Origin of the sequence: Mycobacteroides franklinii (assembly GCF_002013895.1) — a bacterium.
In the GTDB taxonomy this organism is placed as follows: domain Bacteria; phylum Actinomycetota; class Actinomycetes; order Mycobacteriales; family Mycobacteriaceae; genus Mycobacterium; species Mycobacterium franklinii.
Genome location: NZ_MAFQ01000009.1, coordinates 229,196 through 286,540 on the forward strand (window position 1 = coordinate 229,196; position 57,345 = coordinate 286,540).

55 protein-coding genes, 2 tRNA genes and 2 pseudogenes (2 of these 59 only partly in view) are annotated in these 57,345 nt (G+C 64.1%); 29 read left to right on the forward strand and 30 right to left on the reverse strand.

The features are described 5' to 3' along the window. Nucleotides 1-166, forward strand: partial view of a ParB N-terminal domain-containing protein gene (locus tag B4393_RS17075; protein WP_236743181.1) — the end only. Its footprint begins 611 nt before the window's first position; the window shows 166 of its 777 coding nt (coding positions 612-777); its start codon lies beyond the left edge, outside the window; its stop codon occupies nt 164-166. Here the strand turns inward: B4393_RS17075 and B4393_RS27525 are convergent. From B4393_RS27525 to B4393_RS17110, 7 genes are all read right to left on the reverse strand, one after another. Beyond that, nucleotides 163-324, reverse strand: coding sequence for a hypothetical protein (locus tag B4393_RS27525; RefSeq protein ID WP_157901284.1), 162 nt, complete (start codon nt 322-324; stop codon nt 163-165). The genes B4393_RS17075 and B4393_RS27525 overlap by 4 nt on opposite strands. Nucleotides 325-340: 16 nt before the next feature. Further along, nucleotides 341-1,075 carry a hypothetical protein gene (locus B4393_RS17085; RefSeq protein ID WP_191988862.1) on the reverse strand — a complete coding sequence of 245 codons (735 nt, stop codon included), beginning with the start codon at nt 1,073-1,075 and terminating at the stop codon, nt 341-343. A gap of 259 nt (nt 1,076-1,334) precedes the next feature. Next, the gene (locus B4393_RS17090) at nt 1,335-2,438 is read right to left on the reverse strand and encodes a tyrosine-type recombinase/integrase (RefSeq protein WP_078335073.1); all 1,104 of its coding nucleotides are present in this window, start codon (nt 2,436-2,438) and stop codon (nt 1,335-1,337) included. 80 nt (nt 2,439-2,518) lie between these two features. Further along, nucleotides 2,519-2,590: transfer RNA gene (locus B4393_RS17095), tRNA-Val, on the reverse strand. Between the two features lie 31 nt (nt 2,591-2,621). Beyond that, entirely contained in the window at nt 2,622-3,083 is a 462-nt protein-coding gene (locus B4393_RS17100) for a peroxiredoxin (RefSeq protein ID WP_078335074.1), read from the reverse strand. Beyond that, nucleotides 3,083-3,508, reverse strand: coding sequence for a DUF3052 domain-containing protein (locus tag B4393_RS17105; protein WP_070935232.1), 426 nt, complete (start codon nt 3,506-3,508; stop codon nt 3,083-3,085). Before B4393_RS17105 ends, B4393_RS17100 begins: the two co-directional genes overlap by 1 nt. Nucleotides 3,509-3,599: 91 nt before the next feature. After that, the gene (locus B4393_RS17110) at nt 3,600-4,157 is read right to left on the reverse strand and encodes a hypothetical protein (protein WP_078335075.1); all 558 of its coding nucleotides are present in this window, start codon (nt 4,155-4,157) and stop codon (nt 3,600-3,602) included. A gap of 151 nt (nt 4,158-4,308) precedes the next feature. On the opposite strand from B4393_RS17110, the gene aceE reads away from it, so the two are divergent. From aceE to B4393_RS17160, 10 genes are all read left to right on the forward strand, one after another. After that, nucleotides 4,309-7,107, forward strand: coding sequence for a pyruvate dehydrogenase (acetyl-transferring), homodimeric type (gene aceE, locus B4393_RS17115; RefSeq protein WP_078335076.1), 2,799 nt, complete (start codon nt 4,309-4,311; stop codon nt 7,105-7,107). 145 nt (nt 7,108-7,252) lie between these two features. After that, on the forward strand, nt 7,253-7,696 hold the full coding sequence (locus B4393_RS17120) for a DM13 domain-containing protein (protein WP_078335077.1): 444 nt from the start codon (nt 7,253-7,255) through the stop codon (nt 7,694-7,696). Then, a complete protein-coding gene (locus tag B4393_RS17125) occupies nt 7,693-8,175 on the forward strand; it encodes a DoxX family membrane protein (RefSeq protein WP_078335078.1) in 483 nt (160 codons plus the stop codon). Before B4393_RS17120 ends, B4393_RS17125 begins: the two co-directional genes overlap by 4 nt. Further along, a complete protein-coding gene (locus B4393_RS17130; RefSeq protein WP_078335079.1) occupies nt 8,165-8,815 on the forward strand; it encodes a TetR/AcrR family transcriptional regulator in 651 nt (216 codons plus the stop codon). The genes B4393_RS17125 and B4393_RS17130 overlap by 11 nt, the downstream gene beginning before the upstream one ends. Nucleotides 8,816-8,851: 36 nt before the next feature. Further along, complete coding sequence (locus B4393_RS17135; RefSeq protein WP_070935246.1) at nt 8,852-10,132, forward strand: PucR family transcriptional regulator; 1,281 nt, start codon at nt 8,852-8,854, stop codon at nt 10,130-10,132. A gap of 159 nt (nt 10,133-10,291) precedes the next feature. Then, nucleotides 10,292-11,224 (forward strand): ACP S-malonyltransferase, encoded by a 933-nt coding sequence (locus B4393_RS17140; protein ID WP_078281613.1) that lies wholly within the window; start codon nt 10,292-10,294, stop codon nt 11,222-11,224. Between the two features lie 126 nt (nt 11,225-11,350). After that, nucleotides 11,351-11,650 carry a meromycolate extension acyl carrier protein AcpM gene (acpM, locus tag B4393_RS17145; protein ID WP_030095371.1) on the forward strand — a complete coding sequence of 100 codons (300 nt, stop codon included), beginning with the start codon at nt 11,351-11,353 and terminating at the stop codon, nt 11,648-11,650. Nucleotides 11,651-11,655: 5 nt separating this feature from the next. After that, a complete protein-coding gene (gene kasA / locus B4393_RS17150) occupies nt 11,656-12,909 on the forward strand; it encodes a 3-oxoacyl-ACP synthase KasA (protein ID WP_070935248.1) in 1,254 nt (417 codons plus the stop codon). A 30-nt stretch (nt 12,910-12,939) separates the two neighbouring features. Further along, nucleotides 12,940-14,361 carry an acyl-CoA carboxylase subunit beta gene (locus B4393_RS17155; RefSeq protein ID WP_070935252.1) on the forward strand — a complete coding sequence of 474 codons (1,422 nt, stop codon included), beginning with the start codon at nt 12,940-12,942 and terminating at the stop codon, nt 14,359-14,361. Nucleotides 14,362-14,368: 7 nt separating this feature from the next. Then, nucleotides 14,369-15,208: an alpha/beta fold hydrolase gene (locus B4393_RS17160; protein ID WP_078335080.1), complete on the forward strand. Its 840-nt coding sequence runs from the start codon at nt 14,369-14,371 to the stop codon at nt 15,206-15,208. Here B4393_RS17160 and B4393_RS17165 read toward each other — a convergent pair. After that, a pseudogene (locus B4393_RS17165) lies at nt 15,205-15,636 on the reverse strand (zinc-binding dehydrogenase); the annotation flags it as partial. The gene B4393_RS17160 and the pseudogene B4393_RS17165 sit on opposite strands and share 4 nt — an antisense overlap. Here B4393_RS17165 and B4393_RS17170 point away from each other — a divergent pair. Together B4393_RS17170 and B4393_RS17175 are read left to right on the forward strand one after the other, a co-directional pair. Beyond that, a pseudogene (locus B4393_RS17170) lies at nt 15,632-15,889 on the forward strand (SbtR family transcriptional regulator); the annotation flags it as partial. The pseudogenes B4393_RS17165 and B4393_RS17170 sit on opposite strands and share 5 nt — an antisense overlap. A 36-nt stretch (nt 15,890-15,925) precedes the next feature. Continuing rightward, nucleotides 15,926-16,312, forward strand: a complete 387-nt coding sequence (locus B4393_RS17175) for a DoxX family protein (RefSeq protein WP_078281616.1) — start codon at nt 15,926-15,928, stop codon at nt 16,310-16,312. A 5-nt stretch (nt 16,313-16,317) separates the two neighbouring features. Here B4393_RS17175 and B4393_RS17180 read toward each other — a convergent pair whose 3' ends face one another. Next, nucleotides 16,318-16,851 carry a DUF3145 domain-containing protein gene (locus tag B4393_RS17180; protein WP_070935259.1) on the reverse strand — a complete coding sequence of 178 codons (534 nt, stop codon included), beginning with the start codon at nt 16,849-16,851 and terminating at the stop codon, nt 16,318-16,320. 181 nt (nt 16,852-17,032) lie between these two features. Beyond that, a complete protein-coding gene (locus tag B4393_RS17185; protein ID WP_078335081.1) occupies nt 17,033-17,851 on the reverse strand; it encodes a serine hydrolase domain-containing protein in 819 nt (272 codons plus the stop codon). Nucleotides 17,852-17,875: 24 nt separating this feature from the next. Between B4393_RS17185 and B4393_RS17190 the strand changes: the two genes are divergently transcribed. Both B4393_RS17190 and B4393_RS17195 read left to right on the forward strand, forming a co-directional pair. Next, nucleotides 17,876-18,964, forward strand: coding sequence for an S-(hydroxymethyl)mycothiol dehydrogenase (locus tag B4393_RS17190; protein ID WP_070936775.1), 1,089 nt, complete (start codon nt 17,876-17,878; stop codon nt 18,962-18,964). A gap of 35 nt (nt 18,965-18,999) precedes the next feature. After that, a complete protein-coding gene (locus B4393_RS17195) occupies nt 19,000-20,724 on the forward strand; it encodes an amidohydrolase (protein WP_078335143.1) in 1,725 nt (574 codons plus the stop codon). 13 nt (nt 20,725-20,737) lie between these two features. On the opposite strand, the gene B4393_RS17200 is transcribed toward B4393_RS17195, so the two are convergent. Then, a complete protein-coding gene (locus B4393_RS17200; RefSeq protein ID WP_078335082.1) occupies nt 20,738-21,802 on the reverse strand; it encodes a GGDEF domain-containing protein in 1,065 nt (354 codons plus the stop codon). Between the two features lie 76 nt (nt 21,803-21,878). Here B4393_RS17200 and B4393_RS17205 point away from each other — a divergent pair, with 76 nt between their 5' ends. Beyond that, complete coding sequence (locus B4393_RS17205; protein ID WP_078335083.1) at nt 21,879-23,252, forward strand: styrene monooxygenase/indole monooxygenase family protein; 1,374 nt, start codon at nt 21,879-21,881, stop codon at nt 23,250-23,252. On the opposite strand, the gene B4393_RS17210 is transcribed toward B4393_RS17205, so the two are convergent. Beyond that, nucleotides 23,249-24,418, reverse strand: a complete 1,170-nt coding sequence (locus B4393_RS17210; protein WP_109558495.1) for a lipid-transfer protein — start codon at nt 24,416-24,418, stop codon at nt 23,249-23,251. The genes B4393_RS17205 and B4393_RS17210 overlap by 4 nt on opposite strands. Nucleotides 24,419-24,479: 61 nt before the next feature. After that, a complete protein-coding gene (locus tag B4393_RS17215; RefSeq protein ID WP_078335144.1) occupies nt 24,480-25,640 on the reverse strand; it encodes an acyl-CoA dehydrogenase family protein in 1,161 nt (386 codons plus the stop codon). An 80-nt stretch (nt 25,641-25,720) separates the two neighbouring features. Between B4393_RS17215 and B4393_RS17220 the strand changes: the two genes are divergently transcribed. From B4393_RS17220 to B4393_RS17230, 3 genes are all read left to right on the forward strand, one after another. Further along, nucleotides 25,721-26,305 carry a TetR/AcrR family transcriptional regulator gene (locus B4393_RS17220; protein ID WP_078335084.1) on the forward strand — a complete coding sequence of 195 codons (585 nt, stop codon included), beginning with the start codon at nt 25,721-25,723 and terminating at the stop codon, nt 26,303-26,305. Nucleotides 26,306-26,334: 29 nt separating this feature from the next. Beyond that, nucleotides 26,335-26,943 carry a TetR/AcrR family transcriptional regulator gene (locus B4393_RS17225; protein WP_078335085.1) on the forward strand — a complete coding sequence of 203 codons (609 nt, stop codon included), beginning with the start codon at nt 26,335-26,337 and terminating at the stop codon, nt 26,941-26,943. A gap of 118 nt (nt 26,944-27,061) precedes the next feature. Continuing rightward, the gene (locus tag B4393_RS17230) at nt 27,062-28,552 is read left to right on the forward strand and encodes a carotenoid oxygenase family protein (protein WP_078335145.1); all 1,491 of its coding nucleotides are present in this window, start codon (nt 27,062-27,064) and stop codon (nt 28,550-28,552) included. On the opposite strand, the gene B4393_RS17235 is transcribed toward B4393_RS17230, so the two are convergent. Then, nucleotides 28,549-29,061 carry a MarR family winged helix-turn-helix transcriptional regulator gene (locus B4393_RS17235; protein WP_078335146.1) on the reverse strand — a complete coding sequence of 171 codons (513 nt, stop codon included), beginning with the start codon at nt 29,059-29,061 and terminating at the stop codon, nt 28,549-28,551. The two genes, B4393_RS17230 and B4393_RS17235, sit on opposite strands and share 4 nt — an antisense overlap. Nucleotides 29,062-29,153: 92 nt before the next feature. Here B4393_RS17235 and B4393_RS17240 point away from each other — a divergent pair, with 92 nt between their 5' ends. Genes B4393_RS17240 through B4393_RS17255 form a run of 4 tightly spaced genes read left to right on the forward strand, consistent with a single transcriptional unit; the run spans nt 29,154 to nt 33,987 of the window. Continuing rightward, entirely contained in the window at nt 29,154-30,131 is a 978-nt protein-coding gene (locus tag B4393_RS17240; RefSeq protein ID WP_078335086.1) for a quinone oxidoreductase family protein, read from the forward strand. A gap of 58 nt (nt 30,132-30,189) precedes the next feature. Further along, on the forward strand, nt 30,190-32,661 hold the full coding sequence (locus B4393_RS17245) for a glycogen/starch/alpha-glucan phosphorylase (protein ID WP_078335087.1): 2,472 nt from the start codon (nt 30,190-30,192) through the stop codon (nt 32,659-32,661). A 46-nt stretch (nt 32,662-32,707) separates the two neighbouring features. Next, nucleotides 32,708-33,334, forward strand: coding sequence for a TIGR03086 family metal-binding protein (locus B4393_RS17250; RefSeq protein ID WP_078335088.1), 627 nt, complete (start codon nt 32,708-32,710; stop codon nt 33,332-33,334). Beyond that, on the forward strand, nt 33,331-33,987 hold the full coding sequence (locus B4393_RS17255) for a cysteine hydrolase family protein (protein ID WP_078335089.1): 657 nt from the start codon (nt 33,331-33,333) through the stop codon (nt 33,985-33,987). Before B4393_RS17250 ends, B4393_RS17255 begins: the two co-directional genes overlap by 4 nt. Here B4393_RS17255 and B4393_RS17260 read toward each other — a convergent pair. Further along, on the reverse strand, nt 33,961-35,100 hold the full coding sequence (locus B4393_RS17260) for an acyl-CoA dehydrogenase family protein (RefSeq protein ID WP_070935289.1): 1,140 nt from the start codon (nt 35,098-35,100) through the stop codon (nt 33,961-33,963). The two genes, B4393_RS17255 and B4393_RS17260, sit on opposite strands and share 27 nt — an antisense overlap. Nucleotides 35,101-35,199: 99 nt before the next feature. Between B4393_RS17260 and B4393_RS17265 the strand changes: the two genes are divergently transcribed. Then, complete coding sequence (locus B4393_RS17265; protein WP_078335090.1) at nt 35,200-35,517, forward strand: hypothetical protein; 318 nt, start codon at nt 35,200-35,202, stop codon at nt 35,515-35,517. Here the strand turns inward: B4393_RS17265 and B4393_RS17270 are convergent. Together B4393_RS17270 and B4393_RS17275 are read right to left on the reverse strand one after the other, a co-directional pair. Continuing rightward, on the reverse strand, nt 35,514-37,100 hold the full coding sequence (locus B4393_RS17270; RefSeq protein ID WP_078335147.1) for an ABC-F family ATP-binding cassette domain-containing protein: 1,587 nt from the start codon (nt 37,098-37,100) through the stop codon (nt 35,514-35,516). The genes B4393_RS17265 and B4393_RS17270 overlap by 4 nt on opposite strands. Nucleotides 37,101-37,255: 155 nt before the next feature. Next, nucleotides 37,256-37,912, reverse strand: coding sequence for a M15 family metallopeptidase (locus tag B4393_RS17275; RefSeq protein WP_078335148.1), 657 nt, complete (start codon nt 37,910-37,912; stop codon nt 37,256-37,258). Between the two features lie 50 nt (nt 37,913-37,962). On the opposite strand from B4393_RS17275, the gene B4393_RS17280 reads away from it, so the two are divergent. The 3 genes from B4393_RS17280 to B4393_RS17290 all read left to right on the forward strand — a co-directional run bounded on the left by B4393_RS17280 (nt 37,963) and on the right by B4393_RS17290 (nt 40,424). Further along, complete coding sequence (locus tag B4393_RS17280; protein ID WP_078335091.1) at nt 37,963-38,994, forward strand: catalase family peroxidase; 1,032 nt, start codon at nt 37,963-37,965, stop codon at nt 38,992-38,994. Further along, on the forward strand, nt 38,994-39,533 hold the full coding sequence (locus B4393_RS17285) for a cytochrome b (RefSeq protein ID WP_070935295.1): 540 nt from the start codon (nt 38,994-38,996) through the stop codon (nt 39,531-39,533). The genes B4393_RS17280 and B4393_RS17285 overlap by 1 nt, the downstream gene beginning before the upstream one ends. A gap of 66 nt (nt 39,534-39,599) precedes the next feature. After that, a complete protein-coding gene (locus B4393_RS17290) occupies nt 39,600-40,424 on the forward strand; it encodes a glycoside hydrolase family 16 protein (RefSeq protein WP_078335092.1) in 825 nt (274 codons plus the stop codon). A gap of 21 nt (nt 40,425-40,445) precedes the next feature. Here the strand turns inward: B4393_RS17290 and B4393_RS17295 are convergent, their stop codons facing one another. From B4393_RS17295 to B4393_RS17305, 4 genes are all read right to left on the reverse strand, one after another. Then, nucleotides 40,446-40,919 carry a hypothetical protein gene (locus B4393_RS17295; protein WP_078335093.1) on the reverse strand — a complete coding sequence of 158 codons (474 nt, stop codon included), beginning with the start codon at nt 40,917-40,919 and terminating at the stop codon, nt 40,446-40,448. 49 nt (nt 40,920-40,968) lie between these two features. After that, a complete protein-coding gene (locus B4393_RS27530) occupies nt 40,969-41,124 on the reverse strand; it encodes a hypothetical protein (protein ID WP_157901285.1) in 156 nt (51 codons plus the stop codon). Nucleotides 41,125-41,226: 102 nt separating this feature from the next. Beyond that, a complete protein-coding gene (locus tag B4393_RS17300) occupies nt 41,227-42,333 on the reverse strand; it encodes a GGDEF domain-containing protein (RefSeq protein ID WP_078335094.1) in 1,107 nt (368 codons plus the stop codon). Between the two features lie 203 nt (nt 42,334-42,536). Then, nucleotides 42,537-44,897, reverse strand: coding sequence for an arylsulfatase (locus B4393_RS17305; protein WP_078335095.1), 2,361 nt, complete (start codon nt 44,895-44,897; stop codon nt 42,537-42,539). Nucleotides 44,898-45,025: 128 nt separating this feature from the next. On the opposite strand from B4393_RS17305, the gene B4393_RS17310 reads away from it, so the two are divergent. Then, on the forward strand, nt 45,026-45,856 hold the full coding sequence (locus B4393_RS17310; RefSeq protein ID WP_109558496.1) for an RsiV family protein: 831 nt from the start codon (nt 45,026-45,028) through the stop codon (nt 45,854-45,856). A gap of 187 nt (nt 45,857-46,043) precedes the next feature. On the opposite strand, the gene B4393_RS27535 is transcribed toward B4393_RS17310, so the two are convergent. From B4393_RS27535 to B4393_RS17355, 8 genes are all read right to left on the reverse strand, one after another. Next, nucleotides 46,044-48,482, reverse strand: a complete 2,439-nt coding sequence (locus B4393_RS27535) for a hypothetical protein (protein ID WP_133052586.1) — start codon at nt 48,480-48,482, stop codon at nt 46,044-46,046. Between the two features lie 228 nt (nt 48,483-48,710). Then, nucleotides 48,711-49,904 (reverse strand): IS481 family transposase, encoded by a 1,194-nt coding sequence (locus B4393_RS17325; RefSeq protein ID WP_078335098.1) that lies wholly within the window; start codon nt 49,902-49,904, stop codon nt 48,711-48,713. A gap of 113 nt (nt 49,905-50,017) precedes the next feature. After that, nucleotides 50,018-50,091 (reverse strand) — tRNA-Ile (locus B4393_RS17330). Nucleotides 50,092-50,141: 50 nt separating this feature from the next. After that, entirely contained in the window at nt 50,142-51,701 is a 1,560-nt protein-coding gene (locus tag B4393_RS17335; RefSeq protein WP_078335099.1) for a DUF4153 domain-containing protein, read from the reverse strand. Further along, nucleotides 51,698-52,714, reverse strand: a complete 1,017-nt coding sequence (locus B4393_RS17340; RefSeq protein WP_078335100.1) for a sensor histidine kinase — start codon at nt 52,712-52,714, stop codon at nt 51,698-51,700. Before B4393_RS17340 ends, B4393_RS17335 begins: the two co-directional genes overlap by 4 nt. After that, nucleotides 52,711-53,373, reverse strand: coding sequence for a response regulator transcription factor (locus B4393_RS17345; RefSeq protein WP_078335150.1), 663 nt, complete (start codon nt 53,371-53,373; stop codon nt 52,711-52,713). The genes B4393_RS17340 and B4393_RS17345 overlap by 4 nt, the downstream gene beginning before the upstream one ends. 98 nt (nt 53,374-53,471) lie before the next feature. After that, entirely contained in the window at nt 53,472-54,848 is a 1,377-nt protein-coding gene (locus tag B4393_RS17350; RefSeq protein ID WP_078335101.1) for a metallopeptidase TldD-related protein, read from the reverse strand. A gap of 28 nt (nt 54,849-54,876) precedes the next feature. Beyond that, complete coding sequence (locus B4393_RS17355; protein WP_078335151.1) at nt 54,877-56,394, reverse strand: TldD/PmbA family protein; 1,518 nt, start codon at nt 56,392-56,394, stop codon at nt 54,877-54,879. 41 nt (nt 56,395-56,435) lie between these two features. On the opposite strand from B4393_RS17355, the gene B4393_RS17360 reads away from it, so the two are divergent. Continuing rightward, on the forward strand, nt 56,436-57,302 hold the full coding sequence (locus B4393_RS17360; RefSeq protein WP_078335102.1) for a carbohydrate ABC transporter permease: 867 nt from the start codon (nt 56,436-56,438) through the stop codon (nt 57,300-57,302). Nucleotides 57,303-57,311: 9 nt separating this feature from the next. Here the strand turns inward: B4393_RS17360 and B4393_RS17365 are convergent, their stop codons facing one another. Beyond that, a protein-coding gene (locus tag B4393_RS17365) for a hypothetical protein (protein ID WP_078281641.1) crosses the window boundary here: on the reverse strand, nt 57,312-57,345 show its final stretch. The gene runs 272 nt beyond the window's last position; only the last 34 of its 306 coding nucleotides appear in the window; its start codon lies beyond the right edge, outside the window; its stop codon occupies nt 57,312-57,314.

A 57,345-nucleotide genomic window follows, 5' to 3' on the forward strand; every position in this document is an offset into this window, starting at 1 on the left:
GGCGGCGCTTCGGATCCAGAACGACGTGACCGGTGGGTTTTTCGAACTACTCAAGGCGGCGTTCGATGTGGTCGCCGCGGCGACAACCGCACCCCCGGCCGGAAGAACAGCGACGACTTCCCCAACGCCGAAGAACTCAGGCTCATCGCCACCCACTACCAACTAAGCGACGAGGGCTACTTCAATCTGCTCGTCGAGTTCGGCATCACCGAGCCGCAACCAGGCTTCCCCGGATTCACCGGGGGCTTCGTCAGCCCAAAAGCCCAGGGCCGCACGAAAACCAAGGCGCGGCCCGCCAAGACGACCAAGCGCGCGCCCATCCACCCCGACACGTTCAGTCCTAATACACCCGCCCCGTAAGCCGGTTCTTCTCCATCCACGAATGGGCCGAGATCGCAGCGAAACCCAATCCGCACGAGCACGCGAAGAACCACACCGGCAGCGAAGCTGCTGCAGAGTCCTGCATTTCGGGCGGAAGCAACGTCGTCGCAATACGAACCACACACGCGACCAAACCGAAACCGGCGGCCAGCATGTACGAGCTGCACAACCCACGGATGGATGGGCGGTCCCGCCACATCGGTATCAGCGAGTAGATGCTGTAGCCGAGTAGGTACATGAGCGTTCCGCAGAGAACGATCCAGTATGCGGTCAGTGAGATGTCTGCGACGACCCGGAAGAAGTCATCGTGGTAGACGTTGGCGCTGTTTCCGATGATGAACAGCACCAACATGATTGGCAGGCAAAGAGTCGCGGGTAGTTCTACGTGCAGCTTGAACCGGCGGATCAGTCGGTCCTCATCCAATCGGATAATCATGTGATAGCAAAACGCCGATGCAGCAACAACATAGCAATCGTGGCCGATCAGATCCTCAAGATTCCAGCACCCGGTCGGCGCGTGCAACCAGACCCCGAGCGTCTGAGACGCCAACGGGGACATAAGAAAAATCGCCACGCCCTGCAACGCAATGTTGAGGGTCGCAGCGACTTCCATGCGACGGGTCCACGTCACGCGCCTGATCCATAGAGACCAACAGACGGTGATGAGGGTAAACGTGATTAGAGCAGCAGGCATCAGCGAAAACCTTTGCGAAATAAAGGAATTGAAAGTCAGAACCACCCCGGAGTGAACGAAACGTTACACCCTGTCACCCGACCGGAATCTCGAAACGAAGGTAACGATCCGGTCTCAGCGGAGAGTCTTGGTCATGAAATCGGCAACGGCCCTGTTACTGGCCCGATCGACGTCTCCGTATGTGTCAACAGTGATTTGGATGTTCGAGTGCCCCACATTCGACAGCGAGGACCGTCGCCTACGCCCGTTGAGCAAGTGACTAACCCGCCCGCTTAAGCGCCTTTCCGATCGCCTTTGCTGCCGCTTTCGCGCTGCGCCGATCGAGGTGCCCGTAGATGTCCACGGTCGTCTGGATCGACTCATGACCCAGGTGCTGCTGGATCACCGGCAGCGGAACACCCGCCTGGATGAGCCACGACGCGCAGGTATGCCGCATGTCGTGAATCCGGGGCCGTGGGTCGAGTCCCGCGCGTGCAACCGCCGGATTCCACACATTGATGCGGAAGCTCTGGCCGCGCACCGGGCCGTCCTTAGAGTGCCCACCCCGGCCCGGTTTGGTGAACAGCCACTCCCCTGTGAAGTCGAGCTGCTCCAGCACCGAGGCCGGCACGTTAATCGTGCGTCGCGACTTCTTCGTCTTCGGCGGCCCAGGGGTGTCCCTGCCCTTCTTCCACGCACGCACGATCCGCACCGTCCCAGCAGCCTTATCCACGTCTGCCGGCTTGAGCGCGGTTACCTCAGCCCAGCGGGCACCGGAAGCAACCAGAAATGCGACGAGCGGCTGCCACTGCTCGGGTACCTCGGCTAGCAGACGGGCGAATTCCTCGCGGGTCAGAAACACCATTTCCTTGCGTTCACCAGAGGGTAGGCGGGTGCCCACGGCGGGGTTTGCGGGGATCTTCTTCGCGCGTACTGCAGCCGCGAGCGCGCCGGACAGGAAGCCGTGCTTGTTGGCGATAGTCTTCGGCGCAAAGTCCTCTTCGAGGTCCTGAACCCAACGGGCGATGTCCTCATGCGTGAGCGCCGTGAGCGGCAACTTGCCGATACTCGGGGCGATGTCATTTTTCAGATAACGCTCATAGCTGGCAATCGTGCCAGGTTCGACTCCGGTGAGGTGGTCAATATGATGCCTGATCCACTGGGAGACGGTCATACCCGCCACGGCTCGGCCGCGCGGGCTTGACTCGATCTTGTACAACTCGCAGGCGCGGTTCGCACCATGGGCGTTCACTGCGACCTTGAAGGCCTCAGCGGCGCTCTCAGACTCCCATGTGGCGGACGCCTGGCGTGCATCGATACGGAAGCTCACATCCCAAACCTGGGTGCCGTCTTTGAGGGTGCGAGGGGGACGAACAGATGCCATGGAACGGCATCCTAAACAGAAAAACTGTTGGATAAAGTGTTGTATAGAAAAATAGCGTCGCGTTTCCGCAGGTTAAACGGTGGGCGCGGAGGGTTTCGAACCCCCGACCGCTGGTGTGTAAAACCAGAGCTCTACCACTGAGCTACACGCCCGGTCCACGTCGTCGCCAACGTGGGAATCAGCTCACGAATGTAGCGCGGCCAACGCTTCTACCCAACCCGCCTGGTCACGGGCTTGCCCGGGGTCCAGCATCTCGGCGAATCGGATAATTCCGTCGGCATCCACCACGAAAGTTCCGCGGTTCGGATACCCGGCCTTCTCGTTGAGCACCCCGTACGCCTCGGCGACGGTCCCGTGCGGCCAGAAATCGGACAGGATCGGGAAGGTGAAGCCGCTGTAGCTCGACCAGATCTTGTGGATCGGGCCCGCACTCACCGACAAGGCGATGATCTGCACATCGTCGTTCTCGAAGTCGCCGATATGGTCGCGCACATGGTCCAGTTCGCCCTGGCACACGCCGGTGAAGGCGAGTGGGAAGAACACCAGGAGCACGGCCTTCTTGCCCCGGAAATCGCTCAGGCTGACGGGCTGGTTGTTCTGGTTGCGCAGGGTGAAATCGGGCGCGACGGTGCCAACAGGCAGCATTAGCGCCGCCCGCCACGCGAAGTCTTGGGCTGCACCAAACGCGTCGCGCTCCAGTCCCCCAGGTTCAGCGATGACGTCTGCACCAGGCCCGCCGTCGGCGCCGATTCGGCGATCTCCGACGGCTGCACATGGCCCGACTTGCCGGTCTTGGGTGTCAACACCCAGATCACGCCGTCCTCTGCCAAGGGGGTGATGGCGTCCATCAACGCGTCGACCAGGTCGCCGTCGTCATCTCGCCACCACAACAGGACTACATCGACCACATCGTCGGAGTTCTCGTCGAGAAGCTCCGAACCGCATGTGTCCTCGATATCAGCCCGGATGTCGTCATCCGTGTCCTCATCCCAGCCCAGCTCCTGCACAAGCTGATCTCGCTGGATACCCAACTTGCGGGCATAGTTCGAGGCGTCAGCCGCCGCGACCACCGTTCGGCCCCTCCTTATTCACGGGTGCGTGCTTGCGCACTTGGGATGAATGCTCACATCGTCGCATGCCAGTGGCAATCCTCGTCAGGCACTATCGGCCTTTTGTCTGTAGAAGCGGTTCGCAGATCTTCCCGGCGCGCTCCCGCGCGTCGTTGAAGGTCCGCACCACAGCGTTGAGAGTGCCACTGCTGAGCCGATTATCGAACGCACCGGCCAGTTTTCGGGACTGTTCGACGTACTGCGTCAGCGCATCGCGCAGATCGTCCGTCTGAGCCTTCGCCTTGATGGAGTCGATTTGCCCGGCGCTGGTGTTGAGCGCATTGATCACCGGCCCCACCTTGGCCTCCGCGCTGGATCCGTACCCACCCTCGTCGTTCATGACGGAGATCAGGTCATTACCTGCCGAAACGGCGGCGTTCGACGTCATTGCGAACGTCTCACACACATCGGACATGGCCTGCGCACGCGATGTCTCCTGACGCTTGGACTCCTCGGACCTCGACGTCTCGATGGACTGTGAGACGTACGTGCGGTACTCCGACACCGACTCGCTCGGCGCCGATGCCTGCCCTCCCGTGGTCACGGTGCAGCCAGCCACAACCCCGGCACAGATGGCCGCCAGCGCGATCACAAGCGCCGCCATACGCATCTCATGACGGTACCCGCTACGGGGCCCCGCGGGCCGGTAGACCGCATGTTGAGAGACCAGACTCGCTAGTAGCAAGTGACTTGGGGCACGATGGGGATACCGATCTGATTGTGACTGAGATCTGCACCCCCACCCCTAAGGAGCAGAAAAGTTGACCACGGAGTTCGCTCGCCAGGATCTGGCCGGAAATTCAAGTGCGCCAAGTCCATCCGAGAATCCAGGACGTGTACGGGTCATCCGCGAAGGTGTCGCGTCGTACCTGCCGGATATCGACCCCGACGAGACGGGCGAGTGGCTGGAGTCGTTTGACGGCCTGTTGGCCCGCTCGGGTCCGGCGCGGGCCCGGTACCTGATGCTGCGGCTGCTGGAACGAGCGAACGCCGGCCGGGTCGCCATTCCAGCGCTGACATCCACCGATTACGTCAACACCATCGCCACCGAGAACGAGCCCTGGTTCCCCGGTGACGAGGACACCGAGCGCCGTTTCCGTGCCTGGATCCGATGGAACGCCGCGATCATGGTCCATCGCGCGCAGCGGCCAGGGGTCGGTGTGGGCGGCCACATTTCGACCTATGCCTCCTCGGCTGCCCTCTACGAGGTCGGCTTCAACCACTTTTTCCGCGGTAACGCCCACCCCGGCGGCGGCGACCAGGTGTTCATCCAGGGCCACGCCTCCCCCGGTATCTACGCCCGCGCCTTCCTGGAAGGCCGGCTCACCACCGATCAGCTCGACGGGTTCCGCCAGGAGAAGAGCCACGCCGGCGGCGGTCTACCCTCTTACCCGCACCCGCGGCTGATGCCCGATTTCTGGCAGTTCCCAACGGTTTCCATGGGTCTGGGGCCGATGAACGCGATCATGCAGGCACGGTTCAACCACTACCTGCGTGACCGTGGCATCAAGGACACCTCCGATCAGCGGGTGTGGGCGTTCCTCGGCGACGGCGAGATGGACGAGCCCGAATCACGCGGCCTGGCGCATATCGCCGCGACGGAAGGCCTGGACAACCTGACATTCGTCGTCAACTGCAACCTGCAGCGTCTCGACGGCCCTGTGCGCGGTAACGGCAAGATCATCCAGGAGCTGGAGTCCTTCTTCCGTGGCGCCGGCTGGAACGTCATCAAGGTGGTGTGGGGCCGCGAGTGGGATGCCCTGCTGCACGCCGACCGTGACGGCGCACTGGTGAACCTGATGAACACCACCGCCGACGGCGACTACCAGACCTACAAGGCCAATGACGGCGCCTACGTCCGCGAGCACTTCTTCGGGCGCGATCCGCGTACCAAGGAATTGGTGAAAGACCTTACCGACGCTCAGGTTTGGAACCTCAAGCGCGGCGGCCACGACTACCGAAAGGTGTATGCCGCCTACCGTGCGGCCACCGAGCACAAGGGTCAGCCGACGGTCATCCTGGCCAAGACCATCAAGGGCTACACGCTGGGCAAGCATTTCGAGGGCCGCAACGCGACCCACCAGATGAAGAAGCTGACGCTGGATGACCTCAAGGACTTCCGCGACAAGCAGCGGATTCCGATCTCGGACGCCCAGCTCGAAGAGAACCCCTACCTGCCGCCGTACTACCACCCCGGCCCCGAGTCCCCGGAAATCCGATACATGCTGGATCGACGCCGGTCGCTGGGCGGATTCGTGCCGTCGCGCCGTAACACGTCGCGTCCGCTGACCCTGCCGAGCTCGGAGATCTACGACTCGGTGAAGAAGGGCTCGGGCAAGCAAGAGGTGGCCACCACCATGGCACTGGTGCGTACCTTCAAGGAACTGTTGCGCGACAAGAACATTGGCAACCGCATCGTTCCGATCATTCCCGACGAGGCCCGCACCTTCGGCATGGACTCGTGGTTCCCGTCGCTGAAGATCTACAACCGCAACGGCCAGCTGTACACCTCGGTGGACGCCGAACTGATGCTGGCGTACAAGGAGAGCGCGCAGGGCCAGATCCTGCACGAGGGCATCAACGAGGCCGGCTCCACCGCCTCGTTCACCGCGGTCGGCACGGCGTACTCGACCCACGACGAGCCGATGATCCCGCTGTACATCTTCTATTCGATGTTCGGGTTCCAGCGCACCGGCGATGGCTTCTGGGCCGCCGCCGACCAGATGGCCCGCGGTTTCGTGCTGGGCGCGACGGCGGGGCGCACCACCCTGACCGGCGAGGGTCTGCAGCACGCCGACGGCCATTCACTGCTGCTGGCAAGCACCAATCCCGCTGTGGTGGCTTACGATCCGGCGTTTGCCTACGAGATCGCCAACATCGTGGAGCACGGCCTGCAGCGGATGTACGGCGAGAACAGCGAGAACGTGTACTTCTACATCACGCTGTACAACGAGCCGTATGTGCAGCCGGCCGAGCCGGACAACGTCGATGTCGAAGGCATCCTGCGCGGCATCTACAAATTCCGGGCCGCACCCGAGGCCCGCACGCATCAGGCCCACATCCTGGCCTCCGGCGTGTCGGTGCCCGATGCGCTGCGGGCGGCGGACCTGCTGGCCGAGCACTGGGACGTGGCGGCCGACGTGTGGTCGGTGACGTCGTGGGGTGAGCTCAACCGCGACGGCCTGGCCATCGACCATCAGGCGCTGCGCCACCCGGACCGCCCCAAGGGCGTTCCGTACGTGACGAAGGCGCTGGACGGCGCCCAGGGCCCGAAGGTGGCGGTCTCGGACTGGATGCACGCGGTGCCCGAGCAGATCCGGCCCTGGGTACCCGGGACCTACCGGACGCTCGGCACCGACGGGTTCGGTATTTCCGATACCCGTCCGGCGGCGCGACGGTACTTCAACACCGACGCCGAGTCCGTCGTCGTCGCGGTGCTGGAGGCACTGGCCGACGACGGTGCCCTCGACCGCGAGGTCGCCGTCAGGGCGGCCGCGCAGTACAAGATCGACGATGTGTCGGCCGCCGACGTCTCGTTCAAGGACACCGGCAGCGCCTAGTTCGCCCCGCGCGAGCCTGCTCAAATGTGCGGTTTTCGGGCCGATTTCCGCACATTTGGGCATGCTCGCGCTTTTTTGTCGACACCAATTGTACTAATCGGTACAGTCGAGGACGCCCGCTCAAACCTCCCGGAAGGAATCCGCCATGCGGTTCAAAGTTCTCACTGGCACAGCACTTCTGAGCATCGGCTTCGCCGTTGCCGCGTGTAACGCACCGTCTCATGATGCTCAACCGAGCACCCAGTCGCCGCAGGCAATGACCTCACAAGCCATGACATCGCAGGCCAGCACGCGCACCGGATCGTTCACCGGGGTCGACGGCAAGCACGTCTCCGGAACAGTCACCATCGCCAACGGGCAGCTCAAGTTGACCGGGTTCTCCTCCGATAAGGGCCCCGACCTGCACATCTACCTGACGAAGGGCTCGGATCAAAACGCGGTCAGCGCGGGCAAGGAGCTCGGCATGGTCGCCTCCGACACGGCATCACAGACATTCGACGTCGGCGGGGTCGACACCTCCATGTACGACACCGTTCTGATCAACTGCGACAAGGCCAAGGAAGCCTTCGGCGCGGCAGCCTTGATGTGAGAACTCACGCACGATGGATCGCTCTTGCCGCGCCGGTCGTCCTCGGCGCGGCAAGGGTGACACTGGGCGCGCTGTGGTTGCACGAGGGAATCTTCAAGTACAGCGCACACTTTGGCCGGGCGGACATTCTGCTCATCACCCACAGCGCACAAACCAACACCCGCGTGCCGGAGTACTTCACCCTCTTCTCCGACGGCGTGCTCCGCACGTGGCCGGGACTTTTCGGCGTGGCCATACCCCTGTTGGAGACGGTGCTCGGGGTAATCCTGATCGTGGGACTGTTTCCCCAACCCGTGGCCATGATCTCGCTGTTGACCCTGCTGACGTACTGGAGTTCGGACCAGCTGATCACCCAGTATCCGGTGATGGCGGCGCTATCGGCGATCATCATCGCGTTTCCGGCAGCGAGCGGCCACTACTCGATACGGCGGCTCAGACGCGCCAAACTCACAGCTAATGTTGTTCAGGATGGTAGGTAAGTCGTCACCAACAAGTGCCACCAAGCTGCCCGCGACCGCGCACGGCCGCCGTACCCGCGCGGCCATCGTGGATGCGGCGGCGCAGATGATGTACCAAAAGGGTGTTACCGCAACCAGTCTCGACGACATACTGGCCGCGTCCAACACCGGCAAGTCGCAGCTGTACCACTACTTCAAGGACAAGTCCTATCTAGTGAAAGCGGTCGTGGAACGTCAAACCGAGCTTGTCTTGCAGGCACAGCCGACGCTTTCCCACATCGACTCGATGGAGGGTGTCGAGCGATGGGCCCAAGCAATCCTGGCCAACCACGAAGTGCCCGGTGGCCCGTTCGGATGCCCCCTGGGCAGCATGGCCGCCGAGCTCAAGAACGATCCGGCATATCAGCCGGCACTTGCCGCCGCGTTTGGACAATGGCAGTCATTGCTTGCCGACGGCTTGACCCGGATGCAGGATCGCGGCGACCTCGACCGGCGCGAAGATCCGCAACGGCTGGCCGCGACGGTCCTTGCCACGCTGCAGGGCGGCATGCTGATGGGACGGGCGACCATGGATATCACCGTCCTGCGGGACAGCCTCGATCTGGCGCTCGACGGTATTCGAAGCAGACTGCAAAATCAGTCTCCGAGAGCAGAGATTTAGCAGCTTCCCACTAGGATTCGGGGGTATCTTTTAGGGATGCCCGACAATCTGGCCACCTCTCCCCGCGGGTTTCGTGCGGCACCCAAGCCGCGGGAGCGGGCCGAGGTCCCCGAGGCACTGCTGCACCGGATCAAGCAGTACTCCGGGCGGCTGTCCACCGAGGCCGTGCACGTCATGGAGGACCGACTGCCGTTCTTCACCGACCTGGAGGCCTCACAGCGCTCCAGCGTCGCACTGGTGGTCCAGACGGCGATCAACAACTTCGTCGAATGGATCCGTGACCCCGAGGGCACCGTCGGCTTCACCATGCAGGCCTTCGAGGTCGTGCCGCAGGATCTGGCCAAACGCATCGCGCTGCGCCATTCCGTCGACATGGTGCGCACCGCGATGGAGTTCTTCGAAGAGGTGTTGCCCCTGCTCGCCCGCAATGACGAGCAGTTGGTGACACTCACCGAGGGCATCCTGCGCTACAGCCGTGACCTGGCCTTCGGGGCCGCCAGCGCCTACGCGGAGGCCGCCGAGACCCGCGGCGCCTGGGACTCCCGCCTGGAGGCGACGGTGGTCGACGCGGTGGTGCGCGGCGACACCGGACCGGACATGCTGTCGCGCGCCGCGGCCCTGAACTGGGACACCAACGCGCCAGCGACCGTCATCGTCGGCACTCCGCGACCGGAGATCATCGCCACGGCAACAACATTGGTGCACGAGGTGGCGCAGCGCCATGGCCGTGGGGCACTGGCCGTCATCCAGGGCACCCGGCTGTTGACCATCGTGTCGGGCCCGATCACCGCGCACGACAAGTTCCTGGCCGACCTGATCAAGGTTTTCTCCGACGGTCCGGTGGTCGTGGGCCCCACGACCGGAACTCTGAGCGCATCGCACACGAGCGCCGTCGAGGCGCTCTCGGGCATGGATGCGGTATCGGGGTGGCGCGGCGCGCCGCGGCCGGTCTCGTCACGCGAGCTGCTGCCGGAGCGTGCCCTGTTGGGCGACAAGGCCGCCATCGCGGCGCTCAATACCGAAGTAATGCGGCCGCTGGCGGACGCCGGCCCGGCGCTCACAGAAACGCTGGACGCTTACTTAGATTCCGGCGGCGCCATCGAGGCGTGCGCGCGCGCCCTCTTTGTTCACCCAAATACCGTCCGTTATCGACTCAAGCGAATCACCGATTTCACCGGAAGAGACCCAACGTCCCCGCGTGATGCCTATGTGCTGCGCGTCGCGGCAACTGTCGGCAGACTGGTCCAGGACCACGCCGGTGCGTTCACTCCTGAACCAGGAGTCACACCCGTCACAATCAATGTCATTAAGACTTAGAAGGGCTACTAGCCGGTCACCTGCGAGGTCCCACATTGCGGGACGGTATAGATCGGGTCGCAACGGATGCCTTTTTGTAGGCTTCCCACAAATAGTTAAGACAAGATTCATTTTCTCTTACACGGCGGAAACAGCCCTTCACAGTGTTCTCTTAAACACGTGATTGCACTGCTCGCTCCCGGACAGGGATCCCAGACCCCCGGCATGCTGACATCGTGGCTCGAATTGCCCGGTGTCAAGGATCAGGTTGAGCAGTGGTCGAAGGCCAGCGGACTCGATCTGGTGCGCCTGGGAACCACGGCCACCGCCGAGGAGATCACCGATACCTCCATCACCCAGCCACTGGTCGTCGCGCTGACCCTGCTGGCCTATGACGAGCTGACCAAGCGCGGTCACCTCAACGAGAAAACCGCCAGCGGCGAAATCATCGTCGCCGGCCACTCGGTGGGTGAGATCGCCGCCTACGCCATCGCCGGGGTCATCTCCGCCGACGATGCCATCACCCTGGCCGCCACACGTGGCGCCGAGATGGCCAAGGCCTGCGCGCTGGACCCCACCGGCATGTCCGCCGTGCTGGGCGGCGACGAGGCCGAGGTGCTGGAGCGCCTGGAAGCCCTCGAGCTGATTCCCGCCAACCGCAATGCCGTCGGGCAGATCGTCGCCGCCGGCCGCATCACGGCGCTGGAGAAGCTGGCCGAGGATCCCCCGGCCAAGGCCCGCGTGCGCCAGCTGGCCACCGCCGGTGCCTTCCACACGCACTTCATGGCCCCCGCGCAAGAGGCCTACGCCGCCGCTGCGGCCGCGATCCTGCCGGCCGAGCCCGTCACCACCCTGCTGTCCAACTTCGACGGCTCCCCCGTCACCTCCGGTGCCGACGCCATGGACAAGCTGGTCAACCAGCTCACCTCCCCGGTGCGCTGGGATCTGTGCACCGAGTACTTCAAGACGGCCAATGGCGGAGAGGCCGTCAGTGCCGTTGTGGAACTGCCGCCCTCGGGTGCACTGTCCGGCATCGCCAAGCGTGAGATGCGCGGCGTCGCGAACCACGCCCTGAAGACCATCGACGACTTAGACGGCCTGGCCGAGCTGTAAGCGGCCAAACCACCAAAAAGTAGTACCCCGGATGGAGTGGGCAGAGCTGCCCTCTCGTCCAGTTCCAAAAAACAGAGTTCACCCCGGGCTGCATCCGCAGTCCACAACACCGAAGGGAGCCACCGAGTGGCCACCGCAGAAGAAAAAGATCGCATCGTCGCCGGTCTCGCCGAGATCATCGAAGAGGTCACCGGTATCGAGCCTTCCGAGGTCACCCTCGAGAAGTCGTTCGTTGACGACCTGGACATCGACTCGCTGTCGATGGTTGAGATCGCTGTCCAGACCGAGGACAAGTACGGCGTGAAGATCCCCGATGAGGATCTGGCGGGCCTGCGCACCGTCGGTGACGTCGTGAACTACATCGAGAAGCTTGAGCAGGAAAACCCCGAGGCCGCAGCCAACATCCGCGCGCAGCTGGAGGGCTAGGACCAGTGACAACCCCTTCCACTGCCAACGGTGGCTTCCCCAATGTCGTTGTGACGGCTCTCGCCGCAACGACCTCTATCGCGCCTGACATCGAGGGCACGTGGAAGGGATTGATCGCCGGGGAGAGCGGTATCGAGGTTCTCGAAGACGAATTCGTCGAGAAGTTCGGTCTGCCCGTGTGGATCGGTGGGCACCTCAAGGAGCCCATCGACAACCACATGACCCGGTTGGAACTTCGCCGGATGGCCTACGTGCAGCGGATGGCGCTGCACGTAGGCCGTCAGGTGTGGCAGAACGCCGGCACGCCCGATGACATCGACAAGGACCGCCTCGGCGTCGTCATCGGTACCGGGCTCGGCGGTGGCGAGCGCATCGTCGAAACCTACGACACCATGAATGAGCATGGCATTCGCAAGGTTTCACCGCTCGCCGTTCAGATGTGCATGCCCAACGGTGCCGCCGCGGTGGTGGGCCTGGAGATCGGCGCCCGCGCCGGTGTCATCACGCCCGTGTCGGCGTGTTCCTCCGGCTCGGAGGCCATCGCACACGCATGGCGTCAGATCGTGATGGGCGATGCCGACATGATCGTCTGCGGTGGTGTCGAGGGCATGATCGAAGCCCTGCCGATCGCCGCGTTCTCCATGATGCGCGCCATGTCGACGCGAAATGACGAGCCCGAGAAGGCTTCTCGTCCGTTCGACAAGGACCGCGACGGATTCGTGTTCGGCGAGGCCGGTGCCCTCATGGTCATCGAGACAGAAGAGCACGCCAAGGCCCGCGGCGCACAGATCATCGCCCGCGTGATGGGCGCCGGTATCACCTCCGACGCGTACCACATGGTGGCTCCCGGCCCCGACGGCGTGCGCGCCGGTGCGGCCATGACACGCGCCATTCAGACAGCAGGCTTGTCCCCCAAGGACATTGACCACATCAACGCCCACGGCACGGCCACCCCGATCGGCGATCTCGCCGAGGCCAACGCGATTCACGTCGCCGGTGTGCAGCATGCCGCGGTCTACGCGCCCAAGTCGGCGCTCGGCCACTCGATCGGCGCCGTCGGCGCGCTCGAGTCCGTGTTGACTGTGCTTGCTCTGCGCGACGGCGTTATCCCCCCGACGCTCAATCTTGACAACCTTGATCCCGAAATCGACCTGGATGTCGTTGCGGGCGAGCCGCGACACGGGGATTTTAAATACGCGATCAACAACTCGTTTGGATTCGGCGGGCACAACGTCGCGCTTGCCTTCGGTAAGTACTGAAGTCAAGCACTAGAACCAGAGAGGCTCAAGATGACGATCCTGGCTCCCGAGGCCATCGACGAATCGCTCGATCCGCGCGATCCGTTCCTGCGCCTGTCCACCTTCTTCGACGACGGCACCGTCGAGCTGCTGCACGAGCGTGACCGCTCGGGCGTGCTCGCCGCTGCCGGCACGGTCAAGGGAGTCAGGACCATCGCCTTCTGCACCGATGGCACCGTCATGGGCGGCGCCATGGGAATCGAGGGCTGCCGTCACATCGTCAACGCCTACGACACCGCCATCGAGGAACAGAGCCCCATCGTGGGTATCTGGCACTCCGGCGGTGCCCGTCTGGCCGAAGGGGTTTCGGCCCTGCACGCGGTCGGGCTGGTCTTCGAGGCGATGATCCGTGCCTCGGGTTACATCCCGCAGATCTCGATCGTCGTCGGATTCGCTGCCGGCGGTGCCGCATACGGCCCCGCGCTGACCGACGTCATCATCATGGCGCCGGAAAGCCGCGTGTTCGTCACCGGACCCGATGTGGTCCGCAGCGTCACCGGCGAGGACGTCGACATGGCCACCCTGGGTGGCCCCGAAGCCCACCACAAGAAGTCGGGTGTGTGCCACATCGTCGCGGACGATGAGCTGGACGCCTACGCCCGCGGCCGCAAGCTGGTCGGGTTCTTCTGCCAGCAGGGCGTTTTCGATCGCAACCGCGCCGAGGCCGATCACACCGACCTGCGCGCGCTGCTCCCCGAGTCGGCCAAGCGTGCCTACGACGTGCACCCCATTGTCAACGCGCTGCTCGACGGGGACGACCCGTTCGAGGAGTTCCAGGGCAAGTGGGCACCGTCGATGGTCATCGGCCTGGGCCGGCTGGCCGGGCGCAGCGTCGGCGTGCTGGCCAACAACCCGTTGCGTCTGGGTGGCTGCCTGAACTCCGAAAGCGCCGAGAAGGCAGCGCGTTTCGTGCGCCTGTGCAACGCCTTCGGCATTCCGCTGATCGTGCTCGTGGACGTGCCGGGCTACTTGCCCGGTGTCGGCCAGGAGTGGGGCGGCGTGGTGCGGCGCGGCGCCAAGCTGCTGCACGCGTTCGGTGAGGCCACCGTTCCGCGCGTCACGCTGGTGACCCGGAAGATCTACGGCGGCGCCTACATCGCCATGAACTCGCGCTCATTGGGCGCCACCAAGGTGTTCGCCTGGCCGGACGCCGAGGTCGCCGTGATGGGCGCCAAGGCCGCCGTCGGCATCCTGCACAAGAAGCAGCTGGCCGCCGCCGCACCCGAGGAGCGCGAGGCGCTGCACGAGGAGCTGGCCCTTGAGCACGAGCGCATCGCCGGTGGTGTGGATCGCGCCATCGAGATCGGCGTGGTCGACGAGGAAATCGAGCCCTCCCAGACCCGCGCGGTACTGACCCGCGCACTCGCCGAGGCCCCCTCACGCCGCGGCCGCCACAAGAACATCCCGCTGTAGACCCTGCATGTCGGAGCACCGTCGCACGTCAATCTCTGTCGACGGGCACCGGCTGGCGTATCGCCAGTTCGGTTCCGGGGACCGCGTCGTAGTGCTGTCTCATGCGTTCCTCACCTCGCACTACCTGGAGCATGCCTGGGCCAAGGAATTGGCCGCGCGCGGCTTCCGGGTGATCTGCCTGGATCTGCTGGGCACCACCGCCGATGAGCGCCCGCTGGAACCCGACCGCTACAACTCGCAGGCCCTGGGGCGTCAGCTCATTGGCGCCCTGGACGCCCTCGGCATCGAGCGTGCAGTGCTCGGCGGCACGTCCGTCGGCGCGAACGTCTCCATCGAGGCAGCGGCATTGGCACCCGAACGGGTTGCCGGGCTGCTGCTGGAGGGACCGTTCCTGGAACGGGGCATCGGCACCGCCGGCTATCTGTGGCCGGCCGGGCTCACGCTGTTCACCCTCGGTCGGCCGCTGATCTGGCTGGCCGGTGCGGTGGCGCGATCGTTCCCCGAGACCGAACAGCCGACCTTGGGCTTGCTCCGCGAATTCTTTATCGCGCCGCCATCACGGTCCGCGGCGTTCATGAGGGGCATGCTGGTGGGGCGGATGGCTCCGCCGCGGGCGGTACGCCGAGCGGTAAACGCGCCGACGATGATTCTCTCGTTGACCGCCGACCCGCTGCACCCGGCGGCAGACGCACACAATCTCGCCATCGATATCGTTGGCGCACAGGTAATTTCGGCCGGAACGCTGGCCACCCTGCGCTTCTGGCCGCGGCGGGTGACACCCGCGATCGTGAGCTTCCTGGTGGAGACGTTCGGCATCGATGTCACCGCCCGGCAAGCCGATGCCTAGAGGTCGATGACGATCTTTCCGTGCACATGCCGCCCGGCCTGAACCTCGACCGCGCGGCGTATCTGGTCGATCGGGAAGCTCGCCGCGATGGGCACCCGGAGTTGGCCCGCAGCGACCAGCCGGGCCAGTTCTTCCAGGGCGCCCTGCGCGGCGTTCGCGCCATTGGCCGCAGACACGCCCTCGATTTGTGTGGCGATGGTGCAGATGCGGCCGTCAGGGACACCGAGTTCCCTTGCGGCGTGCACTGTTTCAACTCCGTGCAGGTCTATGGCTGCGGTGATACCGCCGGGAGCCAGCGCTCGAACCCTCTCCCCCAGGCCGTCACCGTAGGCGACCGGCTCCGCCCCGAGACCGCGCAGCGAATCGGAGGATGTCTCCGATCCGGTCCCGATCACGCGCGCTCCGGCGATGCGGGCCAGCTGCACGCTGCTGGCGATGATCGAGTCCGGCAAGATCGCCCACGTCCAGACCCGGACCGAAACTGCTGGCTGCCATCACCACAATTCTCGACGCCGGCCGCGCGGCGGGTGATCTCCGCTCCGATGTCACCGCCGAAGACATCGCCGCCTCCCTCATCGGCATCTTCACCGTGGCCCCCGGCCCGCGCATGTGGCCCAGGCCAGTCGCTTGCTGAATCTCCTCATGGACGGCCTGCGTCCCCGTCCCCTACTGTTAGAGTGACGCTTCATTCACATAATTGACAAGGGAGTCTGCGGAATGGCACTTCGGCGCAAGAAGGCACTCAAGTTGCTTGTCGACGGTCAGCCGACCGCGACGCTCGTGACGACGAAGGTCGGCCCGAGTCTTTTCCAGCGGCTGTCGGTGCTCATCGCGAACCTGATCCGCATCGGATTCCGCGCGGGCGGTGCAGGATTGGCAGCCACCGGTGTCGCACACTTCGTCGCACCCCAGCCGTTCGAGTCCATCTCCAAGGTCGCCTTCCCGGAGGACACTCGCCGCTGGGTCTACCAAAACGGCTTCACCGAGCTGTTGCTCGGACTGGCGCTGGCGTTCCGGCGCACCCGCATCGTGGGCAGCCTCGGCGGCCTCGCCTACGTCGCGTTCCTCGTCAGCCGTGTGATCGGTAACGCCAGCAAGAGCTGACGCTCTTAGCCGACTCCGCGCAGCCAGGTCACCTCGGCGCCGTCGCCGCCACTGCGGTACGGCTCCAGCGCGTCATCCCACGCGGTGCCGAGCATGTTGTCGAGCTCTGAGGTGATGCTGCCGGCGTCGGATTCCATCAGCCCACGCAAACGCATCTCGCTGACCATGATGTCGCCGTTGGCGCTCGTCGCGCCGCTCCACATGCCCAGCTGCGGGACGTGGCTGAATCGCTGACCGTCCACGCCCTCGCTGGGATCCTCGGTGACCTCGAAGCGCAGCACCGGCCATGAGCGCAGGGCGTTGGCCAGGCGTGCGCCGGTACCGACCGGGCCCACCCAGTTGGTGACGGCGCGCAGCTGCCCCGGCATGGCCGGTTGGGCCTGCCAGCGCAGCTTGAGCGTCTCCAGGCCACGGGCCGAAGGAGCCGACGTCAGCGTTGACGTTAAAGCCCACTCGACGTGCGGGCATACCGCGGCCGGTGAGGCATGGACATACACCACGCCGGTTGTCGAGTCGGCGAACTGAGGCGACGCGTGCATTCGTAGTGCTCCTTTGTCTTCGACGAGGACGTCTTCCCCAACGACTCGCGAAGCTTCCAGAGCGTGTTACCGAATTACATCAATGTGCCTTGTGACACCATTGTGCCCCGTGGTGCGCGTGTTGCGCCAGTCCTGAGACCGAATTTGAGGTAACGGCTTCCTGAGAGTTTGGGACCGTCTCTTAGCCGAACTCGGCCAGCACGGCGTCAGACAGCTGTGGCCACACCTGATTGGCCCAGCCGTCGAAGTTCCGATCCGTCAGGACGACCAGCGCCAGATCGACGGTCGGGTCCACCCAGATGAATGTGCCGGACTGCCCAAAGTGCCCGTAGGTGGCCGGCGAGTTCTCGGCACCCGTCCAGTGCGGAATCTTGCTTCCTTTGATCTCGAAGCCCAGGCCCCAATCGTTGGGGCGCTGCACGCCATATCCCGGCAGTACCCCGTCCAGCCCCGGAAACACGACATTCGTCGCGCGGTGGTGTGTTTCGGCGCTGACCAGGCGCGGCCGCAGCAGATCACCGGCGAAGGCCACGAGGTCTAGCACCGTGGACGTGGCCCCATACCCCGCCGTGTCTGCCCCACCGGGCAGCGTGGTGTTACCCATGCCGAGCGGTTCGAGTACGGCCTCGCGTAGGTATGCACTGAACTCGATGGTGGCGGCGTCCTCGATCGTGTGCGCAAGAACGGCGAAGCCATAGTTGGAGTAGACGCGACGGGTACCCGGCTTGGCGATCACCGCGTCGGAAAGCATTGACAGTCCCGACGCGTGCGCCAGCAGATGCTCGACGGTCGAGCCGGGCGGACCGGCCGGGGCCGCCAGTTCGATGGCACCTTCTTCCAGTGCCACCTGCGCGGCCCGGGCCACCAGCGGCTTGGTCACCGACGCGAGTGCGAATTGCTGCGTCACAGGGCCGATTTGGGCCCTGATGCCCTCCGGCCCCACCACTGCGGCAGCGACAGTCGTTACCGGCCAGTCGGCGACGAGGTCGAGAGCACCCATGGCTGGGACTGTAGCGTCATGCGCATGTCTCAAACTGTGCGCGGTGTGATCGCTCGTTCGGTGAAGGCTCCGGTGGAATTGGTGGACATCATCGTCCCCGATCCGGGCCCCGGTGAGGTTGTGGTGAAGGTGCAGGCGTGCGGGGTGTGCCACACCGATCTGACCTACCGCGAGGGCGGCATCAACGACGAGTTTCCGTTCCTGTTGGGTCATGAGGCGGCTGGGATCGTGGAAACCGTCGGCGAGGGTGTAACCACCGTAGCGCCGGGCGATTTCGTGATCCTGAACTGGCGCGCGGTGTGTGGGGTGTGCCGTGCCTGCAAGCGTGGCCGCCCGCAGTACTGCTTCGACACGTTCAACGCGAAGCAGAAGATGACGTTGACCGATGGCACCGAGCTGACCCCCGCCCTGGGCATCGGGGCGTTCATCGAGAAAACACTCGTGCACGCCGGGCAGTGCACCAAGGTCGATCCGTCCGCCGATCCGGCCGTTGTCGGTTTGTTGGGCTGCGGGGTGATGGCCGGGCTGGGCGCGGCGGTCAACACAGGCAACGTGGGCCGTGATGACACCGTGGCGGTCATCGGCTGCGGCGGTGTCGGGGACGCCGCGATCGCCGGCGCCCGACTCGCCGGGGCGCGCACCATCATCGCCATCGACACCGATGACAAAAAGCTGCAGTGGGCCAAGGATTTCGGTGCCACGCACACCATCAATGCACGACAGGTCCAGGACGTGGTCACCGCGGTCCAAGAGCTCACCGATGAGGTCGGCGCCGACGTCGTGATCGACGCGGTGGGACGCCCGGAAACCTGGAAGCAGGCCTTCTACGCCCGTGATCTGGCAGGCACCGTGGTCCTGGTCGGTGTCCCGACACCGGATATGACACTGGAGATGCCGCTCATCGACTTCTTCTCCCGTGGCGGATCACTGAAGTCCTCCTGGTACGGGGACTGCCTCCCCGAACGCGACTTCCCGACCTTGGTATCGCTGTACCAGCAGGGCCGCCTACCGCTGGATCGCTTCGTCACCGAACGCATCGGCATCGACAACATCGAGGCCGCCTTCGAAAAAATGCACCACGGCGAGGTCCTGCGCTCTGTCGTGGTGCTGTAGCCGGGCAGCCCGTTGTGATCAACCGGAGGCAGTTTGTGATCGGCGGTGCCGCGGCGGCCACTGCCACAACGGGATTGGCCGCCCTGGCAGGGTGCGGCGATGACACCGCACCCGGCTCCGGTGCGGACCTGATCTTCGTCGGCGGTCCGGTCGTGACGGTCGACGGCCACAGCACCACGGCCGAGGCGCTGGCCGTGTCGGCGGGCAGGATCGTCGCCGTCGGGTCGCGGCAGGACGTGATGCAGCGGCGCAGCGCGGGTACGCAGGTCATCGAGCTCGACGGCCGCGCGGTGTTGCCCGCGTTCGTGGAACCGCACAGTCATCCGCTGCAGGTTGCGTTGACACTCGGCCCGCCCGCGATCGACGTCCGCCCGTTTGTGGTGTCGAGCGGCAAGGAGGTGATGCAGAAGCTCGCCGACGCAGTCAACGCCAGCACCGACGGCACTCAGGTGCTGCTGTACGGCATCGACGTCCTGCTGCAGCCCGACCTCCAATTGCCCACGCGCACAGAGCTTGACGCGCTGGCCCCGAACAATCCGGTGATCATCGTCGCCAACAGTGGGCACGCTGCCTACGCGAACACGGCCTCGTTCCGGCTCGCCGGTATCACCAATGACACACCCAATCCGACCGGTGCGGAGTACGTCCACGGTCCGGACGGTGAGCTCACCGGAGAGGTGCGCGAGGCCGCGGCCCTGCAAACGCTGGCCATGCCCTACCTGCTGAAGGTCGCCCAACCCAATGCGTTCGAGAACATGCAGTGGGCCTTTGGTCAGCTGGCCGCCGCCGGTATCGCGACCTCCAGCGAGCACAGTTTCACCGCGGCCCAACAGGGCGACCTGTACCGCAAGATGGCGGCGGATCCGGATGTCAAGCTCCGAATCCGCGCCTATGAGATCGGCACGCCAGACCTCGCCAAGGACCCGGCGCATCGGGCGGGCACCCCGGCAGGGGCGGATCAGCTGTTCGCCCAGATCGGCATGAAACTCTGGGCCGACGGATCACCTTGGCAGGGAAACATTTTCACCTCATTCCCCTATCTGGATACCGCGGCGACACGGCGAATGGGACTGGAGCCGCACCACCACGGGGGCATGAACTACACGCCGGAGCAGATCACCGAGCTGGCGACGGCGTTCATCAAGCAGGGTTGGCAGCTGTCCTGCCACGTGCACGGCGATTCAGCGATCGACATCGTGCTGGACGCGTACGAGAAAGCGCGGTCTCCGGCCTCGGTGCGTTCTCGTCTGGAGCATGTCGGCGCGATGACCCCCGCCCAGTTCCAGCGTGCGGCGAAGCTGGGTGTCCATCCGAGCCTGTTCATCGAGCACGTGTACTTCTGGGGAGACCCGCTCATGGACGAGTTGTTCGGTGCGGACCACGGTGCCCACTGGATGTCCGCGAAGTCGGCTGTCGACGCCGGGCTGCGTGTCTCCTTCCACAACGACGGCAATGTCTCGCCACCCGATCCGCTGGGCAATATCGCCACCGCCGTCACGCGCAAGGCCAAGGGTTCTGGTCGAGTATTGGCCCCCGAGCAGCGGCTCACCGTTGCACAGGCCGTGCGCGCACACACCATCGACGCGGCCTGGCAACTGCATCTGGATACCGAAATCGGCAGCCTCGAGGTGGGTAAGTACGCCGACCTGGTGGTGCTCTCGGCCGATCCGCACGCGGTGAATCCGGATGCCCTGCGCGATATCACGGTGTGCGCGACCTACCTCGCCGGGCGGCAGACCTACGCCACACCCGAGTCCTGATACCCGGTGCGCCTCAGTGCTGGGGATCGAACATTCCCCGGGCGTTCTTGACCCTGTACAACTCGTAATCTGCCTGCTGCACAAGCGACTCCAGGTCAATCTTGCGACCCGTCTGGGACTGCCACGCGGCGCCGACACTGACACTCCAGGTATCGATTCCCGAACGCGGAGTGCTCACCCGGCGAATGGTGCTGTCGATGTTCTCGGCACGGCCGGGAAACGCCACCACCAAGAACTCGTCGCCGCCGATCCGGGCAGCGATCTCACCGACCCGGGTACTCGCTCGCAGCATGGCGGCCACCTGCTTCAAGATCACATCGCCGGCGCCGTGGCCGTGGGTGTCGTTGAGTTCTTTGAGCCCGTCCACATCCATCATGACCACGACGATGTCGACGGCATCGAGGCGGCCACGGTGCAGCAGGTCCACCGCCGTCATCACCCCGCGCCGGTTCAGCAGCCCGGTGAGCGGGTCCCTGTCGGCAGCCAACGCCGCGGAGAGAATTGAGTCGCGCCCTCCCTCGAGCACCAGCTGGATGATGGCGGGCACCAGTACGATCGCCGAGATCACCGGGGCGCCGTAGAAGAACTGCTCGGGCAGCCTTGCCGCGTCGACCAGCACATTCACCGCCACCAGCACGCAGAGAAGCGACGTGGCGAACGCACAATGGACCACGAATGCCCGTCTGCCGAGGAAAAAGGTGGGGAGCAGGCCCACGGGTCCCAGGTACACGACCGCGCTGATCCTGGCCGTGGGATCAGAAAGCAGCACGGCCCCGATGGCCAGCGCCACATCGGCCCACACCACGAACGCTGTCATGGCGCCCCGGCTCGGCCAGGAGAAGTTGATCCAGCACAGCCCCACAATCACCGCAGATGCGCCAACAACGCCATGGACGACCCGCGGCAACGTGCCGTGCGGGCCGAGGGGATAGAACTGCGTGATCACCTCCAAGACCACGATAAGGAAGCACAGCAGCCCGATGGCGTTCTTCAACCGGTCGAGCTGGCCGGTATCGCGCAGAGCATTAGTCACGAGCTCGTACTGGAAGCCCGTCTCTGCATGCGGCGGAGGTTGCACACCGGAATTATGGACCTTGTAATCACCGTGAGCGGGTGCCTTTCGCGCACAAGTTCACACGCCGATAGTGGCGAGCATGCCGACGAAACATGGACGTAAGGCCGCCATCATCGGTGCGGGCCAAACTGGGGTCACCGCGGCAGTGGGGCTGCTGGAGAATGGTTTTGACGTCACCCTCTATAGCGACCGCAACCAGCGCAGTCTGCGCGAGGACGTGCCCGCGACCGGCACCGCACTGATTTTCGGGGAATCGCAGCGCGCCGAGGCCAGCCTGGGGCTCACCAGCTACCTGGAACCAGGCCCCACCTCGACCGGGCTGAGTGTGCGGCTGGTCGACGGCAGCGAACCTGCTCGTCCCGAGGTCATCGCCTTTGACGCGGGTTTCGACGGCGGTACCCGCGGCGTCGCCGTCGACACCCGACTCAAGGCCGACGACCGGCTCACCCGGTTTCAGGAGCGGGGTGGCCGCTTCCGCGTGGAGCAGGTGGACCCGGAACGGCTGGACGCCATCGCGGGCGAGCACGACCTGACGCTGGTGGCGACCGGCCGCAGTGGTCTGTCCTCGCTGTTTCCGGTGGATGCCACGCGCACGGTGTATGACCGCCCACAGCGGCGGCTGCTCATGCTGACGGTCGCAGGTTTGGGTCACGGACCGGAGGTCTTTGCGCACCGAGGGCCCGCGGGTGGGCGGCACAGCGCCTTCTCGTTCATCACCGATCAGGGCGAGGCCTGGTGGGGGCCCTATTTGCACAAGGACGCCGGACCCTCGTGGTCGTTCTTGACGTGGGCCAAACCCGGCAGTGAGTGGGAACGGCGGTACGCCGACGTCGACAGCGCGGCCTCCGCACTCCAGGCAGTCATCGATGTACACCGCGACTATCTCGACTGGGACCTTCCGGAAGTGTTGTCGCTCAAGGTGATCGAAGAGGATCCGCATTCCTGGATCACCGGCGCGGTGACACAGCTGGTGCGGCGCGGAGTGGGCCACACGGCCGGCGGGCACGTCGTCGCGGCGCTCGGCGACACGGCGGTGGCGTACGACCCTATCGCCGGGCAGGGCGCGCAGGGCGGCCTCGTTCAGGCAGCCGCCCTGGTCCACAAGGCTGCCGCACACGACGGTCCGTTCGATAGCGCCTGGCTCACCGACGCATTCGACGAGTTTTACGACCGTCGGGCACGCGCCGCGCAGTTGGTGACGAGGCTCTACCTGGGCGACGACGAGCTGCACGACTATGGCGATCTGTTCTTCGCCGCGGCACACGTCCACGAGGGTTTCGCGTCGAAACTGTTCAGCCTGCTCGACAATCCGAAGCCCTTCGAGAAGGTCACGTCGGTCGAGACGGCCAAGGCTCTCATCACCGAGTGGGCGGGCGAGCCGGCTGACGACATCCTGGGGCGGTTCTCCCCCGCCGGCCGGTTCGCGCGATCTGATCTGGTGCGTGCCGCCTAGCGCTGCGCGGGCCGGTAGGCGGTGACGACCACCGAACCGCCGAGCCCGATATTGTGTTGTAGCGCAACGCCGTCCTTGGTCGCCGCGCCTGCCACCTGACGCTTGTCGGCCAATCCGCGTATCTGCCAGTTCAGTTCGGCGCATTGCGCCAGTCCGGTGGCACCCAGCGGATGGCCTTTGGAGATCAGCCCGCCCGACGGATTGACCACCCACTTGCCACCGAAGGTGGTGTCCTCGTTGTCGATCAGCTTTCCTGCCTCGCCCTGCTCACACAGGCCCAGCGCCTCGTACACCAGAATTTCGTTGGCGGAGAAGCAGTCATGCAACTCGATGACATCGATGTCTTCGGGACCGATCTGTGCCTGCTCGTAGACGGCGTGCACCGCAGCCTTGTTCATGTGTGTGCCGACGATTCCCGCCGCGGTTCCGTCGAAGGTGTCGGCCCGATCGGTGACCGTGGACTGTCCGACGATCTCCACCGCTTGGTCGGCGAGTCCATGTTTGTCGACGAACTCCTCGCTGGCCACGATGGCCGCGGCCGACCCGTCCGAGGTCGGTGAGCATTGCAGCTTGGTCAGCGGCGCCACGATGCTCCGCGAGGAGAGAATGTCTTCCAGCGAGTACTCATCCTGGAACTGGCTGTACGGGTTGTTGACCGAATGCTTGTGGTTCTTGTAGCCGATCCAGGCCAGCTGTTCGGCGGTCAGGCCATATTCGCGCATGTACTCCTCGGCGGCAGCGGCGAACATCCATGCGGTCATGGGCATTTGCGGCGGCGTCAGTTCGCCCAGGCGGTTGAGCTGCGGTAGCAGCGGCGACTCGCGATCGGTGAACTTCATGCTCAGCGAGCCGCGCTCCATCTTCTCAAAACCCGCGGCCATCACGACGTCCGATTGGCCGCTGCGAATGGCGTTGGCCGCCATGAACAGCGCGGTCGATCCTGTGGAGCAGTTGCTGTTGACGTTGTAGATCGGGATTCCGGTGTGGCCCAGCTCGTAGAGCGCGCGATGCCCGGAACACGAGTCACCGTAGACGTTTCCGACGAAAGCCTGCTCAACCTGTTCGTAGCGCACGGAGGCATCGTCGAGTGCCTTGGTACCGCTCTCCTTGACCATCGCCGGGTAATCCCAACCCTCCCGGCTCCCGGGCTTCTCGAACTTTGTCATGCCGACACCGATGACGAACGCCTTGTACTTGTGCTACATGCGGGCTCCTTATCGTGGCTCGTCACAGCGACCGAGAGATGAGTTCTTTCATGATTTCGCTTGTGCCGCCATAGATCTTGTTGACGCGTGCGGCGGCGTACGCCCGGGCGATCGGGTACTCCATCATGTAGCCGTATCCACCGAAGAACTGAACGCACCGGTCGACTACCGCGACCCCCTTGTCGGTGGCGACCAGCTTGGCAATGGACGCGGTCGCGGGATCGTTGACACCGTCGATGTAGTTCTGGATGCACCAGTCAACGGTTGTCTTGATGGACAGCACCTCGGCCTTCAGCTCGGCCAGCTGGAACCTGGTGTTCTGAAACTTGATGAGCGGCTGGCCGAATGCCTCACGCTCTTTGGTGTATTTGATCGACTCCAGCACGGCGGCCTCGGCCATGCCGGCGTTCCCCGAGGCGATGATGAGGCGTTCGCGCGCTAGCTGGGTCATCAGCTGGATGAACCCCTGTCCATCTTCCTCGCCGAGCCGGTTGGCCACCGGTACCCGCATATCGCTGAAGAACAGCTCGCGGGTGTCCTGCCCGTGCTGCCCCACCTTCTCGAGCACGCGGCCACGCTCGAATCCGGGCAGGTCCTTGGTTTCCGCGACGATCAGCGAGATGCCCTTGGCGCCCTGGGAGGGATCGGTCTTGGCCACGATCACCAGCAAGTCGCAGTGTGTGCCGTTGGAGATGAACGTCTTCGAGCCGTTGATCACGTAGTGGTCGCCATCCCGGACCGCGCTGGTGCGCACCCCTTGCAGATCGGATCCCGTCCCGGGCTCCGTCATGGCGATGGCCAGAACCAAGTCGCCGCTGATGATGCCCGGCATCCAGCGGTCCTTCTGTTCGGTGTTGCCATAGGTATTGATGTAGTGCGCGACGATCGGCGAGTGCACGCCCCAGCCCGTCGCGGTGTCCTGGGCAAGCGCGAGTTCCTCGGCCACCACCGCGGAGAATCCGAAATCGCCTCCAGCGCCGCCATATTCCTCAGGAAGGTCCAGTCCGAGCAGACCGGCATCGCCCAGCTTGTTCCAGAATTCGCGGTCCACCTGGTGCTGCGCGCTCCAGCGTTCCTGGTTGGGCGTGGACTCCTTGCGCAGAAACTCGGCGGCGTGCTTACGCAGCTCGCGGTGCGCATCGGTCTCCCAGGACGCGCGATAGGACGGGAATAGTGCGGACATCTTCATTGACCTCCTCGTCAAGACGATACAAGTGTATCGTTTCAGATTCGTTTGTAAAGGGGTGCGGTACGATGCGGCGTATGGCAAACCCACGCGCGACCGACGAGGACTTGACCGCGAAGGCGCGCATTCGCAACACCGCACTGGATTTGTACGCCCAGTACGGTGAGGAACGAATTTCGTTGCGCGCGGTCGCATCCGAGGCCGGGGTGACACTCGGCCTGGTGCAACACCATTTCAAGACCAAGGCCGGTCTGCGCGAGGCCGTCGATCAGCTGGTCGTCGACTACCACATCGAGGCACTGCGATCGGTCGACGCGGAGAAGGACCCGCGCAAGCTCGCCGCGGCCCGCGACGCCGCCGTCATCGCGATGCTCAAGGCCAATCCCCCGATCGTGAACTACGTACGCCGGGCCGTGCTCGAACCTTCCGAAGAACAGCTCAGCATGCTGACCGCGCTGATTCAGCTGACCCGCGACGAGGTGGCCACCCTCCGCAAAGAGGGCATGGCCCCCACCGATCGTCCCGAATCCACTCAGGTTGTGTCCGTGATGGTTCGGCAGATGGGCGCCCTGCTGTTACAACCACTGATCGACGCGGTGTGGGACCGGCTGGAGCACGGGGACACCCCGAAACCCACGCTATCCATCAAAGTGCTCGACTAACTGCCACCGCCAGCGGTTACGGTACTGACGTGACATCACGCAGCCCCGGCTATCGGCCCACCGACGACGAGCTACTCGACTTGGTGTTACCCGTTGTGGCCGAACAGGGTTGCGGGGCAGTCACTATGGACCAGATCGTGGCGTCTGGCCAGGTGACCAAACAAACGCTCTACGCACACTTCGGCTCCAAGGACGGATTGCTCATCCGACTCGTCGGACGCGAGGCAACCCTGATGCGCGCGATCTTCGACGACGTGTCGATGCCGGAGAACGTCGACCTGAATGACCCGGCCGCATCGCTGAGCGATGCCCTGAAGCCATTCTTCATCCACGCCGCCACCCGCCCACTGGGCATGCGGCTACTGGCCGACTCCACCGCGCCACAGGTCCCCGGGTTCGATCAGCAGGTGCTCACCGACGCGGTGTCCCGAATCATGAGCATCCTCGACCTCTGGGAACCGGTGCATGACGAGGCCGAGACGCACCGGCGGCTGCTGCTGGCGACCATGAGCGCGCAAGCCATCAGGTCGGGAGTCTTGACCGCCATCGCTCACCACATCGACCCCGAGGTCTCGGTACGCACCTGCGCGGCATACATCGTCGCCGGCGTCAGCGCCGCCTATCCGGAATCCACCTAGCCCACACCCCTCTCGCGGCGCGCCACCGAATTTGGCTCTTGCCATACCCATTCATGCGGTCTACCGTCGAGCTTGACTCTACGTTCTAGCTCTGATGATGCAGCCGAAGGATGTCGACATGGAAATAGATCTACTTTCGGACGAGCACGTGCTCCCGGTCGATCGAGAGACGATGGCGACCGCCCTGCACGTCACCGGTGAGATACCGAAGTTCCTGAACGGACGTTACGTCCGCACCGGCCCCAATCCGCTTCCCGGGCAATATGACCCCAACAACTACTCGGTATTCGGCGCAACCGGCGACGGCATGGTGCACGGCGTGCGGCTGCGCGATGGCCGCGCCGAGTGGTATCGGAGCCGGTGGGTACGCACGCCGAAGGTCTCCAGACTGCTCGGCGAGAAACCGAAACCGGCCAACTATCGCGCCGGTGTGACGACCGTGTCTCCGCAGACGAATGTGTATGGCTTTGCCGGCAAGACGATCGTCAGCGCCGAGGGCGGTCTGGCGCCGTACGAGCTGAACGATGACCTGGAGACCGTCGGAACCTGCGATTTCGGCCGCACGCTGGAAGGCGGATACACCGGGCATCCCAAGCTGGATCCGGTCACCGGCGAGTTGCACGCGGTCACTTACCAACTCGTCGGACCGGCGGTGGCGCGTTATGTGGTGATCGGCCCGGACGGCGCGGTGCGCAAGAGTGTGCCCCTGGACGTGCCGGGCAGGCCATTGCTGCACGACATCGCCCTCAGCGAGAACTACGTGATGATCTTCGACTGCCCGCTGGTGATCGACCTCAACCTCCTGACGCGCAAGGTCGCGCCCGCGGCGACACCGCCGTTCATCACCCGGATGGCGGCAGGGCTCCTCGGCCGATTCGAGCCACCCGCGTTGCTCGGTCCGCTGGTGGCCCGCGCACCCCTACCCAAGACTGCCGAGGTCCCCCTGCGCTGGAAAGCCTCCCATCCCAGCCGCATTGGCGTGATTCCCCGCCAGGGGCCCGCGACGGTCCGCTGGTTCGAGATCGAGCCCTGCTACGTGTTCCACACGCTTAACGCACACGAAGAGGACGGCAGCATCGTCATCGACGCCTGCCGGATCACCGGGCCTGACGACGATTCCGAGTACAACATCGCCGACGTGCTGGGGACGGGGCGCCCACGGCTGCACCGGTGGGAGGTCGACCTGGAGACCGGCGTGGTCAAGGAATCATGGACGGACGAACGGCTCCAGGAGTTCCCCATGGTCGACCCGCGCCGGGTCAGCCTGCCGCACCGATACGGCTTCACCACGAGCGTCGGCGACACCGACATCGACACCCTGCAAAGCCTCGATGACGCACGTGCCTCACTGATCCGCTACGACCTCACCGGCGGCGGCAGCACCGAACACAAGCTGGAGGCCGGACACATACCGGGCGAGTTCTCGCCCGTGCCGCGTTCCGAGGACGCCGAGGAAGGCGACGGGGTGCTCATCGGATATGAATACGATCGCAGTACCCGGCTGAGCAATATGTTGATCGTCGACGCGCAGTCGATGGAAAAGGTTGCGACCGTTCATCTTCCGGCGCGGATACCCTTCCAGTTCCACGGCAACTGGATCCCGGCCTAGCCGCTCTTGGCCACGATCCGCACTCCGTCCCTACCGGAGGCCAGTAGGTCCTGGAGCACCTTCTCCACAACCTGCAGGTCGGCATTGCTGTAACGCTGCAAGAAGTCGCGCACGCCATGCTCCATCTCCTCATGCAGGGTGCTGTGCACGTCGACGACGATGCCGCCGTCGGCGGTCAGGATGAGCTCAATCTCCTTACGGTTACCGGGAATCGGTACACGCTCAACCCAGCCCGCATCCACCAGCCGCTGTACGTGCTTGGACACCGTGCCCTTGAGCTGGCCCGAGCGCGCCGCCAGACCCACCACACTGACCGGCCCTTCGGCAATCGCCGCCAGCAGATGTAGCGAGAGCGTCGGCAGCGTTCTAACAAGATGCTCCATCCGGCGTGGGCATCGCTGCGCCATGAAATCGCGCTCCGCATCGGAATCCTCGTCCGGTTCGAACTTGTCCCCCACCGCGCCCACCAGCGTGTTGATGCTGGCAATCAAGGCCGACTTGGTTTTCATGGAAACCATATTGCCATCCGGCGGCGGGCGCCGTACATTGTTCATATGGTTTCGATGGAAACCATTTCTACAGAAACTTTGAGGAGTACGCTATGAAGGCAGCAGTCGTGCACGAATGGGGGCAGCAGCCCGCCTACACCGACTTCCCAGACCCGCAGCCCACCGACGGCACCGAGGTCGCCACCGTCGAGGCATCGGCCCTGACCAACCTGACCCGGGCCGTCATCTCCGGAAAGCACTACAGCAGCAAGGAGATCGGCCTGCCCGCGATCGCCGGAGTCGACGGCGTGGCCCGGCTCGCCAACGGCAAGCGCGTGTACTCCGGGTCACTCGCACCGTACGGGATGATGGCCGAACGCACCGTCGTGTACCCGGCCGGCGCCGTCGAGGTGCCCGAGCACGTCGATTCGGTGACCGCCGCCGCGATACCCAATCCGGGGATATCGGCGTGGCTGGCCCTCTCCCATGGCGCTGCGGTGCAGCCCGGCCAGCACGTGCTGGTGCTCGGAGCCACCGGTGTCACCGGGTCACTCGCCGTCCAGCTGGCGAAATCGGTGTTCGGCGCCGGACAGGTGACGGTCGCGGGCCGCAATGCCGAGCGGCTGGACTGGCTGCGCACGGTGGGCGCCGATGACGTCATCACCCTGGGCAACGATGACCTCACCGAGGCCATCACGGCGCGGCACGCGGCGCGACCCTTCGACGCGGTGCTGGACTACCTGTGGGGCTCCCCCGCCGAGCAGACTCTCAAGGCGCTGGCCGCCAGCCACCCGTCGGCACACTTCCACGCCACCCGGTTTGTGCAGATCGGCGCGATGACCGGGGAGACCGTCAGTGTCGATGCCTCCACCTTGCGCAGCACCGGTATCACCCTGGCCGGTGTCGGGATCGGCAGCGTGCCGCCGCAGGCCCTGTTGCAGGCTCGTACCGAGGCCCTGCCGAAGCTGTTCGCCATGGTCGACAGCGGAGAGCTGCAGCTCCAGACGTTGGCGCGGCCGCTGGCTGATATCGAAGCCGTATGGGCGGCAAAGGAGCCGTCCGGGGTGCGGGTGGTGGTCACTCCCCAGTAACCTGCCGGTCGCCTGTTTCCGGTTTTCCCGTGCGCCATTCGATGGCACGGTGTTACCCATGAACTCTGGTCTTCGCGAGCACTCCCGCACCGGTTTGAATGCCGACACTCTGCAGCGAGCCATCATCGACCACCTGCGGTACTCGATCGGGCGTCCGGCAAGCGTGCTGACCCCCGCCCACTACTACCGCGCATTGGCCCTGGCGACCCGAGATCGCATGCAGCAGCGCTGGATCGCCAGCATGCAGACCTACCTGGATCTGAGCCGCAAGGTGGCGGTGTACCTGTCGGCCGAGTTCCTGATGGGGCCACAGCTGGGCAACAACCTGTTGAACCTGCAGATCGAGCAGCAGGCGCGTGATGCCCTGTCGGCGCTGGGCCAGGACCTCGACGAGGTGCTCGCGTGCGAGGAAGAGCCGGGTCTGGGCAACGGCGGACTGGGTCGCCTGGCCGCGTGCTACATGGACTCGCTGGCCACACTGGATCGTCCCGCTATCGGCTACGGCATCCGCTACGAGTACGGGATCTTCGATCAAGAGATCCGCGACGGGTGGCAGGTCGAGACGACCGACAACTGGCTGGACAACGGAAACCCTTGGGAAATAGCGAAACCTGACCTCAACTTCATCGTCGGGTGGGGCGGTCACACCGAGCAGTACCTGGATGAGCACGGAAACTTCCGGGCGCGCTGGGTCCCGCGGCGCTTCCTCAAGGGCATCCCCTACGACACCCCGATCCAGGGCTACGGCGTGAACACCTGCAACACGCTGACCCTGTGGAGCGCGCGTGCCGTGCAGTCCTTCGAACTGGACGCCTTCAACGCCGGCGATTACTACAAGGCCGTCGAGGACGAGGTGTCCTCCGAAACCGTCACCAAGGTGCTCTACCCCAATGACGAGCCCGAGGCCGGTAAGCGGCTGCGGTTGCTGCAGCAGCACTTCTTCGTCTCCTGCTCACTGCAGCGGGTGCTGCACATCCTTGAAGACGTCGCCGAGCGGCCGGTCAACGAGCTCGCCGAACAGTTTTCCTTGCAGCTCAACGACACTCACCCATCCATCGGTGTCGCCGAGCTGATGCGGCTGCTGATCGACGAGCGCGCGCTGGGCTGGGATGAGGCCTGGGAGATCACCGTGGCCGCCTTCGGCTACACCAACCACACCCTGCTGCCCGAGGCGCTGGAGACCTGGCCGCTGGGACTGTTCGCCGAGTCACTGCCCCGGCACCTGGAGATCATCTACGAGATCAACCGGCGCTTCCTCGACGAGGTCCGGTCGCGCTTCCCCGGCGATGAAGCCCGGGTACGGCGCATGTCACTCATCGGTGAGGACGGCGGCAAGAGTGTGCGGATGGCGCACCTGGCCACCGTCGGCAGCCACGCCATCAACGGTGTGGCCGCGCTGCATTCGGAGCTGCTCAAGGAGAGCGTGCTCAAGGACTTCTTCGAGCTGTGGCCGGAACGGTTCAGCAACAAGACCAACGGTGTCACTCCGCGCCGCTTCCTGGCACTGGCCAACCCGGGGCTGCGCGAGCTGCTCGACGACGCCATCGGCGAGGGCTGGATCACGGACCTGAACCGGCTACGCGAGCTGGAGCCATTCGCCGAGGACTCGTCGTTCCGGATGCAGTGGCGAGAGGTCAAGCGCCTCAACAAGGCCCGGCTCGCCGAGTATGTGCTGGCGACCACCGGCGTGGACCTGGACCCCAACTGGATGTTCGACATCCAGGTCAAGCGGATCCACGAGTACAAGCGCCAGCACCTCAACGTGCTGCACATCGTGACGCTGTACAACCGGCTCAAGCAGAATCCGGATCTGCGGATCGCGCCGCGCGCCTTCATCTTCGGCGGTAAGGCCGCGCCCGGATACTTCATGGCCAAGCGAATCATCAAGCTCATCAACGCAGTGGGCGAGGCCGTCAACAACGACCCGCACGTCAGCCAGTTCATCAAGGTGGCGTTCCTGCCGAATTTCAACGTCAAGAGCGCGCACCTGATCTACCCGGCGGCCGACCTGTCGGAGCAGATTTCCACTGCGGGCAAGGAAGCCTCGGGCACCGGGAACATGAAGTTCATGCTCAACGGGGCGCTCACCATCGGCACGCTCGACGGCGCCAATGTCGAGATGCGCGAGGAGGCCGGGGCCGAGAACTTCTTCCTGTTCGGGCTGACCGTCGACGAGGTGCAGCGCCTGGTGCACGAGGGATACCGGCCCGAAGACTTCGTCGAACTGAACGACGAGTTGCGTTCGGTGTTGGATCTGATTGCCAGCGGCCACTTCTCGGACGGGGATCCGTCGGTGTTCGCCCCGATTGTGGACTCCTTGCGCAGCCACGACCCGTTCCTGGTGCTGGCCGACTACTCCTCGTACATCGAATGTCAGCAGCGCGTGTCCGAGGCCTGGCACGACGCGACGGCGTGGACGCGGATGTCGATCCTCAACACGGCCCGCAGCGGCAAGTTCTCCTCGGACCGTGCCATCGCCGAGTACTGCGACGAGATCTGGGGTGTGCAGCCGGTAACCGTCCAGGTGTAGATAAATACGCCTTGGCACATCATATGCGTGAACATATGATGTGTGCATGAACACGCCTATTGATCTTCGAGATGTGCACAGAACCGCCGTCCTGGCGTCCGCCGATATCGTCGCGGCAGTCACCCGGGACGACTTGCAGCGCCCGACCCCGTGCGCGGGGTGGACGCTGTCCGACCTGCTGATACACATGACCGTCCAGCATCACGGTTTCGCGGCCGCCGCCCGTGGAGCCGGCGCCGATCCAGCAGTCTGGAACCCCGACACCGTCGCCGATGCGGTGATCGCCGATCCCGCGGGCGCCTATCGCCGTGCGGTCGAGGACGTGCTCGAGGCGTTCGGCGCCGACGGGGTGCTGGAGGCGACGTTCACGCTGGGTGAGCTGGGTCCGGAGGCCTCCTTTCCCGGTGCCACGGCCATCGGCTTTCACTTCATCGACTACGTGGTGCACGGATGGGATGCGGCGCGCAGCATCGGTGCGCCGTTCGAGCTTTCCGACGACGTGATTGCCGCGGCCGTCCCGATCGCATTGGCCGTGCCCGACGGCGACTTTCGTACCGCCCAGGGGTCGGTATTCGCACGCGCGCTGAGCGGAACCGATGGCCAGGGCGATGTCGATCTCATCCTCCGCCATCTGGGCCGCTCACCGGATTGGGCACCTACTGTGGTGGGGTGACTAGCTTCGTCGCTCCCGAGTGGGACAGCTCAGCCCTGGTAGTCATCGATGTGCAGACCGAGTTTGTCTCCGGCGCCATGACGGTGCCGGGGACCGCGGACCGGATTCCGGCGCTCAGTCGTCTGGTCTCGGCATTCCGTAAGGCCGGGCGCCCGATCGTGCATGTGGTGCGGCTCTACGTTCCGGGCGGCACCGATACCGATTTACCCCGTCGCGCAGAGATTCTCGCCGGACGCGAGGTCGCCGCGCCGGGCAGTGATGGTTCACAGATTCCCGCCGAGCTCCTACCCGCCGGCGCGCAGCTGGATCCAGAGCTGCTGTTGGCGGGCGGATTCCAGGAAGTCGGTCCCGCCGAGCACATTGCGTTCAAGCCGCGCTGGAGCGCGTTCTACCGCACCGAGCTGGAGCGGCATCTGCGCGAACGGGGCATCTCGACCGTGGTGGTGGCGGGCTGCAATCTGCCGAATTGCCCGCGCGCCACACTGTTCGACGCCTCTGAGCGGGACTACCGCGCGGTGATCGTCGAGGACGCGACCTCGCAGGTCACGCCGGAACGGCTGCACGACCTGACGCTTATCGGGGTGACCGTGACCGACGTCGCGTCGGTGGAGAAAGAGCTGTTGGGCTCAGGAGAATCCGTCGATCTGGGATAGCACCCGCATCATCACCTCGTCGGCGCCGCCGCCGATGCTGAGCAGGCGCTGATCCCGGAAGAATCGCGAGGTCCACGTCTCGGTCATGTATCCCATGCCGCCATGGACCTGCAGGCACCAGTCGGCGACCTCGCGGACCAGCGGCCCGGCCGAAAGCTTGGCGATGGTGACCTTGCGGGTCACGTCCTCCCCCGCCATGTACCGGCCGGCGATGTCGCGGTTGTAGGTCTCCAGCATGTCGGCCCGCGCCGCCAATCCGGCGTATTGGTAGGCCAGATGCTGATTCTTGGTGAGCGGCTTGCCAAACACCTGGCGCGCCAACGCGTATTCCTTGGTGCGCTGCAACGCCCGGTTCACACCGGCGGGAATGCCGTAGGCGCCGAACATGCGCTCCATGACGAACTGCGACATCTGCTGCTGGAACCCTCGGCCGATCTCGCCGATGGTGTTGGCCACCGGCACCCGCACATCGTCGAACGTGATCAGCCCGGTATCGGAAGCGTGCATGCCCAGTTTGTCGAGCTTGCGAACCTCATATCCGGGTGTCTTGGTCGGCACGATGATCTGGCTCATCCCGGCATAACCGCCCTCGCCGGACGTTCGGGTCAGCACACACAGCCAGTCGGCCTGAACGGAGTTGGTGATGAACATCTTCGAGCCGTTGATCACCCAGTCGTCACCGTCGCGCCGGGCATGGGTCTTGATACCGGCCACATCGGAGCCGGCATCGGGCTCGGTCACCGCGATCGCCGCGATCTGCTCGCCGGTGAGCGCCGGGGCCAGGAACTCGCGCTTGAGCTCATCGCTGCCGTGTTTGTGCAGCGACGGGGTCGCCATCGCCACATGAACCCCGAACGCCATCGGGAACGAACCGTGGTCCACCCGGCCCAGTTCTTCGGCAAGCACCAGCGTGAAGAGATGATCGGCCCCCTGGCCGCCGTACTCGGGGTCATATTCCAGCCCGACGAATCCGAGCTTGGCCATGTCGGCGACCACGTCGTGCAGCGGCATCATCTGCTCGCGTTCCCACTCGTCGACGCGGGGGTTGATCTTTTCCTCGATGTACCTGCGGATGGTGCTGCGGAAATCGTCGTGTTCGGACGAGAACGTCATCGGTCTCTCCTTGTGTCGGTGTTCCAAGCCATCTTGCCTCAGCCGAGCGAGCTAACATGATGGAGGACGGCCGTCGTCGCCGTCCGTTGGAGGTCTGCCATGGTGTCGCCAGTGGTCCGTATCGCACTAATGCCGCTGTGGCTGGCCGCTATTGCGGCGTCCCTTTCCCTCCCGGTGGTGGCCCAGGCCGCACCGATGCTGCCGGTCGGCGGCGAGTCACCGTCGCAAACCATTTCTGATCTGGAGGACGAAGGGTACGACGTCCAAATCAACTACGTGATGGGCAACAGCAATACCCCGCTGGATATGTGCAGGGTGCTTGCCGTCCACAACCCGAACCGTTCGGGCAAGCCGGTGGACACCTTCACCACCGTTTATGTCGATATCTCCTGCCCCGACTTCTGGCAGGACGACTAGCCGTTCCCGGACGTCGCCCGCCAGTTGACCGGCGCGGCGTCGATGTCCTCGAGGAATGTCGCGTCGTGACTGGCCACGATCAGCGCGCCCCGGTAGTCGGCGAGCGCCGAGACCAGTGCGTCGTAGGACGCGAAGTCCAGGTTGTTGGTCGGTTCGTCGAGCAGTAGCAGCTGTGGCGCCGGGTCGCTCAGCAGCACCGCCGCCAGTGTCGCGCGGAACCGCTCCCCACCGGACAGCGCGCCCACCAGACGATCGGCCGCGTTGCCACGGAACAGGAAGCGCGCCAGCCGTGCCCGGATGGTGTTGATATCGGCGTGCGGTGCCCGGCGCACGACATTGTCGGCGACGCTGAGATCATCAGCCAGCACGTCGAGCCGCTGCGGCAGTAGCCCCATCGGAACATGCACGGTCACAACGCCTTCGACGGGGGCGATGCGCCCGGCGATCGTATGCAGCAGCGTGGTCTTACCCGAGCCGTTGCGGCCGGTGAGCCCCACCCGCTGCGGGCCATGCAGCTCCAGTTGTGCGGCCGCACCGTGACGTAGCACCAGGTTCTCGGTGGTCAGCACGACGCGACCGGTGTGTACCTCGGTGTCGGGCAGGTCGATGCGGATGGTGCGATCAACGCGCAGCCTGGATTGCGCCTCGTTGGCGTGTTCGCGGGCCATGTCCAGCCTGTCGGTCTGGGTTTGTTTGAGCGCGGCCGCCGACTCCTGCGCGGCCCGTTTGCGCAGGCCCATCACGATCTTGGGTTCGCGCTTGTTGGCCTGCATCTTGGCGCCGTAACGCTTGCGCTGGGCGATCACCCGCTCGGCCTCCGCCAGGTCGCGCCGCTCACGGCGCACCTCAGCCTTGGCCGTCGAAATAGCCTGTGCGACAGCCTCCTGCTCGACGGCCACTTGTTCGGCGTAGGCACTGTAGCCGCCGCCGTACCAGGCGACGGAACCATCGCGCAGATCGCCGATGCGCTCGACGCGCTCCAGGAGCTCCCGGTCGTGGCTGACGACCAGCAGGGTGCGCGGCCAGGTCTCGACGAGCTCGTAGAGATGCGCACGGGATTCGCCGTCCAGATTGTTGGTGGGCTCGTCGAGTAACAGGATGTCGGGGCGGCGCAGCAGCAGCCGGGCAAGGCCCAGCCGAATGACCTCGCCGCCGGAGAGTTCACCAAGAGTGCGCTCCAGCACGGCCTTTGGCAGCCCGAGACGTTCCAACTCGGCGGTCACCCGCTCTGCCAGGTCCCAATCGTCACCAATGGTGTCGAAGTGTTGCTGGTCGGTGGACCCGTTCTCGATAGCCTCGATGGCCATCAGCACCGGTGTGAGCCCGAGCAGGTCGGGCACCGTCTCATCGGCACGGATGGTGAGATCCTGTGGCAGATAACCGATCTGACCGGAGGCATGGACTGTCCCCGACGTCGGGGACAGCTCCCCCGCGATGAGCCGCAGCAGGGTGGACTTGCCCGAGCCGTTGACTCCGACCAAGCCGGAGCGCCCGGATGGCACCAGCATGTCGAGCCCATCAAGGGCGACGGCACCGTCGGGGTGGATGTAGGTGAGTGCGCCGCAGGAGATGACAGCAGACATGGAAGAGCCTTCCTGTGAGGTGGGGTCGCCGAAATCGCGCGATGGCGCGCCGGCGGATTGCCAGACCTCACAGATCCATGTCGTACCTTTCGTCGGGGACGAGGACGCCAGCCACACTACGTACGGCCAACCATGCGCCGCAACGGGTTTTCGGTCTAGTTGACCGGAACCTGCAGAATCGGCCGGTCCACCCCGGCGCCGGGGCCGTCGAAGTGCCACCACTCGCCGTTGTACACCTGCAGTCCACCGGCCTGCATGGCGCTACGCAGCCGCGCACGGTTGGCTTGCTGTTCGGGGCTCACCCCGTCGGTGGCGTACGCCAGAGAGCGCGGCGTGAAGTCGTCGAATCCGGTGCCCATGTCGACCAGACCGCGCGCATCGGCCAGGGTCACGTCCACCGAACGCCCGGCCTCGTGGCTGCGGGCGTACTGGCCGGGCTTGGCGACCCAGTTGGGGTTGGGAACCACCTGGAACATGCGGACCTGCACGTCATGCGGGCGGTAGCAGTCCCAGAAGACCAGCCGCTCGCCGTTGGCACGAAGCGTGTCGGCGGCGGTCTTGAGCCCGGGCGCCATCGACTCGTGCACCAGGCACCGGGCGTCGGCCGGATACAGCTGCACGCCGGTGAAGTTGTTGGTGGTGGCGTAGCGCAGGTCGATGATCGCATCGGGTACCACGGTGCGCACGTCGAGCAGTCCGGCGGCGCGGGCGGCCTCACTCACGGGCGGGACACCGGGGTCGGCACTGGCGGGCGCGACCTGGCTGAGAGCACACCCAATACCGAGGGCAACAAGAAGAAGACGCTTCATCATCTCTTCATTGTCTTCATTCAACCTTCAGAATCCGGTATTACGCTCAATTCGTGGTCGCACAGAAGCTGGATCGCCGCATGTTTGTGGGTCTGGTCGCTGCCGGAGCCGTCACTGTGACGGGGCTGGGTGGTTTCTTGGCTTTGGAGGGCCGGGTCGGCTCCCGGTTGACCGGACGCTCGTTCATCGACCTTTTCGAGTCGACGGGCGGCAAGTTCGTCGGGTATCGCCGCAATCACGCCAAAGCCCTTGCCGTTTCTGGGCGTTTCGAGAGTAACGGCACGGGCGCGCAGGTGTCGTCGGCGTCGGTTTTCGCCAAGGGCGTATATCCCGTCGTCGGACGGTTCTCGGTGGGCGGTCAAAACCCGCATCAGCCCGATACCGGTTCCGGGCAGGCCCTGGCCCTTGAGTTTTCGCTTCCCGGCGGGCAGCAGTGGCGCACGGCGATGGCGGCGGCCCCGGTGTTCATGGCCCCGACACCGGAGATGTTCTTCGGGCTGCTCTCGGCGCGAAGTTCAGGCAAGGACGCTACGGCGGCGTTTTTGCGGGATAACCCGCCGGCTGCCGCCGCGCAGAAGCTGATCGAGGTCGCGCCCAAGGCGTCGTCGTTCGCGGAGGCGAGTTATTCCAGCCTCAACGCCTTCATCTTCGTCTCGAAAGACGGTGCGCGGACTCCGGTGCGGTGGCGCGTGGTTCCCGACGGGGACGTGGCGGGGGCCCCGGCGAAAAACGGCCCCAATTGGATGTTCGAGGCGTTGGCCCAGCGGGTACGTCGCGGCGAGCTGCGGTACCGGCTGTTGCTGCAGCTCGGCGTTCCCGGACAGGATCCGACGAACGATCCCACGCTGCCGTGGCCGTCGGACCGCATGCAGATCGATGCCGGCACACTGGTACTCGGGCATGCGATACCGCAAGAGCAGGAACACATCCGGGATACCAACTTCGATCCGACAGTGCTGCCCAAGGGAATTGAGTTATCCGATGATCCGATTCTGGCGGCGCGGGCGCCGATCTACGCGGAGTCGTTCCGGCGTCGGGCGCGGGAGACGCCCGCACCGGTGGAACAGTTCGGACAGGACATCTGATGACTGAGACCACCGTGTCCACTGTTGACGAACGTTTCGGGTTGGCGGCGCAGCTGCTGCATTGGCTGATGGCGGTCGCGATCATCTCGATGTTGGTGCTGGGGGCGCTGCTGGTCGGGTCGCTCGGCGACTATCCGATGGTGCTGGCCTGGCATAAGGCCATCGGCGTGCTGGTGCTGGTGTTGGCGCTGCTGCGCATCGGGAACCGTATTTGGCACAAACCCCCATCGCTGTCTTTGGCGGGGCCGGAGCGGTTTATCGCGGCCGGGTCCGAGCTCGCGATGTACACGCTTTTCCTGGCGCAACCGGTGATCGGGTGGGCGCTGGTGTCGGCCTCGGGGGTGCCGGTGGAGATCGCCGGACTGCGTCTGCCGTCGATCGCCCCCACCAGCGTCGAGTGGTACGGCTTACTGCGGGAGGCACACGCGTGGGTGGCGTATGCGTTGCTCGCCTGCATAGTTGCCCATGTCAGCGCCGTGCTGTTTCACACCATCGGGTTGCGGGACAAACTGCTCGCCAGGATGCTGCCGCGCCACTAGCAGCCAATATGGCCGGGGCTGCGCCCGTGCGCCAGGAACAACCATTATCGTTTCGGGGTGCCTCAAATGGATCGCCGCAAATTGATACTGACCATGGGCTTCGGCATGGCCGCAGCTGCCTTGCCTCTCCCCACGGCTCAGGCCGATCGGGTGCATCCGCCGGCGGCACCGCCCGACGCCCAGTCCACTGGTTTTATCTTCCGCGACGAGTTCGACGGCCCCGCCGGCTCGGCCCCCGACGGCTCCAAGTGGGTGGCCGCGAAATTCCGCGAGAAGATCAAGAATCCGGTGTTCTGGGACCGCCCCGAGAACATGGGCGAGTACCGCGACAGCCGCACCAACATCTTCCTCGACGGAAACTCGAACCTGGTGATCCGTGCGACCAAGGAAGGCAACAAGTACTTCAGCGGCAAGCTGCACGGCACCTTCCGCGGCGGCATCGGCCACACCTTCGAGGCACGCATCAAGTTCAACTGCTTGACCGACGGCTGCTGGCCGGCGTGGTGGCTGCTGAACGACAACCCCGAGCGTGGCGGCGAAGTCGACTTGGCGGAGTGGTACGGCAACCGCGACTGGCCGTCGGGCACTACGGTGCACGCGCGGCTGGACGGCACCTCCTTCGAGACGCTGCCGATGCCGATCGACAGCAACTGGCACACCTGGCGCTGCACCTGGACCGACGCCGGGCTGTACTTCTGGATGGACTACCACGACGGCATGGAGCCGTACCTGACGGTCGACGCGAATTCCCTTGATGACTGGCCGTTTAACGATCCGGGCTACACGCTGCAGCCGATGCTGAACCTGGCGGTGTCAGGCTCGGGTGGCGGCGACCCGGCGGGTGGCTCGTACCCGGCGGAGATGCTCGTCGACTACGTGCGCGTCTGGTAATCAGGCGCGCACGAGCGCAATTCAGAGCCTGCTCGAGAGTTCGAGGCCTACCGCCGCTGACAGCAGGACGATTGCCAGCACCTGAAGCGCCAGGCCGCATACGACGAGATTCGCCTTGATGCCGTTGCTTTCACGCAACGAGCCGATCGAGATGACTTGCCAATGCACCCAATTGCGGGCGGCATCGTCTGCCGTTCGGGACCAGTTGCTGTTGTTCTCAAGGCTTTTCAGCGTCTCGCGGTCCATGACCGTGTAGCCGAATCCATATGTCTGCACAAAGATCACGCAGGTGGCCGAGGCAATGAACGCCAATAGCGCACCGAGCAGGATGATGAAGGAACAGTGGTCCCGGAAGACGTATTCCTTCCCCATCACCAGCACCGTCACACCCGTCACCAGGGTCAACAAGGAGACGCTTGATGTCACCAGGATCGCGCCCCTGGCTTCGAGCGTCTTCTTTCGATCGAACTCGGTGGCCAACAGGCTGGCCACCATCAACTGATAAACCTTGCCCGCGGGTGAGACGAATTCGGAGTCTGCGGTACTAGAACTGCTGGGTGTCTCTGCTGCCATCGGCTTGGCCGAATTTCTGCTTCTCGCTAGTGCCCCACGGCTCCCACGTGTCGTCTGACGCCGGCCTGCGCGGCGAGGAGGCGGGAGGTTTATCGGGCACTTCGTTGCTGCTCGGAATCTCGGTCATGAGACCGCGCCCTTCATGTGAATCGAATGCCAAGCAGAGGTGCCCTGGCGTGGACCAATCCTCCCACCGCCAGAGACAAGCGCGAGCCTGAATGACCAACTTTTAGCGAGGTGGGCACTGCTCGATCCCGGTGTCCTTTTTCGCGTGATACATCGCGCCGTCGGCCTCCACCAGCAGGTACGGGACCACGGAGGCCAGCGAATGCGTCACCGTGCGGTCCGATTCCGGCAGTACGGTGCTGGCCACCCCGACGCTGGCGGTGACGGGTAACGGTTCTTCTCCGCCCAGTGCCTCGCTCACCGCGGTCCGATAGTCGATATCGCGCGGCGAATCGGTGAGCGCCACGATGCCGAATTCGTCGCCACCGAGCCGGGCCAACAACGCATCCGGCCCGGCCACCGCGCGGAGGCGGTCCGCGGCCCGCTGCAGCACCTCATCGCCCACGTGGTGGCCGAAGGTGTCGTTGACCGATTTGAACGAATTGAGGTCGACGACCGCGACAACCACCTGCATGCCGGGCACGCCAACCCTGGCCGCATAAGCCTCTTGTAGGCCTCGCCTGTTCAGCAGGCCCGTCAGATCATCGTGACGGGACAGATGGTCTCTGCCGACGGCGTGTTCGGTGAACTGCGCCTTGCCGAGGTAGATGAGCCACCCGGCAATCACATTGGCCAGCAGCATGGTGAATACCACCGAGGTCAGCACCGTGGCACTTACATCGTGGCGAACGACGGCTCCGCTCACCGCCAGTACGGTCCCGAGTGTGGTCACCAGCGTTTGCACCACGACCGCCACCCGACCGTGCAGCACCGACACATAGGTGTTGGCAGCTAATAACCAGGCCAGCTTCACAAAGGCGGCACCGGAGGTCGTCACCACGCAAATGCCAACAAGAATGGCGATATCGCAATACGCGACGTATGCGATTGACTCGGCGTAGCTAACCTGTTTTTTCAGGGAATAGCGGATTCCCCATCCAAATGCCGGAAGGGCAATGCAGATACACAGCGCAGGAATGATCGACAATCCCTCCGATGCCATAAGAATGGCCGAAGCGCCAATGGTACTGATCACGATGGCCGTGACCAGCGAGACCGGACGATGCAGCCGAACCTGTTCCAGGAGTTCGTTGTTGGCCTGATAGATGCGCCTACCCCGGCCGCACTGTTCCCCGTCCGCGTCAGCCCGACCCGGATATGTGGTATTCACTTATCGCCCTTACCAAAGCAACTATCGACACACCGCAAACCGACATTGCCCGACCCATCGACGGCTAGCCAACTGTGGTCACCGTCAATCCCCAATTCAGGCATAGTAGACCATTCGAACGACAGGTAACGCGGGCGCAATGCCTTTGGGTGCCGCCAGACCAACACGGCATTGGTCAAGGGCCGAGTTGGCCCGCCCAGTCCTTAGTCTTTGGCGAAGGCGATCGCGAGCTTCTTCTCCAGGTTTTCGTACGGCTCTCCGGAGATGTCGACCACGACTTGGGCAATGGTTCCGCCGGTGAACGGATAGGGAGCCTGGTAGTCCGAGGACACCGCCGAGCCGCTGTTGCGGCCGACGGACAGGCCGGCTCCGGCGAGACCGAATGTGCCCGGGTGGATTTCGACGCTGCCGATCGTGCCGACGGCGTGTTCGTCGATGAACAGCGTCACGTCGCCGACCGGGGTGTGGCTGCCCGTTACGGTGCCGGTCTTGGCGAAACGGGCGCCGAGCACATGGGCGCCCGACGGGACCGCATCCTCGGAGGAGACCTTCTGTTCCTTCTCCCCCATGAAGTTGTAGACGTAGTGCAGCTTCCCGCCTTGTACGAAGAGCACGTGGCCGCCGTGGGCGCCACCCTGTTTGAAGATCACGCCCTCGGCTCCGGTGTCGACGGTGACCTCGGCCAGGATCGAAAAGGATTGTCCCCGAATCTCAACCATCGCACCGAGACCCACCTCGGCGCTGTTCGGATAGTACGTGAACGAGGTGCGCTCTCCCGCCAGGTAGGGGCGCCACCGCGTCATCGTCTCCAGGATGTTGAGGTCGGCCAGCGGCAGGCCGTTGTACTTGGCGGCCTCGTCGAACCAGAGTTGTTTCAGCTCTTCGAGTTTCTCGGGGTGTGCGTCGGCCAGATCGCGGCACTGGCTGCGGTCGGACTCGATGTGGAACAGCTCCCAGCGGTCCTTGTCGAAATGGGACCAACCGGACGGTGTCGCCGCGTGCACGGTGTTGGCGAACCAGCCGTTGTGCCAGATGCCGCGGGTGCCGAGCATCGTGTAGAACTGGGTATCCTTGCCAGTGTCGGCGTTCGGATCCTGCAGCGCCGCTTTGAAACTCAGACCGTCGAGCGGTTTTTGCGCGACGCCCTTGACGGCGTCGGGTGGGGTGATGCCGAGCAGGTCGTAGATGGTCGGGGTGATATCGCAGACGTTGACGTAGGTGTCGCGGACTTCGCCGTGTGCGGCGATTCCCTTGGGCCAACTGATGATTGCGGTGTCGGCGATGCCACCCTCGTGGGAGGCGTAGCGCTTGTAAAGCTTGTAGGGCGTGTTGAAGGCCATTGCCCACCCGATGGGATAGTGGTTGTACGTCTCTGGGGCACCGAGGTTGTCGTAGAAGCGCAGGCTCTCCTCGACGGTGTCGATGTAGCCGTTGAAGAACTTGACCTCATTGACTGAGCCGTTGGGTCCGCCCTCGCCGCTGGCGCCGTTGTCGGAGATCACCACGATGATGGTGTTGTCGAGCTGGCCAGACTCGTCCAGGTAGTCCAGGATGCGGCCGATCTGATCGTCGGTGTAGCTGAGGAATCCGGCGAACACCTCGGCCATCCGGGAGAAGAGGCGCTTCTCCTCGTCGTTCAGCGAGTCCCAGGGGCGCACAGTGTCCTGCAGCGGCCAGGGTTCACCGTTGGGGCCCTTGGCGTCCAGATACGGGTTGACGGGCGATAATTCGGTGTCCGCCGGGACGATACCGAGCTTCTTCTGGTTCTCCAGCACGATCTCGCGGTACAACTCGTAACCCATGTCGAACGTGCCGGCGTACTTGTTGGCCCATTCCTTGAAGACGTGGTGCGGCGCGTGTCCCGCGCCCGGGCACACGTACGAGAACCAGGGTTTGTCGGGCGCGATCACCTTGGCGTCGCGGATGAACTCGATGGTCTTGTCGGCGATGTCCTTGGACAGGTGGTAGCCCTCTTCCGGGGTGGCGGGCGGCTCGACGGGGTGGTTGTCGTAAACCAGGTCCGGGTACCACTGGTCGGTCTCGCCGCCCATGAATCCGTAGAACCGTTCGAAGCCTCGACTCAGTGGCCAATGCCGTTTGGTGGCGGCCAGATTGGCTTCTTCCAAGGGGGTCAGGTGCCACTTGCCCACGCAGTAAGTGTTCCAGCCCTTTTCGGCGAGCACCTCGGAGAGCAGCGCGGTGTCGAACGGGATGCGCCCATTGCTGTTCGGGAAGCCGTCGGTGAATTCCTCGATGGTGGCCATGCCGACCGTGGTGGCGTTGCGGCCGGTGAGCAGCGAAGCTCGGGTGGGTGAGCAGAGCGCGGTGGTGTGGAACTGCGAGAGGCGCACGCCGCGTTCGGCGATACGGCTCATGGCGGGCATCTCAACCAATCCGCCGAAGCAGTCCCAGGTGGCGATGCCGGTGTCATCCCACACGAGGTACAGGATGTTGGGCGCGCCCTCGGGGGCCGTGGGTGCCGCGTAGGGCGTCCAATCCGGCTCGGAATCCCTTATGTCCAAGGCGATTTTGCCGTTGAAACCGGCCTCTGGCGATCTCGTCATGGCTGCTCCCTAGTAGGGGTTCACGATCCAAGGACGGTGTGATCGTAGCGAGGTGAGGGGGCTGCCGAGAGGGCTTTGATCACGCCGGTCCGGGCATTTGGTTCACCTTGCGAAGTTAGAGTGCAGGCGTGCCCTATTTATCCATGCGCTCGGTAAGCGTGTCCGTGCTGGTCACGACTGCCGCCCTCTTCGGTTCTGCTGGCGTGGCGGGGGCCGCTCCGCACGATTACTGCGGCGACCTGAAGGGCAGCAATACCGGAAAGACGTGTGAGATCCGCCTCTCCGATACCGGATATAGCGTCGACGTCACCATTCCGCTGAACTACCCGGACCAGAAGCCGATCGCCGAATACGTGGCCAAGACGCGCGATGCCTTCGTCAACGCCGCCAAGTCTGGCGGGGCCCGCAGTACGACGGCCCAGTTGAGCATCAAGCCGACGGAATACAACTCCGACCTGCCCCCGCGCGGTACGCAGACCGTGGTGTTCAAGGTGTACCAAAGCAACGGGAGCGGGCAGCCGCAGACGGGGTACAAGGCGTTCAACTGGGATCAGAGCTATCGCAAGCCGATTCTCTACACAATTCCAAAGGACGACAAAGACGATGCGCCGCTGTGGCGGGTGGATGATCCACTGAAGACCGTCGCGCCGATTGTGCAGGCGCAGTTGCAGCAGCAGCTGGCACCGCCGCCGGTGGTGACGCCCACGCCGACCACGACCTCGGGGCAGCCGACTACCACCACGTCGACGACGTCCACGACTACTACGCCACCACCACCTCCCCCGCCGCCGCTGCCGTTCTCACCGGCGACGCTCTACGACCCCTCCAACTACCAGAATTTCGCGGTGGTCAACGACGGGGTTCGGTTCTTCTTCGACCAGGGCGCGATATTGCCCGACTCGTACGGGGCGTTGCAGGTGCTGGTGCCGCGGTCGGCGATTGACCCGATGATCGCGTAGGGCTCTCGAATCTCGGTTCCCAAAGAGTCATTCCCGTGCCCGGGTTGTGAAGGCGCGGGTGTATTCGCATAGTCAGCAGGCATTGGAGGAGGATTCGATGTAAATAGCAGGGCTATCGGTGAGAAACGAACGTTACTCGCACCCCTACAGCCACAAACGCAAACCGCCACCTCTCTGGAATCTGTCGCTATCTTCGAGAAGCCCGATCTGAGGCACTCCCGGACGTACCGTTGGCAATCTTTCGGTCGTACGCTCGATCGGCACCATGCCGTACCCGATCAAGCTCTCTTGCCCAATCGCTACAGAAGCAGTCCCAGGAGTATGCGACATCGTCTGCTCCGAATGGCCATGAATCAGTCAGATACTCAACAAACTGCTGAGCACGATCAGCTCGATCATGAATATCATGCACATCCCTAATTTCTGATCGTATAGCTGGATTGACTATCGGAGTGTCGACCACAATCGCATCGAGGTAAGCAAATTTAGGCGCTAAGACCTTGTGTAAATATCCACCAGCAGCTGTGATTCGAACCAACCTACCACTGTCACCATGCTCAGTGACCTCAACTAAATCGCGATCTTGAGCCCTCAGTAAGTGAAAATCGATTTGGTCGCCCGAGTACCCGATTCCCTGCAGTTCTTTGTAAATATTAACGAGCTCTACGAAGCCGGCCGACTCCCGCTCCCCGATACGCTCAGTAGTCGAGAGAAGTATTGGAAGCAGGAAATGCTCCTTGGCATCGTTCCGCGAAATTGTGAAGAGGTTGGAAACTGACGATCTCGCAGGATCATAGTATTTCTGATCACCATACAAAATAGCGCGGAGAAACTCGTGCAAGGGAATTACGTACTTATGCCCTTCCTCATGAACCTGCAGTATACGTCTAGTTTGGACATAACCACTGCCCACAAATTTGGAAACAAAATCAAGCGCGGTACGCGTATTGCCTGAGCTGAGATTATCTACGAGCCCTATAAGATCTTCATTAGATTCAAACGCTGTCAACAAAACGTCGATATACACCAGCAAGCTACTCGAATCAAGCGTTAACCCTTCCGGAAACCCCGGCAGGCGACCAAATTCCACTAGCTGATTTCTTGCAAATTTTAGCCGCTTCAGTATTACGTGATCTGCACGAGGCGGGGAAACCGTGAAAACCCTAGGTTGGTAAGCCGCGAGCGCTCCCGAACGACGAGACTTATGAAATGTATCTGGCCGCAGCGACATAAATACTGCGGCAGGCCAGGTCTCCGCCAGAGACTGGCCCACTACGAATATCTGCTCTTGAAAAGCTGGGGAATGCTGGTCTACATTATCAAGAACCACAACAAAATTCATCGAACGTGAGCCTTGCAAAAACTGAAGAGAGCGTCGGGCATGCTCATATTCGTTAGAAATATGTTTGTCGAGCATATCAATTTCCCGCCTACGGAACTCCTGCGGATCTTCTGACTCAAGTGAGCCGTATATTCCCCGCTTGAAGCTGTTAATCTCATGATTGTAGACAGAGCGCACAAAATCTCGCTCCAACATATCTACTTGAGCCAAATAATCGAGAGTGCCCGAGACTGCAGAGACTATCCAACTCGAAACATCGTCGAAAAGCCCGGAGTGCTTAAGGAAATCTACGTAAATAACGGCCGTACGATCAAGCAGTTCCGTGACATCGATCCGTAGGAGATGTTTAAGAAATATACTTTTCCCGACTCCAACATCGCCAAGCAATATAATCGGACGCTTAATAAGCGCACTTGCGAGAAGGTCTTCCTTGATATGCGGATTAGGACCCTTCTTAGTACTGGCGCTTTCAGCATTAACTTGCTGACTAAGCACGCTATATCGCGATCGAAGGATTTCTTTGCTGACCACCGCATATTGCGACAACGCCCCACTTGAGCAGTAACACTCTCTCAGGAATTCGTCACTTATGGATTCTTCACGAGCAATATCCTGAATGAATAGTTCACCAAGAATCCGCAGGTCAGTCTCCATCTCGGACCCAATCCGGTAGCCCGGGTAGTCATGTATCCTAGTAGACAATGGCGGTGGCGGAGGATGAGCCATAGAACGTCGCTGGAGTGCACCAGCCAAATTACCACGAGCCATTCCGTCGCGCGAAAAATAGTCCCAGAATTGCGGAAAATCGGCATACACGTCCTCGAGCGAGGCGTAATACACAGCTTTTCCATCGATTGGCTTACGGCCATCTGAGCGACTTCCCAAAAAGCCGAGATACTGATGACCATTACACAGCATGGCAATGCCAATACCCGCTTCTTGACAGTAAGTCAAAACTTGATCTACTGCCTCTTTATTACTCGGATTGTAATTACGAACCGTTGAAATATCTACTAACCCAGTATCCACTCCGGCAGGTACATCGAAAGTCCTCGAAGTCCTTTTTGCCTCCGCGACTGCTAATCGGTTTGGATTACCCAGTACATAGTCTAGGTAATCGCCTTCTACGTGCACCTCACATTCGATTTCTTCAGGCGACCAACTAAGGACATCCTTAAACATATGGTCAATGAGCCGAAGCCTAGTTGTCGCTTCGTTGCCGTCGAATTCCTTAGTAGTTTGCACTAACGCCAGCAGCGTGTCCCGGCCTTGCTCGTACCTCACGGACATGGTGTTGGCACTTTCCTAGAAGAAGGCTGCCCGGACTGGCGCCAGATCCGCCACCCGAACCTTGGGGAGGCAGCCTATCGTCTTTCAGGAGGTGACAGCCAGGCATTCAAAGATTGGCGTGTCTGCGTCAAGCCCCGCCCGCAATCCTCTTGTAGGGCTGTACAGAGTCGGTTGATGGTTGACGGATCTAGTTCGGTTGATCCTTGACACTCGTGTTGTGGTTCAGGTCTGGTCGCGGGTGCGGCAGGCCTTCTTGTTTCTTACCGCGCCGGTGCTGGCGCGAGCGGCGGTTTTGACCAGGTTGTCACCGATCCAGAACCGCAGCAGTTCTCCGTCGACGTGCACATCGCACCGAGATCCGGCGTGGTGGCGGCCCACCGAGACCTGCTGCCAGGAAACACACACCACCCCGTTAGTGGTCACTGTCCGCGATACCCAATCGCGGCCACCGCGATCGGCGGCACTGGCCATTGCTGCCGGTGCCCAGGACGGCGGCACCGGGGATCGCGCGGTGAAACGCTGGGCCGGGGTATCCATCCTCAAGGACTGATGTGGGCGATTGGTGTTGTAATCGAGCACCCATTCGTCCAAAGCATGCTGGGCAGCGTTGAGGTTGACGAAAGGTTTCGCCTGGGAAAGGAACTCGACCCGCAGACTGCGGTGGAACCGCTCGATCTTGCCGGTCGTGGTCGGCGAACGAGGCCGAGTCAACAGATGCTCGATGCCGTGCTCGCGGCAGATCGCATCAAAGAGCACCTCAACCGGCGGATGATTGAACCGGCCCGTGAACACCTTCCCGTTATCGGTCAGAATCTGCTGCGGCACACCAAAAGAAGCGATCGCCTCGCGCAAACCGTCACAGACCGCCTTAGTGCGTTCCCGGGCCATCAACCGAGCACACACGCACATCCGCGAATGATCATCAACCCCCGTCAACGCCTTAGCGCAGCTGCCATCGGCCAACGGGAACCCGCCCACCACATCCATCTGCCACAACTCCATCGCAGTCCCGCGCTCCCAGCGTTTCCACTTACGCGACCGCCGATCCCGCAGGCTCGGATCGATCAACCCGGCCCGCAGCAATGCCCGATACACCGCCGACTCCGACGGCACCGGCCGCACATTGCGTTTAGCGAGTTCGAACACCAGCCTGCGCGGACCCCAATACGGACGCGAGCGCCGCAACTCCAACACCGCCGCTTCCACCTGCGCCGGCATCTGATGCGGACACGACGCCGGCCGATGCGACCGATCCGCTAACCCCTCCAGCCCCTGGGCCTCGTAGCGGGCCAACCACGCATGCAGCGTCTGCCGCGACACCCCCACCTTGGAGGCCACCTGCGAAATCGATAACCCGTCACTGATCACAGCCAACACGGCCTGATACCTCTGCTCGACCACGCTCAACTCCCTCATCTAGGGAGTGTCAAGGATCAACCGAAACAGGCGTAAGGCATCAGCCGAAACACTGTCGCCCATCAACCGCAGACAAAACGTCAAGCATCACCCAACGTCATACAATCCTCTTGTAGGGCGGGCGGGGCTCGAACCCGCGACCAATGGATTATGAGTCCACGGCTCTAACCAACTGAGCTACCGCCCCCAGCAGGTGACGACTCTAGCCGATCCCCCGCCGCGCCCCAGGAACCCAGGTCACCTGTGGTCGCGATCCACGTTGCATGAGGTCTCTTTGACCTCGGCAGATCGCAGGGTCGCCCGGCTCACGTTGTACTCGTACCAGGGCGCCGTCGGCCGCAACCGGTCCTTCATCCGCCCTTGCACGCACACCCGCACATCCTCGGGCAGCGAGTTCGTCGCCGCGAACGCATCGGCGGACAAGCTCCCCATGTACCACTGATCGATCGTGCCCGTCTGCTCAAAGAACTGCACGTTGCGCTGCGCCACATAGCTTTCCGGGTTGAAGATCGCCAGCCCCAGCATCCCGAACGAACCAACAGCTACCACCGCGGTGGGCAGCCACCGGGCACTCATCCGAATGCCCGCCACCAGGATCAGCACCAACACCAGGCCCAGGCCCAGCTCGATCCAGCGCACCAGCAGCCGCTCCACGCTGTATCCGTACGCGTTCTCATACAGCGACATCCGGTGAATGGCCGAGACCACGATCACCAGCGTGGTCAGGCACAGCCCACCAATCAGCACCCGCAGGAACAGCCGGTCACGAGCCTCCTCGCGCCCCGCCACCCGGATCGCCACCGCGATCACCCCCAGCACCAGGATGGTGACAAACAGCAGCTGCCAAAAGCCTTGCCGCGCATACTCTGCGTAGGTCAACCCCTCAGTGACCTGCACATGCTCGTCTCCCCCGAACAGCACCGAAATCTGCACGCCCACAAACGCGATGAACAACAGGTTCAGCGCGGCCAGCGGTAGGCTCCACTCCCAGCGCGGCAGCCGCTTGGGCTCCGTCGGCGCCAGCCGGTCAAAGGCCGGCGGCTTGACCAGCACATAGATGGAGCCCAGCGCGAACCCGCCGACCAACACGCCAACGATGACCCGCCCGATCACGTCGCCGAAGGACATGAACGGCAGAACCCCAGTGATCAGCGCGTTGAACCGGGCATCGGCATCGGCCAGCAGCGCCCCAAACGCCACCACCAGAGCCACGGTGACCAGCACCACGATGGCCACCCGATCCGGACTGACCTTCCGGCCGCGCGACATCGTGCGCGTGCCGCGACGCATCCAACCCGCCACCCGCAGCGGCACCCTCAGCATCACGAGCTGCCCGTACACCAGTCCCGTCCACGTCCGCGCCGGAGCCAGCGCATAGATGAACAGCGCCAGCGAGGTCAGCACACATAAGGCGACCAGCCAATCGGCATCCCGCACGGTCGGCACCACCGCCAGGCACAGCGCCAGCACCAGCGCGCCGATGCGGGTGGGTGTCCACTGCACCTTCTGCGTCGCGAAGGCGGCGATTGCCACCGCGAGCGCGGTCAGCGTCCAGCCCAGGCCCGGCAGTGAGGACCGCCAGCACAGCGCCGCGACCAGTCCGGCCCCGATGCCGCTGAGCAGAGCTGCCTGCGTCATCTTCGAGCGGATATCCCGCGGCCACGCCGTCAGGAACTTCGTCGGCGGCCCAAAGAAAGGCACCGGCGGGCGCGGCACGGGCGGCGCGGCGGGTGCGGCGGGTGCGCCGGGTACTGGAGCCCCCGGAATCGGATATGGGTACGGCGACATAGACGTCATGAATTCCCCTCCTCATTGTCAAACTGCGGCAATGTGACTCGCACCCGGCAGCCGGGCGCGTCCACGATTTCGATGCGGCCGCCATGTAGATCGACGGCCCACTGCGCGATGGCCAACCCCAAGCCGGTGCCGCCATCACGCGATCCCCCATGGGTGAATCGCTCGAACACTCTTGATCTTTCGTGCGGGGCAATGCCCGGGCCGGTATCGGCGACCTCCAGCAGCAGCGCATCGTTCTCGGTGCGCGCGAACACCGACACCTGTCCCCCGGGAGGGCTGTGTCGCGACGCGTTGTCCAGCAGATTGGCCACCACCTGATGCAGCCGGGCGGTATCGGCGACCGCCGCCAGGTCGAAGGGTTCGACGGTCACGTGGTAGCGCACCTGGCGCCCGGTCGTCTTCGCCTGGGCCACCGCGTCATCGACGAACTCGCGTACCGCGAACGATTCGCGCTGCACCGGAATCGATCCGTTCTCCAGTTTGGACAGGTCAAGTAGGTCGTCCACGAGCCTGCCGAGCCGTTCGGTCTGCGCCAACGCGGTTTTCAGCGTCGCCGGGTCCGGTTCGGCCACCCCGTCCACGATGTTCTCCAGCACCGCCTGCAGCGCTGTGATGGGCGTGCGCAGCTCGTGCGAGACGTTGCCCACCAGTTCGCGCCGGTACCGTTCGGCGGATTGCAGTTCGGCGGCCATGTGATTGAAAGCCGTTGCCAGCTGGCCTACTTCATCGCGGGAGGTCGAACGCACCCGGCGCGAGTAGTCACCCTGGGCCATCGAGCGGGCCGCCGTGGTCATATCGCGCAGCGGCGAGGTCATGCCGTGCGCCAGAAACCAGGTGACCCCGAATGAGACAAACAACGCGAGCGTGAGCGCGTACCGCAGCTTCCATTCGGCGGTGATCCACAGCAGGCAGGTGGCGATCAGCAGCGCCACCCCCACCAGCACCGCCGTCTTGAACTTGAAGGAGCGCAACGGATCCAGCGGACGCGGCAGAAGTTCCAGCAGTTGGCTCATCGCGGTGCCTCCAACGCGTATCCGATGCCGTGCACGGTGCGGATCAACTCCTGACCGAGCTTGCGGCGCAACGCCTTGATGTGGCTGTCCACGGTGCGCCGCCCCGAGGGCAGCCCCTCACTCCAGCCCCACACCTGATCGAGCAGACGGTCACGGCTGATCGCCACCCGTGGGTTATCGGCCAGATAGGCCAGCAGGTCGAACTCGGTGCGGGTCAGGTGCACCTCGTCGTCGCGGTGATATACGCGGCGCTCGGACACATCGATGCGCACCTGTCCGACGCGCACATCGGTGCTCGGCGCCGCGACGCGATCGGTGCGGCGCAGCAGCGCGGCCACCCGGGCCACCAGCACCCGCATGCTGAACGGCTTCGGCAGGTAGTCGTCGGCACCCACCCCCAGCCCCACCAGCATGTCGGTCTCGGTGCCGCGCGCGGTGAGCATCAGCACCGGGATGGGCGCGTGCGCCTGCACCTGGCGGCAGACCTCCAGCCCGTCGAGCCCGGGCAGCATGACGTCCAGCACCATCAGGTCCGGCGGGTTTTCGCGGCAATGCCGCACCGCGTCCAGGCCGTTGTCCTCGGTGTCTACCGCATATCCCTCGGCGCGCAGCCGTGCGGAAATGGACGCACAGATCGTGGGTTCGTCGTCGACGACCAAGATTCTTCGCTGGCTGGGCACATGAACAGGTTATTTGACGGTTGTGAGGATGGCTGGAGCCTTTTGTGAAGGTTCTGTGGAGACCCCGCACCCTGCCCTTACTGCGCGGCGCTGACCGACGACATGTGGAAGTCCGGGATGCGCAGCGCCGGCATGGCCTGCCGCGTCGCGTAGTCGCTCCATTCGCGCGGCAGCGTGTACTCGGTGGCACCCACCTGCGATACCCGCCGCAGCAGATCGATCGGGCTCTCATTGAACCGGAAGTTGTTCACCGCGCCGGTGATCTGACCGTCGCGCACCAAATACACCCCGTCACGGGTCAGCCCGGTCAGCAGCAGGGTGGTCGGGTCCACCTCGCGGATGTACCACAGCGTGGTGAGCAGCAGACCGTTCTCGGTGGCGGCGATCATCTGTTCCAGCGTCTCGCTGCCGCCCCCGGTCATGATGAGGTTGTCGGCGCCCACCGTGGGCGCGGCATCGAACTCGGCGGCGTCGGCGCGTGAGTAGCTCAGCGCGTTGATCACCCCGTCACGCACCCAGTCGACGCGCTCGATGCCGACCCCATTGTCGAAAACCGACAGCGATTCCCGGGAAATCGGGGTGGCAACGAAGGGGCTGCTCTCCAGTCCGGGGTACGACGGGTCCGAGTACACGGTGACCGGCAGCTCGGTCAGCCGTTCCCCGATGCGGGTGCCGCCCGGCGCCGCGAAGGCGTTGCGTCCCTCGTGTGCGCCGCGTCCGCCCATGGTCCACACCAGGTACTGCATCAGGTCACCGGTGGCCGACGGCGGCAGCAGCGTCTCGTAGCGACCGGCCTTGAGCTCGATCTGGTTCTGTGCGGCGGTGAGTCTTTCGGAGAGCTGGCGCAGCAGCGATTCGGTGGGCACGTCCACGAATTCGGGAGTGCACACCCCGGCCCAGGCGCTGCCCACACCGCGCTTGGCGTTGATCTCCACCTGCCCCGTGGGCTGGGTGAACCGGCGGCGCAGCCCCGTCGATGAGGCCAGGAAGGTGGTCTGCCGTTCGTGGCGGGCGTATCCGTACAGGGTGTCGGGGCCGTCGAAGCCGGTCGACAGATCCGCGGCCAGTGAGCCGAACACGTCGGCGCCGGTGCGCGAGATCTGCGCGTCCCAGCTCTCCCCCACGGCCTCGCCGGGTCCCAGCAGAGGCATGGCGTCGCGCGACGGCGGTGCCGAGGCGGCCTCGGCCTGGCTGGCTGCCACCAAATCGGCGAGCGCGGCCGGGTCGGCGTCTTCGGTGAGCACCGAGCCCACCCGGGTCTGATCTCCTTGCCGCAGTATCGATATCACCGCGATGCTGCGCTTCACCGATTCACCGTTGGTGGTCATGGAACTGCCCGCCCAGCGCAGCGACGCCTCGCTGCTGTCCTGGATCAGGACGATGGTGTCGTCGGCGCCACCGCGCCGCGCGGCCTCGGCGAGTACACCCTCGGCGACCTGCTGTGCGGGGATCACTGTGCTGTCTCCTCTTCGCGCAAGCGGCTCATCGGCTGCTACCGCCCTCTTCTTTGGTGTTGAGAACATTGACGCCACGGAACAGTGCCGACGGGCAGCCATGACTTACCGCCGCGACCTGGCCGGGCTGGGCCTTACCGCAGTTGAAGGCGCCGCCCAGACGCCAGGTGGATTGCCCGCCAACGGCTTCCATCGACCCCCAGAAATCGGTGGTGGTGGCCTGGTAGGCGACATCGCGCAGCTGCCCGTCCAGCTTGCCGCCGCGGATACGGTAGAACCGCTGCCCGGTGAACTGGAAGTTGTAGCGCTGCATATCGATTGACCATGACTTGTCGCCCACGATGTAGATGCCGTCCTCCACCCCGGAGATCAGATCGGAGGTCGAGCGCTCATCCGGCGAGGCCTGCAGCGACACATTGGCCATCCGCTGAATGGGCACGTGATGCGGCGAGTCCGCGTACGAGCATCCGTTGGAACGTTCCTGGCCGAGGCGGGGCGCGAACACCCGATCCAGCTGGTAGCCGACGAAGATGCCATCGCGCACCAGATCCCAACGCTGCGAGGCCACACCCTCGTCGTCGTATCCGACTGACGCCAGACCGTGCACCTCGTTGCGGTCGGCGGTCACGTTCATGACGGGTGAGCCGTACTTCATGGTGCCGAGCTTGTCGGGCGTGGCGAACGAGGTGCCCGCATAGGCGGCCTCGTAGCCGATGGCCCTGTCGTATTCGGTGGCGTGACCGATCGACTCGTGAATGGTCAGCCACAGGTTGGTCGGGTCGATCACCAGGTCAGTGGTACCGGCGACCACGCCGGGTGCCTTGACCTTCTCGGTGAGCAGCTCCGGGATCTCACGCAGCTCGGTGCTCCAGTCCCACACCCCGTCGCCGCCGACGGCCTCCCAGCCGCGTCCCATCGGCGGGGCCAGAGTACGCATGGTTTCGAAGGATCCGGTGGCGGCGTCGACGGCGATGGCGTCCAGCTGCGACATGACCCGCACCCGCTGCTGGGTGATCGACGAGCCGAAGGTGTCGGCGTAGAAGGTCTGCTCCTTGACCGCCGTCAGCGAGGCCGAGGCGTGATCCACCCCGTCGGAGGCCAGCAACCGCGCCGAATACTCCTGCAGCACCGCGATCTTCTCCACCTGCGGCACTCGGAACGGATCGATCTCGTACTCGGACACCCAGTGGGCGTCGGCGTAGACGGGCTCATCGGCCAGCTCGACGCGCTCGCGGTTCAGGCTGCGCAGCCCGCGTGCGACCGCCACGGCCCGGCGCGCGGTCTCGGCGGCGGCCGTCGTATCGAGTTGGACGTGGGAGGCGAATCCCCAGGTGCCGTCGACAATCACCCGTACCGCCACACCGATGGTGCGTCCGGAGACGGCAGTCTCGACCTGCTCGTCGCGCAGCATCAGCTCCTCGTTGACGAGCCGATGGATGCGCAAGTCGGCATAGCTGGCACCGGCGGCGCGCGCCGCGCTCAACGCGGCGTCGGCGAGTTCGGCGCGGGGCAGCGCCAGGAAATCGGAATCTACGGACCGAGTCACGTGCCCAACGCTACCGGCGACGTCCACGGTTTAATGTTCCAGTGCAACGCTCCCGGCAGACAGCGCTGGGCTACGGGCTGCTTGCCCCGAGCCTGTTCGGGGTGGCGGCGTTTCTGCTGCTGCCCATCCTGGTGGTGGTGTGGCTGAGCCTGTGCCGCTGGGATCTGTTGGGCCCCATCGAATTCGTCGGCCTGGACAACTGGCGTTCGATATTCACCGACGGCGCCTTCGGCCATTCCCTGCTGGTGACGCTGATCTTCGTGGCGCTGGTGATTCCGACGCAGACCCTCCTCGGACTGGGCGCGGCGACACTGTTGGTGCGTGGACTGCCGGGCACCGTGCTGTTCCGCACCATCTACGTGATCCCGTGGATCTGCGCGCCGCTGGCCATCGGTGTGCTGTGGCATTGGATGCTGGCGCCCACCGATGGCGCCGTCAATGCACTGCTAGGGCAACGCATCGAGTGGCTCACCGACCCCTCGCTGGCGCTGCCGGTGGTGGCGGCGGTGAGCGTGTGGACCAACGTCGGCTACGTGGCGCTGTTCTTCATGGCCGGCCTGCTGGCCATTCCCGGTGACGTGCACAACGCGGCACGGGTGGACGGTGCGACGCCCTGGCAGCGGTTCCGCCGCATCACCCTGCCGATGCTGCGGCCCACCTTCTTCTTCGTGCTCGTGACCGGGGTGGTGAGCGCCGTGCAGACCTTCGACACCGTCTACGCCCTGACAAGCGGTGGCCCGCAGAACCGCACCGACTTGGCGGCGCACCGCGTGTACGCCGAGGCATTCGAGTCGGCTCACGTTGGGCGCTCGGCGGCGATGTCGCTGATTCTGTTTCTGATCCTGGTTGTCATCACGGTTGTTCAGCACCGCTACTTCCGGACGCGGGTGAGCTATGACCTGGTCTAGGAAGGCGTATCAGGCTCCGTGCCGCAGCTTGCTCACGAGCACG

Excerpts from the sequence above, each read along its gene's own strand:
- B4393_RS17085 (WP_191988862.1), bottom strand. The coding sequence starts at position 1,075 with ATGCCTGCTGCTCTAATCACGTTTACCCTCATCACCGTCTGTTGGTCT.
- B4393_RS17090 (WP_078335073.1), bottom strand. The coding sequence starts at position 2,438 with ATGGCATCTGTTCGTCCCCCTCGCACCCTCAAAGACGGCACCCAGGTT.
- B4393_RS17100 (WP_078335074.1), bottom strand. The coding sequence starts at position 3,083 with ATGCTGCCTGTTGGCACCGTCGCGCCCGATTTCACCCTGCGCAACCAG.
- B4393_RS17110 (WP_078335075.1), bottom strand. The coding sequence starts at position 4,157 with ATGCGTATGGCGGCGCTTGTGATCGCGCTGGCGGCCATCTGTGCCGGG.
- B4393_RS17120 (WP_078335077.1), top strand. The coding sequence starts at position 7,253 with ATGCGGTTCAAAGTTCTCACTGGCACAGCACTTCTGAGCATCGGCTTC.
- B4393_RS17130 (WP_078335079.1), top strand. The coding sequence starts at position 8,165 with ATGGTAGGTAAGTCGTCACCAACAAGTGCCACCAAGCTGCCCGCGACC.
- B4393_RS17135 (WP_070935246.1), top strand. The coding sequence starts at position 8,852 with ATGCCCGACAATCTGGCCACCTCTCCCCGCGGGTTTCGTGCGGCACCC.
- B4393_RS17155 (WP_070935252.1), top strand. The coding sequence starts at position 12,940 with ATGACGATCCTGGCTCCCGAGGCCATCGACGAATCGCTCGATCCGCGC.
- B4393_RS17160 (WP_078335080.1), top strand. The coding sequence starts at position 14,369 with ATGTCGGAGCACCGTCGCACGTCAATCTCTGTCGACGGGCACCGGCTG.
- B4393_RS17175 (WP_078281616.1), top strand. The coding sequence starts at position 15,926 with ATGGCACTTCGGCGCAAGAAGGCACTCAAGTTGCTTGTCGACGGTCAG.
- B4393_RS17180 (WP_070935259.1), bottom strand. The coding sequence starts at position 16,851 with ATGCACGCGTCGCCTCAGTTCGCCGACTCGACAACCGGCGTGGTGTAT.
- B4393_RS17185 (WP_078335081.1), bottom strand. The coding sequence starts at position 17,851 with ATGGGTGCTCTCGACCTCGTCGCCGACTGGCCGGTAACGACTGTCGCT.
- B4393_RS17190 (WP_070936775.1), top strand. The coding sequence starts at position 17,876 with ATGTCTCAAACTGTGCGCGGTGTGATCGCTCGTTCGGTGAAGGCTCCG.
- B4393_RS17205 (WP_078335083.1), top strand. The coding sequence starts at position 21,879 with ATGCCGACGAAACATGGACGTAAGGCCGCCATCATCGGTGCGGGCCAA.
- B4393_RS17210 (WP_109558495.1), bottom strand. The coding sequence starts at position 24,418 with ATGACAAAGTTCGAGAAGCCCGGGAGCCGGGAGGGTTGGGATTACCCG.
- B4393_RS17215 (WP_078335144.1), bottom strand. The coding sequence starts at position 25,640 with ATGTCCGCACTATTCCCGTCCTATCGCGCGTCCTGGGAGACCGATGCG.
- B4393_RS17220 (WP_078335084.1), top strand. The coding sequence starts at position 25,721 with ATGGCAAACCCACGCGCGACCGACGAGGACTTGACCGCGAAGGCGCGC.
- B4393_RS17230 (WP_078335145.1), top strand. The coding sequence starts at position 27,062 with ATGGAAATAGATCTACTTTCGGACGAGCACGTGCTCCCGGTCGATCGA.
- B4393_RS17235 (WP_078335146.1), bottom strand. The coding sequence starts at position 29,061 with ATGAAAACCAAGTCGGCCTTGATTGCCAGCATCAACACGCTGGTGGGC.
- B4393_RS17240 (WP_078335086.1), top strand. The coding sequence starts at position 29,154 with ATGAAGGCAGCAGTCGTGCACGAATGGGGGCAGCAGCCCGCCTACACC.
- B4393_RS17245 (WP_078335087.1), top strand. The coding sequence starts at position 30,190 with ATGAACTCTGGTCTTCGCGAGCACTCCCGCACCGGTTTGAATGCCGAC.
- B4393_RS17250 (WP_078335088.1), top strand. The coding sequence starts at position 32,708 with ATGAACACGCCTATTGATCTTCGAGATGTGCACAGAACCGCCGTCCTG.
- B4393_RS17260 (WP_070935289.1), bottom strand. The coding sequence starts at position 35,100 with ATGACGTTCTCGTCCGAACACGACGATTTCCGCAGCACCATCCGCAGG.
- B4393_RS17265 (WP_078335090.1), top strand. The coding sequence starts at position 35,200 with ATGGTGTCGCCAGTGGTCCGTATCGCACTAATGCCGCTGTGGCTGGCC.
- B4393_RS17270 (WP_078335147.1), bottom strand. The coding sequence starts at position 37,100 with ATGTCTGCTGTCATCTCCTGCGGCGCACTCACCTACATCCACCCCGAC.
- B4393_RS17275 (WP_078335148.1), bottom strand. The coding sequence starts at position 37,912 with ATGATGAAGCGTCTTCTTCTTGTTGCCCTCGGTATTGGGTGTGCTCTC.
- B4393_RS17285 (WP_070935295.1), top strand. The coding sequence starts at position 38,994 with ATGACTGAGACCACCGTGTCCACTGTTGACGAACGTTTCGGGTTGGCG.
- B4393_RS17290 (WP_078335092.1), top strand. The coding sequence starts at position 39,600 with ATGGATCGCCGCAAATTGATACTGACCATGGGCTTCGGCATGGCCGCA.
- B4393_RS17295 (WP_078335093.1), bottom strand. The coding sequence starts at position 40,919 with ATGGTGGCCAGCCTGTTGGCCACCGAGTTCGATCGAAAGAAGACGCTC.
- B4393_RS27530 (WP_157901285.1), bottom strand. The coding sequence starts at position 41,124 with ATGACCGAGATTCCGAGCAGCAACGAAGTGCCCGATAAACCTCCCGCC.
- B4393_RS17305 (WP_078335095.1), bottom strand. The coding sequence starts at position 44,897 with ATGACGAGATCGCCAGAGGCCGGTTTCAACGGCAAAATCGCCTTGGAC.
- B4393_RS17325 (WP_078335098.1), bottom strand. The coding sequence starts at position 49,904 with ATGAGGGAGTTGAGCGTGGTCGAGCAGAGGTATCAGGCCGTGTTGGCT.
- B4393_RS17335 (WP_078335099.1), bottom strand. The coding sequence starts at position 51,701 with ATGACGTCTATGTCGCCGTACCCATATCCGATTCCGGGGGCTCCAGTA.
- B4393_RS17340 (WP_078335100.1), bottom strand. The coding sequence starts at position 52,714 with ATGAGCCAACTGCTGGAACTTCTGCCGCGTCCGCTGGATCCGTTGCGC.